Below are 57671 nucleotides of genomic sequence, written 5' to 3' on the forward strand. Positions count from 1 at the left end.
GGTGCTGTACCGTTATGGTGTGGTCAACGTCGCGGCACGCAAGCGCTGACCGGCAGGCTGTCCCGGAGCGGCTTTCATTCCTCCATGCTATAATGTAAGGGCTATAGCATACAGGATTTGAAAGGGGCAGCAGCCTGATGGAAGTTACCGCACAGGAAGTAGCAGAGTGGATGGTCAAGGAGATCCGGTTCACCGGAACCCTGCACCAGACCGCCGCGATTGAATATGTTAAGGACAACTTCGGCGAGCAGTTTGTGTTTGTGAATGAGAACGGGAACGCCTCACTGGCTAAGGATGTCAAAAAAGCATTCCGTAAGCTGCACGGCGGACGGATCGCCTGGGACCGCGATGCTTTTCTGTGGGCCTGGACGTAACACAGCAAAAAAAGGACCATTGCCCGGTGCGGGAAATGGTCCTTTTTGCTGCATAGGAGTCCTGTCGCTGGCGGCAGAGCTGCCGCAGCCTGTGAGCCGCGATAACCGGCTAGGTTGTGCGCCGGTATCAGCAGCCCGGCAAGACATAGACAACGGGCAGCCGCCGGCTTATACAGGCACCTCGCGGGTGCTTTTCTCCATGGGGGAGCTGCACAGCGGGCAGGGCTTGGAGGCCAGATGGTCCTCCGCCCCGCCGGCCTTCATCCGGGTCCAGCCCGGGCAGCGGGCGCCGGTACAGTTCCAGACAGGAACCGTATGGGTCTTGGCATGTCCGGCTGTGCCGGAGGTATACCCCCTGGACACTCCGGTTCTGCTCACGGACACAGTAGAAGCCGTGGAGGCGGCAGGTCTGAAAGGGGCGGCAGCGGAGCGGAAGGCGGACAGCATGAAGCGGGAGACCTCCGCCTTCTTGCCCCGGTGTCTGGCCGGGGAGCTGATGAACAGCTCCTCCTTGGCTCTGGTGACAGCGACGTAGGCGAGCCGCCGCTCTTCCTCCAGCGCGGCGATGCCGGCATCGCTGCCTGCCTTGAAGCTGCCGGCTGCCGGAAGCTGGCCGGCCTTGCGGTCCTTCAGCCGGTCGCCTTCAAGCGCCGAGCTGTGGGGCAGAATGCCCTCCGAGGCTCCGAGCAGGAAGACAACAGGGAATTCCAGCCCTTTGGATTTATGGATAGTCATCAGTGCAACGCGGTTGCCCTGCTCCTTGAGTCCGCTCTGGCGGCTCAGCTCATTGCGTTCGGTGATGCCGGCAATAAAGTCGAGGAATACAGGGAGGCTGTCGAACCGCTCAGCCGAGGTTTCCAGCTCGTCCAGCATTTCCTTCAGCGTCTCGCGGTGCAGGGTAGCCTGATGCCGCTCATTAGCCTCTATGAAGTAGTCATAGAAGCTTGTCCGGATGCGGCGGATCGCCTGCAGCGGCGTCAATGCAGCCAGGCCGCGGATCAGCTCCAGCCGCTCCCGCAGCTTGGTGCCCTTGAAATCCTCCATTCCCGGCAGGGAGAGCAGATGAATCAGCGGGCCCTGCTTGGGCTGGACAGCTTCCATCCGGCGGATATGCTCCATGCCGGTTTCCCGGTTCATATACAGGGTCGGCATAATGCTCTCCATCGCGGCAAAGTTGCGCCGGTTCAGTGACAGCCGCAGATGGTCCAGCACCGGCAGGATCAGCCAGTGCTCGTAGAGCAGCTGACCTTCACCGTAATCAATATAAGGGATATCCCGCAGCAGCAGCAGCTCCAGTACGGCGCGGTTGCTGCTGGAGGCCCGGTACAGCAGGGTGAAATCACGGTATTCCCTGTTGCTGCTGCCTACCTCATTTACGATATGGTCAACAATCTGCTCGGCTTCCTCATCCGCTGTCTGCGGGCGCAGATAACGGGGCTGGGCGCCGCCGCTTCTGGCCGCCTGCAGCGTTTTGGAGCGGCGGCGCAGGTTGTGGCGGATGATGCCGTTGCCGAGGCCGATAATAGCCGGACCGGACCGGTAATTAATATCCAGGGTGATGATCCTTGCCCCGGGATACAGCTTTTCAAATTCCAGAATGAATTCACTGCGCGCTCCGTTAAAGGAGTAGATCGTCTGGTCATCATCGCCGACGACCATCAGGTTGTTCTGCGGATAAGCAATCATTTTGACCAGCTCATACTGCAGCTCATTCGTATCCTGGAACTCATCCACCATGACATACTGGAATTTCTGCTGCAGCTCCTGCAGGAGCTGGGGCTGCTCCAGCAGCATTTTATAGGCAATCAGCAGCACATCATCGAAGTCCATTTTGTTATGATCCTGCTTCCACTGCTCATAGAGGGTCAGAATCGCCTTCATTTCCTGCTCTGCGGTATTCGTCTCAGGGAGTGTATCTGCGTCCCTCATATTCATCTTGCAGGAAGACAGCAGGGCCAGCAGTGTTTCCGGCGGATAAGCATCCTTCGGCAGCCCCAGCTCCCGCATAATCTGCTTCAGCAGGATGTGCTGGCGGCGTGTCTCATGAAAGATGTCCTGCCGCAGGCCCTGGCGCCTCAGAAAATACAGAAAGAAGGAGTGGAAGGTACGGGCCTGCAGGCGCGCAGCATCGCCTTCGGCGACGCCCGGCAGCACAGCGATGCGCTCGCGCATCTCCGCCGCCGCCTTGCTGGAGAAGGTAAGCAGCAGCATCCGTGCGGGGGAGACCCCCCGCACGGACAGCAGGTAGCCTGTTCTGCAGATCAGCACCGAGGTTTTGCCCGAGCCTGCACCGGCCAGCGTCAGCAGCGGTCCTTCGTGATGCCGCACCGCTGCAATCTGCGGCGGGTTAAGCAGAATTCCGCCCTCCTCAAGCCGGCGGAAATAAGCGGCATCGCCTTCCCCCGGCTTCACCGTCTCACGGCTGGTCCGGGCTGAGGCAATTGCCGCCTGGGGAATACGTTCACCGCTTGCACCGAGCGGTATATTATGGAATAAAAGCTTATTCATCAGATTCACCTTCAATATAAGTCCATTAGCCAATCTACAATATAACACTGCACTGCCTATATAGAAAAGCGGTTCCCCTGTTTACTTTATTTTGCCAAGCAGGGTATTCACTTTCCGTTCATATTGGCGGGGCTTGTTCTCGCGGATTTCCTCAAGCAGAAACACAAGCGACTGCTTCACCCGGGGGGACATACCTTTGGCAATAGCGGCGTATTCCTTCCTGAACAGGCTGTCATCCAGTATCCGCTCGTTGAGCACGATGGCCCAGCCCCGGGCAGGCTCAAGCATGTCCGGCAGCGACTCCAGCAGCTGGGTCAGGTACATCTCCATGTGGCAGCTCTCCACAAAATGAACAAGCCCGAACATCACTTCCTCATGCCCGGTCTCATCGTCAAACACTTTGAAAATCTGCTGGATTACGGCATCCTCCGTGTCACCGGCCAGTCCCTCCAGCGCCAGGTCAAACAGCTCGCATTCCAGCTCTGTCCGCAGCAGCCGGTTGTTATAGAGCTGGGCTATCCCAGGGTACATGTTCATCCGCGGCACCGCCTATTTCCGGTCAAGAAGATGCCGGATTCCCTCAGCGACGCCATGCTCGGCATTGCTAAACGTAATGAAATCCGCAGTTTCCTTCAGCAGCTCGGCGGCATTGCCCATGGCAATCTTGTAGCCGGCCCGCTCAAACATAGGCAGATCATTATAGCTGTCGCCCATTACGGCCACCTGATCTTCAGGAATGCCGTAGTGTGCAGCAAGCTTAATAACACCTGTACCTTTGTTGGCATCCTTGTGATTGATTTCAATATTGCTCTCGTGGGAAGCTGTAATAATCAGGCCGGGAACAGCAGCGAAGCGGGTGGACGCTTCCTTAAGGACCTCGCGGTTCAGTGAGAAAGCAAGCGCCTTATAAAGCTGCTGCTCCTCCTTGCCCCAGATCTCCTCCATACTCTCTACATACGTTACGGCAGCCTGGCGGAACTGCTTGGCAATCATCGCCTTCAGCAGCCAGCCGAAGCCTTCGGGGATTTCCTCGTCTTTAAGCTCGGCCAGCTTTTCCAGACGGACCCGCTTGTCCAGCTCAACATATACATTGTCCTCGGTGTACACCTCGTAATACAGCTCAGGGACCTCGTTCATCCAGCGCAGTACCGGGATAATATCCTCTTTGTCCAGCGGCCGGCTCACCGCCTGGGTACCGTCCGGCAGAATCAGCAGAGCCCCGTTCATAGCGACAACAGGACAACTCAGGTCGGACAGCCGCAGCTGACGCTCAGCATCCATATAAGAACGTCCGGTGGCAATTGCCACAATATGGCCCAGACTCTGGGCATGAATAATCGCTTCGCGGTTCTCCGGACTGATATTTCCATTTTCGTTCAGCAGTGTTCCGTCCATATCAAGTGCAATCAGCATAATGTTGTTCTCCTTTTTCTGTACGTTCTAATCCGCAACTCTGGGACTGTGAAAATCATTTCCTGTATTTTATCATTAATTCTCTGTAAATTAAAAATTCCTTTTCATGGGCTTGCCTGAATTTCCGGAAAACCACCCGGACGTGCTACAATATAAGGCAGACTATTGATGAAACCGCCGAAAAATGGGGGAGTATGAATGAAATCCAGAAATTTAGCTACAATTTCACTTGTTGTAATGGCATGCGGCTTTCTGATTACGCTGTTCTTGCCGGATAATATACCCTTTGAGCTGCTGCGGGGCGGCTTTGAGGCTGGCCTTGTCGGCGGGATTGCCGACTGGTTCGCCGTGACGGCGCTGTTCCGTCATCCGCTGGGCTTGAAGATTCCGCATACCTCACTGCTGATCAAAAGCCGTGACAAAATTGTCCAGTCCCTGATCTCTGCGATGGAGAATGAGCTGCTGAACAAGGCCAGCATTGAAAACAAGCTGCGCGGCATCCGCATTATCCGGCTTGCCGGCGGCCTGCTGACCAAATTTATGTCCAGAAAGAAAGTAAGGGCGGAAATTCTGGAGCAGGTGAGCACCTTTGTGCTGCGCCTGCCAGTAGAGCAGGCGGTGCCCTATCTGCAGAAGACCGCTGCCGGGTATATTCGTGAAGCCGAGCTGGGCGGGGCCGCAGACACTATTGCCACAAGGCTGATGAATGACGGCAAGGATATCGCTGCTCTGGACTATGCACTCGAAGGCGTATCCGGCTGGACCGGACGTCCGGAGACGCGTGCGATGCTGGGCAAGCTGGCCAGCGAAAAGCTGGCCGAAGTGAAGCTTGGCGGACTGAAGGGAATGGCTTTCCAGGCTTTTGTCGGGTTTATGGATGCCGATATGCTCGGGGAAATGCTGCAGGGCATGCTGCAGTCCGGTATCCGTGACTTCCGTGAAGAGGATAATCCGTACCGTGAGCAGATTATCCGGGAGATTCGCGTCGCCCTGTTTCAGCTTGTAAATGATGAGACAAAGATTGCTGGACTGAAGGAGTGGGCAGAGGGCACTGTGCAGGGTGAAGAGGCGGCAGCCTTCCTGCAGAAGCAGCTTGAGGTTGTCCGCAGCAAGGCTATTGCTATGCTGGAGGAGGACCGGGTAAGTGGCGGCCGGAAGCTGTTCAGCCTGTATGGCCTGCTGGCCCGCCGTGTCAGCAAGGAGACAGATCTTATCCAGGGCTGGGAGGAGCGTATCCGCGCTTCACTGATTGCTCTGGTAGAGGCTAATCATTACCGTATCGGTGTTCTGGTCAAAGAAAACCTGGATCAGATGGATGATGAGAGCCTGGTGAATATGCTGGAGGAGAAGATCGGCAAGGATCTGCAGTGGATCCGGGTCAATGGTGCGGTCTGCGGCTTTGTGGTAGGTCTGGTGCTGACCGTTATTCAGCTGATCTGATACAAATAAACAGTAAAGAAAGGGACAGCATGTGCCTGATCGGCGGGTTTATCCGCCGGCAGACACAGAGCTGTCCCTTTGTCATGGAGGCTGGTTTAGACCGGGCAGGCTACAGCAGATTTTTGCCGTTGCTGATGGTGAAGGCTTCCATCACAGGCATTACAAAAATCTTGCCGTCGCCGAAGGAGCCATGCTCCCCGGTTCTTGCCGTTCTCATAATAATACTGATGACATCATCCTTCTCGTCGTCATTGATGACAATCATCAGCAGCTTTTTAGAAATCTGATTGTAGTGGTTTGTTCCGACCTGAATTCCCTTTTGTTTACCGCGCCCAAGCAGATCCATCTTACTGATGGAGGGGAAGCCGGCAAGCATTAGCTCAGCCATAACCTCATCTGCCTTCTCCGGTCTAATAATAGCCTTAATCATTAACATAAGGATGCACCCTTTCTACAGCTGATTAATGTGTTGTAGGGGGTTGCCAGCATCTGGATGGCGGTACAAGTTAACATAGTTTGTTATTGGCAACGCTTACAATAACAGTATAATAGCCGCTGCGGGTCATATCCTGCGAGAATGGTCACAAAGTTCTTTATACATACTGTCGCAAGTCAGAGGAGCGCTGTTCAGGGCGGCTCCCCTCCGTCAGGCATGAAGAAGTGACTGATACAGCTCTTCCAGGCGAAAGGCGGTATGACCCCAGTCGAAGGTGCGCAGGGCGTCGCTTCGGCCCTGCAATCCGATCCTTGCGGACAGCCCCGGGCTGCGGCCGACCCTCAGCAGCAGCCTGGCAAAAGGCAGAGCCTCCCGGTATCTTACGGCCAGATAGCCGTTATGGCCGGAACGGATAATCTCCCGGATTCCCCCGTTGTCTGAAGCGATGACGGGCAGCCCGGAGGCCATCGCCTCCACATTGACCAGCCCGAACGATTCATGCCTCTGGGAGGGACAGACGAAGCAGTCCGCAGCCTGATACAGGCTGTGAATCTGCTCATGGGCAATTTTGCCCGGGAAGGAGACGGACACGCCCAGCCTTCTGGCCAGAAGCTTCAGCTGGCGGATATACGCCGGTTTGCCCTGCCCCGCAACGACCAGATGGGCAGGCATACGCTTGTTCACATGATACATCGCCCGGATGAGGACATGCACACCTTTGCGGGGAATGATTCTGCCGGCAAACAGCACGGTAAATACCTGAGGCAGCCGGTATTGCCTGCGCAGGCGCTGGCGTTCCGGCAGCTCCGCAGGTGTGAACCGGGAGAGCTCAGCGCCCAGCGGGACAACGCTGAGCCTTCTGTGTATCCCGGGGAAGCGCCCTGACAGCTTATTCAGCAGTGATCTGCTGTTGACGGCAATCCCGTCGGCGCGGGCCAGGGAGCGTGCTATTCTGCGCCCAGCCGGAACAAAGGTAAGGGAGTGGAGATACAGCAGCACCGGGATATCAGGATGCCGCTTTTTGACGGCAGCCATAAGCAGCGGACGGTTATCGACCTGGATAATATCAAAAGACTCTTGCTTCAGGAATTGGAGCACGGAAGCCTGGTAAAGACGCGGAGTACCCGAAGCCAGGCGGATAATCCGCACCTGCTCCAGCTCGGCGGAATCGGGAAGCAGGGCGGTTGCCCGGCTGACGACAGTTACGTTATGTCTTCCGGCCAGGCGTCTGGCTATCGCCCAGATACAGATTTCTACAGAGCCGTCCCCCGGCAGCGGGAACTGCTCCGGTGCAATGATACAGATACGCATAGTTCGAGCCTCCTTCTGGCCGGCTTTCGTAAGATCTCTCTATCACCATATGCACTTTTTCAGGCGGAGGATACCCTTGGTGCCAATCAGGAGCCAGTTTGCTTTAAGGTCGCAGCGATCACCGCCGCAACCTTCTGTTCCAGCTCGATAATCTTTTGTTTGCTGGCAGCAATCTGCTTGTAGCCTGATACAAGCGAGGTTAGGGATTGTCCGGCGAGAGCCGGGTTTTGCTTGCGGATGGCAGTCTTGAAGCTGCTGAAGTCGGCAGTGATCCGCTTATTCAGGGCGGAGGCCGCGCTTTTTTGGGTTTTGATGGATGTCTGGGGGCTCTCAATACCCGATAAGGTTTTACGGGCGGCGGCAATTTTCCGGGTTCGTGCCTCTTTGGCCGCCTTCAGCACGGCTTCCTTGTCCCTGATGTCCTGGCGGGCGAACTGGACTGTGATTTTCATAGCATCCGCCTGGGTCTTGAGAATAGCATTCAATGTTTTATCCTTAAGCCCCTTAACGAGTGCGATCCGGCTGTTCAGTGCGCTGTACTGGTCGAAAAGAGGCTGGTAACGCTCCTTGGTGCTGGTGACGGCTGCGGCAAGCTTGGCTACGGCGGCCTGGTCAATCTCGGTAATCTGCTTGCGGACTGTAATCAGGCTCTGGGCGTTGCTTTCATGCAGGACACGGATCTGTTCTTCCCTGCTGTCATACTGAGCGGCCAGGCCGTCCAGCTCGCTGTATTGGCTCTTCAGCCTGGCCCGGTCCTGCGTACTTGCGGCTGCGGCAGTCAGATCAAAGGCTGCCTGAATGGACGGGGTCAGCACAACGGCGGCTGCAGACGCCCTTCCTGCTGAAGCGAATAAGGGCATTATCAGAACCAGCACTGCGAGAAAGATTTGCACACGTTTGTTCACGATATTCCTCCTCCTGATATCCCTGTTAACCGGTACAACAAAAAAACACCCGCAGTAAAGGCAAATAAGCCTTTATTACGGGTGCTTCCGGCGTAACAAGTCAGTTTAATATATTATTGGTCTAAACTTTAGTGGAATTACGGGACAGCGTCAATATTTAAAATTCGGGATTTATTCCCTAAACGTGTGCCGTACATTTCTTCCGATGTCCACATGTCGTATACTGAAGAAAGAGTTTAACGTAGAGTCTGCATAGGAGCCGGCTCGTGATGAAGGAGGCCCTGAATAAATGGATTACTTGGCAGAGAATCATAGTATTCTGGATCAGGCATTCATGATGTCCCCGGTAGGAATGGCAGTGTGGGCCATAGAGGCGCATAAGTGGATTAAGGTCAATTCCGCATTATGCGATATTTTGGGCTGCAATGAAGCTGATTTTCTCCAGAACACCGTTTGCGGCAGCCTGATTGCACCGCCGGCAGAGCAGGAGGGGCTGTCATTGGCAGAAACGATAGACCCGCGCTCACTTACACCGGGAGCCACTTCCGTAAAGGAAATGAAATTCTACAGCCGTGCAGGCCGCCCCTTGTGGCTGTCCCTTACCTTTGTACGTCCTGCAGCCGGACAGGACTCCCAGCACATTATCGTATATGCAGCAGATATAACAGACCGGAAGATTGCGGACCAGCTTACTGTAGACAGCCGTGATTTATACGATTTATTTATAAAAGATGATCAGAGCATGATTTCCTTTACCCAGCCTGACGGTATTCTGAGCTTCATTTCTCCCTCTTCGCTGAAGCTTATCGGCTACAAGCCGGAGGAGATGCTCGGCAGGAACCGGCTGGAATTCTACCATCCTGATGACAGCAGGAACATGAATCTGGCGGACGGGCTTCTGGGAAATGACACGTACATCCGCCGTCTGCGCCATAAGGACGGTCACTATATCTGGTTTGAAACCTCCTTTCATGCGCTGCGGAATGAGAACAATGAAATTACCAGAATTATGGGCATCGGCCGAAACGTGAACAGCCGCAAACAGAATGAAGAGGCTCTGGCTGCCGCGCAGAGAGTTGCCCGGATCGGCTCCTGGAGCTGGGATCTGGCCAAGGGCAAGCTGTCATTCTCGGAAGAGCTGCAGCGGATGCTCCATATCCAGGCAGGGACAGACGGGATGGATTACGAGACTCTTGTTGACCTGGTTCATCCTGGTGATCTTGATTATCTCTTTGAGAATGTTGAGCGGGCACTGGCCCGGGGAGCCTCCGGAGAGGCTGCTTACCGGCTGATTCTCCAGGATCATAGTGAGCTTACGATCAATATCCAATGGGATGTGATCCTGAATCCGGACGGAGAGCCGATCCAGATGATCGGCATGATGCAGGATATCACCGAGCGGCAGCAGATGGAGCGCCAGCTTAGGGAGAGCGAGCGCAATTTCCGCCTCATGTCGGAGAATTCCCTGGACCTGATCTCGCGCCATGCGATTAAGGACAGCATCTTCCTGTACTGCTCTCCCGCCAGCAGTTCGCTGCTGGGCTATGAGCCTGAGGAAATGGTCGGCACCAGCGCTTACGAATACCTTCATCCGGACGATCTGCTGATGATGCAGCAGATGATGGCGCAAAGTGAAGCGGCGAGATTTATCCCGCCGATATCCTACCGGTACCGTCACAAAAACGGCAGCTACGTCTGGTTTGAGACGAACAGCCGCTATATTTTTGATGAACAAGGGCAGATTGCCGAGATCATTGCCGTTGGACGCGATATCACCGAGCGCAAGCAGTTTGAGGCCAGGCTGCAGGAGAGCGAGCAGCACTACAAATCGCTGTTTGAATATAACCCTTCAGCGGTTTATTCTATGAATCTGCAGGGGGACTATTTAACGGCGAATACTATTCTTGAGGAACTGTCCGGCTACTCCATGGAGGAGCTGATCGGCAATTATTACGGACCGCTTGTGCATGAAAAGGATGTTCAAAAGACGAAGTACCATTTTGAAATGGCCGTCCGGGGTGTGCCGCAAAATTATGATCTGACGCTGATTCATAAATCAGGACAACTGGTAGAGATCAATACGACCAATATCCCTATTATTATTGATGACGAGGTGGTCGGGGTCTTCGGCATTTCCCGCGATATTACTGAACGTACCCGCTATACCGAGCAGATTGAGAAGCTCAGCAATGACTACACCCTGATTCTTAATGCGGTGTCCGAGGGGATTTTTGGTCTTGATACGGAGGGCAGAGTGACCTTTATTAATCCCGCGGGAGCGCAGATGCTGGGCTTTGCCTACGGTGAAATTATGGGACAGCCTTATCTCGGTTATATTCAGCAGACAGAGCTGGACGGTATCTATTCGCGGCCTGAGGAGTCTCCGCTGATGCAGGCTGTACGGGCGGGAGAGTCGCTTCAGAGCAATAATGCGGTATTGTGGCGGAAGGACGGATCAAGCTTTTTGGCCGAATATCAGGTAACCCCTTTGTTTGATAAAGGCGAGCGTATCGGAGCGGTTGTTGTATTCCGCGATATTACCAACGAGCAGGAGATCATCCGCGCCAAGGAATCTGCCGAAAAGGCTGACCAGGCCAAATCGGAATTCCTCGCCATTATGAGTCATGAGCTGAGAACCCCGATGAATGGTATTATGGGCATGACCGACCTGCTTGTGGACACGGAGCTCAATGAGGAGCAGCGCGGGTATGCTGCGATTATCAGTGAGAGCAGTGCCTCGCTGCTGTATATTCTGAATGAAATCCTCGATTTGAGTAAAATTGAAGCCGGGAAAATGACGCTTGCCCAGGAGCCGGTGAATTTGGAGTGGGTGATGGAAAGTGTCACGGAGCTGTTCCTGCCCAAGGCACGGGAGAAAAATATCGAGCTGACCTGCAGGATCGCCCCGGATGTACCCGCGCTGATTACCGGAGATGCAGACCGGCTGCGCCAGGTACTGGTTAATCTGGCCAGCAATGCGGTCAAATTTACCGAGCAGGGTTCGGTGGATATTGCCGTGGAGACGGAATTCTGCCCTAACCGGCACAAAATGACCCTTAAGTTCAGCGTACAGGATACCGGAATCGGGATTCCGCCGGAGAAGCAGTCCCTGTTATTCCAATCCTTCTCGCAGCTGCATCCGGCAATTAACCGCAAATATGGCGGCACGGGCCTGGGCCTGTCTATCTGCAAGCGGCTTGTGGAGCTAATGGGAGGAGCTATTGCGGTAGACAGCAGGGAGGGTGAAGGAGCCAACTTTTATTTCACGCTGCCTATTCCTGTCGAGTATGAACCGGATAAGGCTTCCGTGGAGGATGATACAGCCGGTACAGAGCTTAATAACCCTCTAAAAGCGGGCACCGCCTCCTACGCATTGCCGGAGCCGGGAGAGACAGGGCTGCACCTTCCCGGGGTGGAGCCCAAGTTCGGCCCGCTGCGGATTCTGGTGGCCGAAGACCACCCGGTCAACCAGAAGCTTCTGCTGACCATGCTGAAGAAGCGGGGGTACGCCGCCGACCTGGCGGAGGACGGCCGGCAGGCGCTGCAGAATGTGCTGCAGCAGCCTTACGACCTTGTGTTTATGGATGTGCAGATGCCTGTGATGAGCGGGCTTACTGCAGCAGCCCGAATCCGTGACCAGCTCGCGCCGGATAAACGTCCGTATCTGGTAGCCGTAACAGCCTTCACACGGCCCGAAGACAGGGAACGGTGCCTTGCTGTAGGGATGGAGGATTTCATCAGCAAGCCGTTTCAGGCATCGGATATTGAACGTGTTCTGCAGAAGCGGCAGGAGCGGATCGCTTTATGAGCCGGACACCGCAGAGCCGCCGCATCCTTGCCGCGGAGCCTTATACACAATGGGAGCCGGGCGTTCATTCGCCCGGCTCTGCCTGCGGGCCGGCCACACTGGCCGCCATGATGGAATACTGGCATACGCGGCAGGGAGCGGATTTTATTCCCGGCAGCAGGCATTTTGCCACCAAAGCAGCCCATATAAATTACATATACAGCCATCACAGCGGGAGAGCCTGGGGCATGAGTGTACGCAGCTTCGTCCGGGCTCTTCACGGGTATATCAGCTCTGCTTCCGGGAAGGATGAGAATAACAGCGGCAGGCCTGACGTAGCTGTATTTAACGATATAGAGCGGTATAAAGCGGAAATCAACGCAGGGCGCCCGGTTGCACTCAAATTCGATAAGTGGTTCAGCCTCCGCTGGCAGGGGGAGTTTGCCTACGATTATCATTGGGTGCTGGGAACCGGTTATGAGGAGCCGGCGGACGGCTCGGGGCCTGTGCTGATTGTACACGATAACGGGGTTCGGCTTAGAGGCGGCGGCTATCTTCCGGGGCAGGAGCGGCGCATTCACTATAAGCCTAATCAGGATGTTATATCTATGGTAAGCCTCAATATTACCGGTTTCTAACCCGGCTTCCGATACAGCAGATGTACGAAACGGGAATCCTGCCAAAAAATTCGGTACAAACGTTTGCGCAACTGGGATAATGACGCTATAATTCCAGTTAATAAAAGGTAAAGGAGACAGGTTGCCTTGTCCGTACAAAAAGAAATGAAAGAACCGGTTCACTATGGTGATCCGGCGGCCACCGGCGGAATATCCGTGTTTGATCAGGAGTTTGACCAGCTTTTCAGCTATGACGGCAATGATCTGGGCTTAACTTATACTCCCCAGTCCTCCTCGTTCTGCCTATGGGCGCCTACTGCCTTTGAAGCAGAAGTTGTGCTGTATGATTCCTGGCAGGATGCCGCAGGTAAGCATCTGCCGATGACCCGTGAGGTGCGGGGCGCATGGAGGCTCAAAATAAGCGGTGACCTGGAGGGTAAATTCTATACCTACCGGGTGCGTGTCGGGGAGCAGTGGAATGAAGCGGCAGACCCCTATGCCCGGGCTGTTGGGGTTAACGGTGACCGGAGTGCCATCCTGGATATGTCCAAGACAAATCCTGAGCGCTGGACGGATGACAAGCCGTTGCTTGCCGACCCGGTCGATGCTGTCATCTACGAGCTGCATCTGCGTGACTTATCCGTACATCCAGGCAGCGGTATTGTCCATAAAAGCCAGTATCTCGGCCTGGCGGAGGATGGAACACGCGGCCCCGGAGGGATTGCGACCGGACTGGATCATATTGCCGGTCTTGGCGTGACACATGTGCAGCTGCTGCCGTTTTATGATTATGCTACAGAGAGCGTCGATGAAACAAAGCTGGATCAGCCCCATTATAACTGGGGGTATGACCCGAAGAATTTCAACGCGCCGGAAGGCTCCTATGCCACCAATCCCTATGCTCCAGCTGTAAGAATCCGTGAGCTGAAGACAATGATACAGGCGCTGCATGACCGCGGGCTGCGTGTCATTATGGATGTCGTCTATAACCATGTATATGACGGCTTCCGCGTTAACTTTACGAAGCTGGTTCCCGGTTATTATCTCCGCTACAAGCAGGACGGCAGTCTGTCGGACGGCTCGGGCTGCGGGAATGATGTTGCCAGCGAGCGGCTGATGGTATCCCGCTTTATTGTCGAGTCGGTCCTGTACTGGGCGGAGGAATATCATATCGACGGCTTCCGCTTTGATCTGATGGGCCTGCTGGATATTGAGACCATGCAGGAGATCCGCCGCCGTCTGGATCAGCTTGACCCTTCGATTATGACGATCGGTGAGGGCTGGATTATGGACACGGAGCTTGCGCCCGAGAAGCTGGCCGATCAGAGCAATGCGGCTAGTCTGCCGGGTATCGGCCATTTCAACGACGGCTTCCGTGATGCGGTGAAGGGTAATATCTTCCGCTACGGGGAGCGGGGGTTTATCAGTGGTAAGCATGGACTGGAGCAGGAGGTAAAGACGGGAATTACCGGGGGCATCGTGCACGAGCAGGCTTCCGGACAGTTTGCCGATGAGCCCCGGCAGTGTGTGAATTTCGTGGAATGTCATGATAACCACACGCTCTGGGACAAAATTGTGCTGTCTACCCCGGGTGAGCGTGATATGGACCGTGCAGCCATGCACCGGCTGGCCTCCGCAATGGTGCTGACCAGCCAGGGGATTCCGTTCCTGCATGCCGGACAGGAATTCATGCGCACCAAGGATGGCGTAGAGAACAGCTATAAATCGCCGGTAGAGGTCAATTGGATGGACTGGGAGCGCTGCGCCGCCCATGCCGGTGATGTTGATTATATGAAGCGCCTGATTGCGCTGCGGAGGGCCCATCCGGCCTTCCGGCTGCGCACGGCAGAGGAAATACGCGCACAGCTCATGTTCGAACAGTCTCCGGCCGGCACAGTGGCCTATACACTGCGTGGTCATGCCGGAGGCGATGCGGCTGAGCATCTGTATGTGCTCTATAACGCCAATCCGTCCGGAGCCTCCTTGAAGCTGCCTGCCCTTGGCGAATGGAGCATTCTGTTCGGCGGCGAGCTGGTCTCCAAGCTTGCGGGCGGTGCGCTGAACGTCAAGCAACAGGGCATGGTTGTGCTTGCTGTACAGCCGCAGCCACATACACTATAAGTTTTGTACAACAGTCAACGGATGCTGCTCCTGGATAAGGAGGGCATCCGTATTTTTTTGCCTGGACAAGCCTATTTTATGGAAAAGTACTTCACCTGTCGTAGTAAGTGTGCTACAATTCAATTACTACGACAGATGAAGTAAAAATAAACGTTAAGGAGGCCCGCACTTGATCAGCAGTGATGTTATCCGGGGATATAACGACACCCTTATTCTCTACATGCTGCTCGATGGCGAATCTTACGGATATGAAATATCCAAGAACATCAGGAAGCTGTCAGACGAGAAGTATGTTATGAAGGAAACTACCCTTTACTCCGCGTTCACCCGGCTTGAGAAGAACGGATATATCGACTCTTTTTTTCTGGATGAGACGTTTGGAAAGAGACGCACCTATTACCGCATTACACCGCAGGGTCTGGCTTACTACCGGGAGAAATGTGCAGAATGGAAGGTTACACAAGAGGTTGTCAACAAATTCATAAAGGAGCTGTAATGACATGGATACTATAGCCGCATATTTGAATAATATGTTCGCTTCCCTGCCCAGGACCGAACAGACGTACAATCTGAAGCAGGATCTGCTGGCCAATATGGAGGAGAAATACCATGAGCTCAAGAAGGAAGGCAAATCGGAAAATGAAGCAGTCGGTATCGTTATTTCCGAGTTCGGCAATATAGATGAGCTGATTGAAGAGCTTGGCTTGCCGGGGGGCGTAGAGGATACGCTGCTTCCGCTGCTTGCGCCGGAGGATACATGGAGCTATACAGCGGCGAAGAAAAAAGCCGGGTTTATGGTTGGGATTGGAGTCGTGCTATGCATGGTCGGCCCTGCGCTGCTGATCGTCCTGGTTACCCTTGCTGAATACGGCTTTCTGCGCGGTGTATTATCGGAGGATGCCGCCGGAATGATCGGTGTAAGTATACTGCTGGTGCTGATAGCTCTAGCGGTTGGCATGTTCATTTACAGCGGCTCTAGTATGGAAAGGTTTAAATATCTGGAAAAAGGCTTTAATCTGCCCTACTTTTTGCGGACAGAGCTTGAGCAGCGCAGACGTGCATATACTCCCACTTATACCCTGTCGCTGGCGCTGGGCATTTGTCTTTGTGTAGTATCACCGGTTCTGGTTATTATCTGGGCTGCCGTTAGTGAGGACACTACGGGTTATGGTGCGGCTATCATGCTCTTGCTCATCGCACTTGCAGTCTTTCTGTTCATCTATTACGGAACGATTAAGGAGAGCTTCAGCTTCCTGCTCAAAGAAGGAGAATATATCGAGCTCCCTCCTGAAAAAAAGGAAGAGAAGCGCATCATGGGCTCAATCGCTGCAATTGTCTGGCCGCTGGCAACCTGCATTTTTCTGATTAGCGGTTTTGTTTTCCAGCGCTGGGACATCAACTGGATTGTATTCCCGGTAACCGGCATTCTGCTCGGCATATTCGGCTCGGTATATAATCTGGTCAAGGCCCGGTAAGGCTGCCGGTAAGAGCTTTACCCATTCCCGAAATTTTAAATAAAAAAGTGACATTGCTCATTTAGGCGGCAAAGAATCGATGATAATATATAGGCACTACTTTGCTGCTTTACAGTATCAAATGATCAGCCGGTGACAAGGAGTAACCATCTTTTTGGCGCCGAATGGGCAAGAATGCCGCTTTAAGCTATTAACCGGCGGCCAATCAGAGAAACTCGGAGGATGACTAGGAATGGGTAAAGCAACCGGATTTTTGGAATATCAGCGGCAGACGGCCGCAGAATGCGGGCCTTTGGAACGCATCAAGAACTGGGATGAATTTGTGCTGCCGATGGATGAGGATAAGCTGAAGGAGCAGGGGGCGCGCTGCATGGACTGCGGAACGCCGTTCTGTCATGTAGGACGCCTGCTGTCGGGTATGGCCTCCGGCTGTCCGCTGCATAATCTGATCCCTGAATGGAATGACCTGGTATACCGCGGCAACTGGCAGGTTGCCCTGAAGCGGCTGCATAAAACGAATAACTTTCCTGAATTTACGGGACGCGTCTGTCCTTCCCCGTGCGAAGGTGCCTGCACTGTGGGAATGAACGGCAGCCCGGTAACCATCAAGACGATTGAACGCTCGATCGTGGACCGCGGCTTTGCCGAGGGCTGGATCGTGCCTGAGCCGCCGCTCGTCCGGACCGGGAGGAGAGTGGCTGTTGTCGGCTCCGGTCCGGCAGGCCTCGCCTGTGCCGCCCAGCTCAACAAAGCAGGACACACAGTAACCGTCTATGAGCGTGCTGACCGCATCGGCGGACTGCTGACCTACGGTATACCTAATATGAAGCTGGACAAGAAAACGGTTCAGCGCCGGGTGGATCTGCTGGCTGCTGAAGGAATTACATTTGTGACCCGTACAGAGATCGGCAAGGATATGGCTGCTTCACAGCTGCAGGAAGACAATGATGCAGTTGTACTGTGCGGCGGCTCGACGCAGGCGCGTGACCTGCCGATTGAAGGCCGTGAACTGCGCGGCATCCATCAGGCGATGGAATTCCTGACGCTGAACACGAAGAGCCTTCTGGATTCCGGCCTGGCTGACGGGGAATATCTGTCTGCAGCAGGCAAGGATGTTGTGGTTATCGGCGGCGGTGATACAGGGACTGACTGTGTGGCGACTTCAATCCGCCACGGCTGCCGCAGCGTAATCCAGCTGGAGATTATGCCGCAGTCTCCGCTGACCCGCCAGGCAGGCAATCCTTGGCCGGAATGGCCTAAGGTACTGAAGGTCGATTACGGCCAGCACGAGGCTGCAGCCCTGTATAAGGAGGATCCGCGCCGCTATCTCGTTTCCTCTAAGCGGTTTGTCGGTGATGACGGCGGACATGTGCAGGAGCTGCACACCGTACGTATCGAGTGGGTCCGTAATGAGCAGGGGCGGATGGTGCCGCAGGAAGTGCCGGGCAGTGAAGAAGTACTCAAGACACAGCTTATACTGCTCGCACTGGGCTTCACCGGACCGGAAGATACGCTGTTCAATGAGCTCGGAGTTGAACGGGATGAGCGCTCCAATGCCAAGGCGGAGTTTGGTGTACAGGCAACGAATATTGAAGGCGTGTTTACGGCCGGGGACATGCGCCGCGGGCAGAGTCTGGTGGTCTGGGCGATTCAGGAAGGCCGGCAGACAGCACGTGAGGTTGACCGCTATTTAATGGGCACCTCTGACCTGCCCAAGTAAAGTGAATAATAACTTAAGTGCAGGACGCCGGCGGCGTCCTGTTTTGCATGCTCCTGCCGGGAGCGATAAGATAATAAGGATAAGGAATGAATGGAAAGGAAGTCTGAACAATGAAATTAATGTTTATCTCTGATATCCACGGATCACTGTATTGGCTGGAGCAGGCTCTGGCCAAGGCTGAAGAGGAGCAGCCGCATACGCTTGTTATTCTGGGGGATTTCCTGTATCACGGTCCCCGTAATCCGCTGCCGGAGGGGTATGATCCGCAAGGGGTTGCCGCCCGGCTGAATGCTTACGGTAAATCACTGGCCGCTGTGCGCGGCAACTGTGATGCTGAGGTGGACCAGATGCTGCTGCAGTTCCCGATGATGGGCGACTATGTGCTGATCCTGCATGAAGGCCGTAAAATCTATGCCACCCACGGCCACGGCTTTAGCATAGAGCAGCTGCCGCCGCTCGCTCCGGGGGATGTTTTTATCCAGGGGCACACGCATCTTCCGGTAGCCGGTGTTAAAGAAGGGATATTCGTGCTGAATCCGGGCTCTATCTCGTTGCCCAAAGAGAATAACCCGCACTCCTACGGAATTTTGGCTGACGGGGTATTTACGATTAAAGATTTTGGCGGAAAGACCGTGAAGCACATTCAACTGTAAAAACGTCCGCTGCAGGGCTGCTGAGAAAGCCCGGCTGTGCATGCCGGATATAAAAGAGGGGCCGCACATTAGCACGGCCCCTCTTTATGTTCATTGCAGATCATTCATAGCCATTCAGCTGAAGGACGGATGACGTATGGAATGAATTGCATTAAGTGTGATTATCCTCCCCAGCCATGCGTAAGCGGCTGATATATGACTTCAATAAATTTGCTGGTGGAGACCAATACAATTGCCAAGCTAGTTAGTGATATCAATAAGGCCATCTTTTTTTTCATTGATTCTGTACACCTCGCTCATTGAATTTGTATACCTCTGAATATGCTCCGGCAAGGCGGACGGCCGGTATTTTTCGAAGATTCCGACGCATCTGACGATGTTGGAGTCACTTTTTATAATAACAGATGATTCCAAACCTTCTAATAGGTAATGGAAGCCAGCAGAAAAACTATTATGTCTTAAATAATACAACGCCAGCTCCGTCATAAATCTTGTATGCCTGTCACCGGTCAATTGCTGCGTGAACTTTCCCAGGCGGCTTTGCTGTTCCCGGTAGGTCATATGATTACTGAACCGCTCCAGAATGTCATCAATATCGAATTCATAACGGTTGGCAGCCTGAATAATTTTGTACAAGGCCGAAGGGATTTCATTCTCCTTGTTCTCGATATAGCTGATGTATTCAGGCAGAACCTCAACCTCTCCGGACATCAGCCGGTATAAAAAGGTATTAGCATGGGCCCATTCCTGGAACTGATCGACAACCCGCTGCTCTTCCTGGCTCAAAGGGGACTTCATCCAGCTTACATCACTGTATACGGAGGTGTAATACAAAGCCTTCTGATAATCACCGCGCTCATCGCAGACTCCGGCTTTGGATAAATAGGCATATAATATATAGTAAATAAGCGGCCGGCCCGGCTGCTTCTGCCTGGATTCCTTTTTGAGATGCTTATATTGCAGAGAAGCCTTCTGCCCAAGGAGCTCAGCCAGCTCATTGACCTTATCCCAGCGGTGCAGGGAGGCAAACACATCAGCCAGATGCTTGAGCGCATCAAGCTGGTCGGCTTCGTCCAGACGCTCCACATAAGGCTCAAATTGATTGGCAGCATGCAGATTCTCGTCCTGGATCTCACCCAGCCCGATCATAAACAGCCGGTACCTGCAAAGCGCCAGACGTTCGGAATGCTGGAACCGTTCACCCTCGGCGACACTCTCGTACATGAGGGCGGCAGCGGCTGAACGGCCCTGGGCATACAGCTCTTCTGCCGCATCGAACAGCATGGGAGCATAGATCAGCTTATCCATGATGTGCTGGACTACGCGGTGGATTGCCCCCAGCTTATCCAGCTCTGCACAGCGCTGAAGCAGCGGACCGATCCGCCGCCAGTCCGGCGCACCGTTAATAATATAATTATCAACATAAAGGTCATAAAAATGTCCTTCGGGCAAATCCATAGCCAAGGTAATCCGGTCCAGCTGCTGCATGGCAATCGGGCGGTGGCCTTGAATAACATTGCTGAGTGTGCCGGAATTCATCCCGGAACGCGCGGCAAATTTTGATATGGTTAAAGCTTCACGCTTCATATAATCTTCAAGTTCTGTTAGGATCGTGGATGCAGCTTCCAATAGATGACCACCTTTCACGCTGTAGGACCGGTAAATCAATAAGTAAATATACATCTTCCAGTATTATGCAAAATGTAACATTGGTCAATATTAGAATTAATACGGATGTGTGAAATCATACAGATTTCTGCCAATTGAGCGTGTCCTTATATTATTGTATGATGTATAAGGAGCTTTTTGCATGTTCAAGCTGCTCCAAATTTAACTGACAGAGGTATCTAACGAATGTATCCAAAAGATTTGAACTATACAATGCCGGCGGAATGGGAGCTGCATGAACGGACCTTTATCTCCTGGCCGGTGCAGGCATCCATGGTGTTCCCGGATAACTACACATCCGTCAGCGAAGGCTATGCTGAAATTATAAAGGCTATAGCCGAGTTTGAGCCAGTTACAGTAATTGTAAACCCTGAAGAACTGGAAGCGGTAGAGGCTCTGGGGCTGGGAGCCAATGTTACGCTTCTTCCCGTCCGCCACAATGATGCCTGGCTGCGTGATAACGGTCCGACCTTTGTTGCTGCTGAAGAAGGCAAGCTCGCCGGTGTGAACTGGAAGTTTAACGCCTGGGGCGGCAAATATATGCCTTGGGATCTTGATGATGAGGTAGCGCCGCAGATTCTGGAGTCCCTGCAGATTGAGTGCTTTGATGCTCCGCTTGTTATGGAGGGCGGCTCCATTCATACTGACGGTGAGGGGACGCTGATTACCACCGAGGAATGCCTGCTGAACACGAACCGCAACCCGGAGCTGAGCCGGCAGGAAATCGAGGAGCAGGTGCGGCGGTTTACCGGTACAGATTCTATTATCTGGCTGACGCGCGGTCTCAGCGGGGATGAAACGGACGGCCATGTCGATAATATTGCCTGCTTTGCAGCGCCGGGCAAGGTTATTATCCAGGCCTGTGATGACCCGCAGGATGAGAATTATGAGATTACTCAGGAGAATCTGCGCATTCTGGAGAATGCAGTGGACGCCAAGGGGCGGAAGCTGGAGATTATCCGGGTTCAGCAGCCTCCGCGTGTGGACTATGAAGACAGCCGGCTGACGCTCAGCTATCTGAATTTCTACTTTGTAAACGGCGGCATCATTCTGCCGGTATTCGGCGGCACAGCCACAGAGACGGACAAGCTTGCCGAGCAGCAGCTTGCTGCCCTTTTCCCTGAACGCAGAATCCGTACGGTGAACGGTATGGCTGTAATCGGTGAAGGCGGCAATGTACACTGCACCACGCAGCAGATGCCTGCACGGAAATAACTGAATTTGCAAGGAGGACTGAAACGTGAGAAAAGTAAAAGTAGCCGCAACGCAAATGAGCTGTTCCGGTGACATTGATGAGAATATCCGCAACGCTGAGGTTCTGGTAAGAGAAGCGGCAGCACAGGGAGCGCAGATTATTCTGCTGCAGGAGCTGTTCGAAACCCCGTATTTCTGCCAGAAGGAGAAGTCGGATTATTATGCTTACGCCACTGAACTTGAGCAGAACAAGGCAGTTAACCATTTCAAGGCTGTTGCCAAAGAGCTGCAGGTAGTGCTGCCGATTAGCTTCTATGAGAAAAAGAATTATGCGCGCTACAACTCGCTGGCGGTTATTGATGCCGACGGTACAGTGCTGGGCAAATACCGCAAGAGCCATATTCCGGACGGGCCGGGCTATGAAGAGAAGTTTTATTTCAACCCCGGTGACACAGGCTTCAAGGTCTGGAATACCCGCTATGCCAAAATCGGCGTAGGCGTCTGCTGGGACCAGTGGTATCCGGAAGCGGCCCGCGTAATGAGCCTGATGGGTGCAGAAATCCTGTTCTACCCGACTGCCATAGGCTCTGAGCCGCAGGACGGCTCGATTGATTCAAAGGATCACTGGCAGACCTGCATGCTGGGACATGCGGCAGCTAACCTGATTCCTGTTGTAGCCTCCAACCGGATCGGTGAGGAGAGAGATGAGGAATCCAGTATCAACTTCTATGGCTCCTCATTCATCGCAGGCCCGCAGGGCAACAAGATTGTGGAAGCCGGACGCGATGAGCAGGCGGTGCTGGTCAGTGAATTTGATCTGGACGCGCTGGAAGTTGGCCGGATTGAGTGGGGCATTTTCCGTGACCGCCGTCCTGAGCTCTACCGGCTGATTGCTTCTTATGACGGGGAGATCACTTTTTAATAGTATAAACTGCAAGGCTATGAGGCTGTCTCTCCGGAGACAGCCTTTTCTGTATGCCTGGATAATAATGAGATAAGAAAACGGGATATTAATAGGAAGAGAATGTTTTTAACGGCAGTAAATGTTACAAATTTTTGATAACATGTCATGTAACCTAACGTATAGAAGAAAAGTTAATTGTCACCACTGCTTTAATCTGATAAAATCTCTTTAAGTATTTTTACAAAAGAGTAGGGGGATTGGATTATGGGGATCAGAAAAAAGTGGGCGATGTCAGCTTTAGCTGCATGCTTTATGTTAACGATGGCGGGCTGCGGCTCAAATAACGATGCGGGCGGTAATGCGGCTTCGGGAGAAAGTATCAAAATTGCCACGGATGCAAGCTATGCGCCAATGGAGTACATGGATACAGATACGGTCAAAGGATTTGATATTGATTTCATCAAAGCGGTAATGGAAGAAGCGGGAGTGAAGTATACCATTACCAATACGGGCTGGGATACCATGCTGACAAGCGTGCAGCAGGGGACGGAATATCAGGCCGGCGTGTCCTCGGTGTCCATCACAGACGAACGCAAGGAAACGTATGATTACTCCATTCCTTATTTTGAATCCACCAATATGATCATGGTTAAAGAAGGCAGCGACATCAAGAGTGCGCTTGATCTGAAGGATAAGGTTGTTGCCGTACAGGGTGCGACGACTGCTGATACTCTGATGAGCGATATTATGGGGGTCGACAACACAAATCTTAAGCGCTTTGACAGCAACGCGGTGGCCCTGATGGAGCTGAATGCCGGCGGTGCGGATGCGGTAGTAGCGGATATTGCAATTGTGAATGAATATATCAAGAATAATCCGAAGGAGAAGCTGGTAGGCATCCTGGATAAGGAGAATTTCGGTTCAGAGTATTACGGTGTCCTCTATCCTAAGGGCAGCGAATGGAAAGCCAAGCTGGACCCGGCAATCAAGACTGTTATCGAGAACGGCAAATATGCCGAGATTTACAAGGAATGGTTCGGTGAGGAGCCGGATACAGCTGGACTGCTGAGTGCGGAATAAGAACCTCCGGTAAACATCAAAGCATGCGTAATGATTGCTATTGCGCATGCTTCTTTTTTTGAAAAAGACAATATAGAGAAGAAAGAAGCAGAAGAGAAGGGAAGAGTTCTATGGATTTCAGATTTGACCTCATTGTTCATTATTTACCGGTGTTTTTAAGAGGAACACTGTTTACGATCGGGGTATCCATTGTTTCCATCCTGATCGGCTCTGTTCTGGGGCTGGGCATCGGATTTGGTAAAATGGCGCCAAAGGCCATCTACCGCTGGCCGTTTCATTTGTACATCAACTTTTTCCGGGGAACGCCGCTGTATGTGCAGATCCTAATTGTGCATTTCGGGCTGATTCCGGCTTTTTACGGGACGACCAATGTTCTGATGACCTCGTTTGTTGCGCTGTCGCTGAATTCTGCCGCGTATTCTGCGGAGATTTTCCGTGCAGGCATCCAGTCGATCGACCCCGGACAGCGTGAAGCGGCGTTATCACTTGGCATGAGCAAGTGGCAGGCTATGCGGTTTATTATTCTGCCGCAGGCGATCAAGCGTATGGTTCCGGCCTTCGGGAATGAATTTATCGTCCTGGTTAAGGATTCCTCCTTGCTGGCACTCGTGGCGGCACCTGAGATTATGTTCTGGAGTAATACGATGAAAGGCCAGTATCTGCGGATCTGGGAGCCTTATCTGACTGCTGCACTTATCTACTTCGTTCTTACCTATTCCCTCAGCAAGCTGCTCAATTATATTGAACGGAAGGTGTAACCTAAGTATGGAGCCGATCATCAATGTACGACATTTAAACAAATTTTTTGGAAATCATCAGGTGCTGACAGATATTAACGTTGATATTCACAGCCAGGAGGTTGTGGTCGTTATCGGACCGTCCGGTTCGGGAAAATCGACCTTTCTGCGCTGCCTCAATCTGCTGGAGCAGCCGCAAAGCGGCGAGGTTATCATTGAAGGCACTTCCTTGATGGACAAAAACACAAGGATTAACGATATCCGTACTGAAGTGGGCATGGTATTTCAGCAGTTTAATCTGTTCCCGCATAAAACTGTAATCGAGAATATTATGCTGGCCCCGGTGCAGGTCCGTAAATGGCCAGCGGATAAGGCGCGGCAAAAGGCGCTGGAGCTGCTGCAGAAGGTCGGGCTGAGCGACAAGGCTGAGGTGCACCCGGCTTCGCTGTCCGGCGGACAGTCACAGCGCGTAGCGATCGCCCGGGCGCTGGCGATGGAACCGAAAATTATGCTGTTTGACGAGCCGACCTCGGCGCTGGATCCGGAGATGGTCGGCGAGGTGCTGGCGGTCATGAAGGATCTGGCCCGTGAGGGAATGACGATGGTGGTGGTTACGCACGAAATGGGCTTTGCCCGTGAAGTTGGAGACCGGGTCCTGTTCATGGAGCAGGGAGTTATCGTGGAGGAAGGCAAGCCTGAGCAGCTGTTCGGGAGCCCGTCCCATGAGCGAACCCGCGAATTTCTCTCTAAGGTACTGTGAAAATCTGGCAAACTAGAATATTGCAAATCAATCGGTTATATTAGAGTGGTAGGCTGAATGCTGATGAATACAGCAAATATCTGTCGAAATGACGGGGAGGAGGCGCTCTGCTATCTTTATGTTTATCATCATTTAAATGATAGAAGGAGAAGACAATGAGCACTTTCAAAAATTGGCTGAACACCACCAAAAATGGACTGACTGAACAGGTTAAGAAATTTAAAAATAAAGATTTCATGAATGCGGTAGTTGCAGGCTGCGCCCTGGTAGCTGCTGCTGACGGTAAGATCGAGGAAGCCGAGAAGAACAAGATGGCCGGCTATATGAACCTCAGTAACGAGCTTAAGGTATTTGACATGAGAGAGGTAATCACTCAATTCAATTTCTATGTCAGTAATTTTGATTTCTCTCCGGAGATCGGGAAGCAGGAAGCGCTGAAGGCTATTGGCAAGTTCAGCGGCAAGCCGGATGTCGGCCGTGTTATTGTCGGTGTGTGCTCCGCGATTGGTGCGGCTGACGGTGACTTTGACGAGCATGAGAAGGCTGTTGTCCGCCATATCTGCGGTGTGCTGGGACTTAACCCGGGTGAATTCAGTCTTTAAGCGTGGCTGATCCTTTACTGAAATACTTTACTGAAGAAGGGTGAAACGAAACGGGATGTAGCCCGTATCACTGATAGAACATCCTCATGCTAGACTTGCAGGCTGTAATTTTTATTGGGAACGGAGGTATTTTAAGTTGGCTGGAATTAATCTCGTAAAAGGACAGAAGATTGATCTGACTAAAGGAAATGCCGGACTGACTAATGTTGTTGTAGGTCTCGGCTGGGACCCGGCTGAGCCTGCCCGCGGCTTCTTCGGAGTGAAGAAACAGGCCAATGTGGACTGTGACGCTTCTGCCATCCTGCTCAGCGAGGGCGGCAAGCTGCTGAACAAGACGAACCTGGTATGCTTCCACAACAAACAAAACCCCAATAATTCGGTTGTTCATTCAGGAGATAACCTGACCGGCGACGGCGACGGAGATGACGAGCAGATCAAGGTTAATCTGAAGGCGGTTCCTGCGGATGTGCACCGGGTGCTCGTGGTGGTTAACATTTATGATGCGGTCAACCGCAAGCAGGATTTCGGAATGATCAAATCGGCGTATATCCGCATTATCAACGGAGCCGGCGGCAGCGAGCTTGTACGGTTTAATCTGACTGATAATTACACAGGCTTTACGGCGCTTATTTGCGGGGAGCTCTACCGCCACGGTGACGAATGGAAATTCGCGGCGATCGGCGAAGGGGCCCACGCAGCACATATTAACCAGCTGGCTGAACGCTACATTTAATTAATGAAAGCTAATTAATCCTAATAGAAGAGAGGGTATTTATAATGGCAATTAACTTATCCAAAGGGCAAAAGATTGATCTGACCAAAACAAATCCGGGCTTGTCCAAGATTAAAGTGGGTCTCGGCTGGGACACCAACAAATATGACGGGGGTAAAGATTTTGACCTTGACGTTTCCGTGTTCCTGACCAATGCAAACGGTAAAGTGGATAAAGAAACCAACTTTATCTTCTTTAATAACAAGCAGAACGAGAACGGCTCTGTTGTTCATGCCGGTGATAACCGTACAGGCGAAGGCGACGGAGACGATGAAGTGATTGATATTGACCTGAAGAGCATCCCTGCGGATGTGGAGAAGGTAGCCTTCACTATTACGATCTATGAAGCTGAGCAGAGAAGCCAGAACTTTGGACAGGTTTCCCGTTCTTACGTGCGTATCGTGAACGAAGAAAGCAATGTAGAGCTGATTCGTTTTGACCTCGGCGAGGATTTCTCCGTTGAAACCGGAGTTGTTGTAGGTGAGCTGTACCGTAATGCCGGCGAATGGAAATTCAGTGCAATCGGCAGCGGCTACAAGGACGGTCTGGCCGGACTTACCCGCGACTACGGGCTGCAATAAAATCAGGAAAGAGGGTTTAGCCAGTGACAATCAGTCTTTCCAAAGGACAGCGGATTGATCTGACCAAGACGAATCCGGGTCTGACGAAGGTGGTAGTAGGGCTGGGCTGGGATACGAACAGATACAGCGGAGGAAAGGATTTTGACCTGGATGCCTCTGCGTTTCTGCTCCATGAAGACGGTAAGGCCAAAGGCGAGGATGATTTTGTATTCTACAATAATCCCAGCGGCGGTGCGGGCTCCGTAACGCATACCGGCGATAACCGGACTGGTGCAGGCGACGGTGATGATGAGCAGATACTGGTTGATTTCAGCAAGGTTCCCGCCAACATTCAGCGCGTCGGCATTACAGTAACCGTCTATGATGCTGAGAGCCGCGCCCAGAATTTCGGGCAGGTCTCCAATGCATTTGTACGGGTGGTCGATGCTGTAAGTGAACGGGAAATTCTGCGGTTTGATCTCGGCGAGGACTTCTCGACAGAGACGGCTGTGGTATTCTGTGAATTTTACCGCCATGGTGCGGATTGGAAGTTCCAGGCGGTGGGCAGCGGCTTCACCGGCGGACTCAGTGCACTGTGCCGGAATTACGGGCTGGATGCGCAATAACGGCTGTATTCGCTTCAAAGGCGGGATCCCTAGTGATCCTGCCCTTTTTAAATAATATAGAGTTAGAGTTTATAAGGTTACGGGTTGTTTAATAACTTACAGCTATTCGTTCAAAGGTGGCTTAGGCATATGGGCATAGAAGCAGTGAAGGGTCAGAAGGTAGATCTGACGCGCGGGAATCCGGGCATTCAATCGCTTATTGTTGAAATCGGCTGGCACGCTCCGGCTGATATGGAAATTGATGCTTCAGCGTTTCTGCTGGGAGCACAGGCTAAGGTTAGCGGTGACGATGATCTGATCTTTTATAACAATCCGGTTACACCGTTCATCCGCTACAAGGATGTGCCGTCCGGCGGATCAGGCGGCCTGAAGCACTTCGAAATTGAACTGGGCAAGGTTCCCTCTGACACGATGAGGATCGCATTTGCCATTACACTGTATAACGGGGAGAGCCGAAGGCAGACCTTTGGCCAGATGAGCAATGCTCATTGCCGGATTCTGAACCGGGCAACCGGAGAGGAACTAATGCGATGTAATCTTGGAAATCATTTCTCTGTGGAAACGGCCGTTGTAGTAGGAGAATTATATAGATATAACTCGGACTGGAAGTTTAGCGCGATTGTAGCCGGCTTTGAAGGCGGACTCAAGGCGTTATGCGGAAATTACGGTATTGAGGTGGAGGATGAGCCAGCTGCTCCCAAAGCGGACAATCCGCCTCCACGCCCGGCACCTGCCCCGCCCCCCGCTCCGGTACCATCGCCGCCTCAGCTTAATCTCAAAAAGATTGAGCTGAAGAAGAAGGGGGACTCCATTAATCTGAAGAAATCAGCTTCCGGTCTCGGAGAAGTGCTGATTAATCTGAACTGGAACCAGAGGCAGGGCGGCGGCCTATTTAGCCGCAAAGGCGGTGTAGATCTTGATCTCGCCTGCCTGTATGAATTAAAAGACGGCAGAAAAGGTGTTGTTCAGGCACTCGGTAAGGCGTTCGGCAGTCTTCAGCAGCCGCCCTTTATTATGCTTGATGGCGACGACCGGACAGGCTCAGTGAAGTCAGGCGAGAATCTGCGGATTAACGGCAGTAAGGTGGCCGAAATCAGCAGGGTGCTGATCTTTTCTTTTATCTATCAGGGAGTTACCCAGTGGTCTGATGCAGATGGTATCGTTACGATCCATCAGGGCGACGGGCCTGATATCATCGTAAATCTGGATGAGCATAACAACCGCAAGGGAATGTGTGCAATTGCGCTTATTCAGAATGTCGGCGATGAAACGTTCAGTATCGAGCGGCAGGTGCAATATTTCAGCGGTCATAAAGAGATGGATCAGGCTTACAGTTGGGGACTGCGCTGGGTAGCTGGCAGTAAATAGTGATTATATTTTGCGGAGGCGCATTATGAATGGGATGGCTAAGTGAGTTTTTCAGAAGTATCAGTGACAATTATGGACACTTCTTTTCCTGGGGCGATATAGCGGCAACCTTGTCCGATCCGGTCAGCTGGGGTATCATCGGCAGTCTGGTTCTGCTGGAGGGGCTGCTCTCTGCGGATAACGCGCTGGTGCTTGCGGTTATGGTCAGGCATCTGCCGAAGGAGCAGCAGAAGAAGGCACTCTTCTACGGAATTTTGGGCGCCTATGTGTTCAGATTCCTGGCAATCGGACTCGGGACATATCTGATTGAGTTTACGCTTGTAAAAGTTCTGGGAGCCCTGTATCTCTTTTACATCGCATATAAAGGATTATTTAAGGGCAGCGGAGAAGAAGGACATAAAGAAACTAAAGGCGCCTCCTTTTGGAAGACGGTTCTCCTTGTTGAATTAATGGATATTGCTTTCAGTATCGACAGTGTTATTGCAGCCTTCGGTCTGAGCAGTGAAGTATGGGTGCTGTTCCTTGGCGGTATTCTCGGTGTGCTGATGATGCGCGGAGTAGCGCAGGTATTCCTCAAGCTGATTGCGAGATTCCCCGAGCTGGAGCAGGCGGCTTTCCTGCTGATTGCTATTATTGCCGGCAAGATGCTTGCCGGAGCCTTCGGATATGAGCTGCCGCATGCGGTGTTCTTCACCGTTCTTATTGCGGTCTTCGTCGGGACCATGCTGTACAGCTCCGCGAAGAAAAAGAAGGAGATAGATAGACAGGCTTAACGGTAAGAGCTTTAAGGTGGGGGGCCTTCACAAAGAGTGGTGCCGGCCCCGTTGTCCGGGTAATCGTATATGTAGTAGCATGGCCTTTGCTTGTATTTGAGTAAGCCGGCAGCCGTCCCCGACAGGACGGCTTAAGCGGTTCTGCAGCTCTCTATAAGGAGAGGCTATTCTATTTTTATGCATGTTTTGCACAACTATTAGGGGGAGCGGCCTTTGAAATACTTCGATTACCTGACTAAAGAACAAGAAGCGTCATTATTCTATTCTCCGCCTGTTGCATTTAATCAATATACCCCCAAAGAGCTGCTTGCCTATGCCGTCGGCGCAGCGCTGTATATGCCGGCAACCCGTACCAGTGTGGCGGAAGATATCCTGAAGCTGAGGGCATCAGGACTGGTGACTGTAATTATCGATCTGGAGGATGCTATTGGAGACGGTGAGGTCTGCTTCGCCGAGGAGTCAGTGGTCCGGCATCTGTCCTTTTTGTCTGCCTATGCGGATAACGAGCCTGACCCTGTGAACAGTATTCCGCTGATCTTTATCCGTGTGCGGAATCCCGAGCAGTTGCAGCAGCTGATTTTCAGGCTGGGACCGCTGATTAAGCTGCTTACCGGCTTTGTTTTTCCTAAATTTACGGCTGAGAACGGGGCCGATTTCTTTGAAGCTATAGCTGATTACAACAGCTCGCGCAGTTATGATGCGCCTGTGCTGTACGGTATGCCGATTCTGGAGAGCGCCCCGATTATTTACCGCGAGAGCCGGCTGGACAGCCTGATGGCAATCCGCGATCTGCTTGGTGATTACCGTGATTATGTACTGAACGTCAGAATCGGGGCGACTGACTTCTCCAGTCTGTTCGGACTGCGCCGCAGCCCGGATATCAGTATCTATGAGCTTGCTCCGGTCCGTGATTGCATCTCTGAGATTCTTAATGTATTTGGCAGGGTGGAGGAGGGTTATGTCATCTCGGGACCGGTGTGGGAGTATTTCGGCAATAGCGCACGCCGCAGTCTCCGTCCGCAGCTGAACCCGGTGGCTTTTGATGAATCCTTCGGCAGACAGCCGCGGGAGGTAAGCCGCTACTCTGGTGCTGCTGCCGGCCTGATCCGTGAGGTGAAGCTGGACAAAGAGAACGGGATTGTAGGCAAGACCATTATTCATCCTTCCCAGCTTAGACCGGTGCAGGCTGTATATTCGGTTATGCACGAGGAGTATATCGACGCTTTGGGCATTATCGGAAGCAACGACGGCAGCCGCGGTGTGTTTAAAAGTGAATATTTTAACAAGATGAATGAAATCAAGCCGCATTTGAACTGGGCGAAGCGCATTATACAACGATCTCTAGTATACGGGGTGTTACATGAAGAACAGCATTTTGCCTACTTACTACCCGAAAACGAATATTCACACGTTTAACATTGTCGACAATCTGCAGGTTACAGTAACCGAGACATCCAACCCCTTTCAGATGCCGGCCGAATCCTTATTCTCTATGGCAGCGCGGATTAATAAGAAACGGTCCTTTCTTTTTGTCAGCAAGGTGCTTGGCAAGCACATTCCGGTTAATCCCTATACTCCGCTGCTTAGCGGGGCTGCGCTTGGCCTGCTGCTGTACCGCGGAATGGACACAGAGGACGCCGGCTCCGGGATGGACAAGCTGCTGGATCAGGCGGTGCATGGCCTGATTTATCCGCAGCATGCTGAAGAGGCTTACCGCGAGCTGCTGGCCGCACGGCTCACGCTTCCGCGCCCTGCCGTTTTTATCGGCTTCGCCGAAACGGCTACCGCCCTGGGCCATAGTATGTACAACCTTTTTGCCGGCGGAGCGTCTTATATTCATACCACCCGTGAGGAGATTCCTGAACTTAGCTCCGTCATCAGCTTTGAAGAAGAGCATTCCCATGCGGTGGATCATCTCTGCTATGCGCTTCATCCCGAGATGCTGTCCGGCAATGAGCCGGTTATTCTGGTAGATGACGAGATTACAACCGGGAACACCGCTATTAATATTATCCGTGATATTCAGGCCAAATTCCCGCGCAGGGAATATGTTGTGGCTTCACTGCTGGATTGGCGAAGCGCGGCTAACATCCAGGCTTACCGTGATCTGGAGCAGGAGCTGGGAATTGAGATCAGCGCAATATCACTGCTGCAGGGGACGATTCAGGTGGATGGAACGCCGCGCTTAGAGGCCGAAGCCGGCAAAGGCCTTGCAGACATCACCGGAGTGCCTGTTGTAACTACTTATCTAAGAGACGGACTGGAGCGGCTGAAGGTCAGCTCCGCCGATTCCTGCGGTGAGATCAACCCGTCTCCATATCTGAAGCTGAGCGGGCGTTTTGGCCTTGAATCGGCTGACAACCGGGTAATTGACCAGGAGGTTAGTCAGGTGGCGGCCCGGCTTATGGCGCTGCGTGAAGGGCGGCGTACTCTGGTTATGGGTGTCGGTGAATTCATGTACCTGCCGATGAGAATTGCTGCAGAGATGGGTGAGGATGTATTCTACCAGTCTTCTACCCGCAGCCCGATTCATCCGCAGCACAGGCCCGATTACGGGGTGCGCAGTGCGGCAGGTTATCCGTCAGCCGGTGATCCGTCGATTACTAACTACATCTATAATGTTGAGCACGCCCAGTATGACGATATTTTTGTACTGCTTGAGCGTGATGTGCCGGCTGAGCGGATTAAGCCGATGACAGATGTTCTGAAAGGGCTGGCCGGCAATAAGGTGTATCTTATTGTATTGGGTCCCGGACAGGAAACGGAGGAGGCTGCAGATGAAGGGGACAGATAAGCAGAATGCTGTGCTGGAGCCTGAAATAGCCCCCCCGGTTCCCCTGGGCAGCTATCCCCCGTCTGATGTTACTTTTCTGCTGAAGGATCTCAGCAGTGTGGCACTTGAGCTGGGAACGGCGGAGCGGGAGAAGGCGATTCAATCCGGGGTGAGCTATTCAGAGATGCTGCCGGTGGAATACCAGCCTACAGAGCAGTACATTGGACTGTTCCGTGAGACGCTGCAGGAATCTGCAGCGAAGGTGGCGCTGGCTGTGGCCGTTGTCTCCGAGCGGATTGTCGCTCAGCGGGGAACTGAGGGGACGGTGCTCGTCTCTCTGGCCCGGGCCGGTACGCCGGTCGGCGTGCTGATCAGGCGCTACATCGCTGAAGCATACGGGGCAGAGCTGCCGCATTACAGTGTCTCCATTATCCGCGGCAAAGGTCTTGATATGAATGCTATCCGCTACATTCTGCAGCAGCACGGTACAGATGCCAACCTGCAATTTGTGGACGGCTGGACAGGCAAAGGGGCCATTACGCGGGTACTGAAGGAGTCGTGCATAGCGTTCTATAACAGATACGGGGTACGGCTCAGCGATGATCTTGCTGTACTGGCTGATCCCGGCCACTGCTCAGGAACCTTCGGGACAAGAGAGGATTACCTGATTCCAAGCGCCTGCCTAAATTCAACGGTATCCGGCCTGCTGAGCCGGACGGTGCAGCGGAACGATCTGACCGGCCCGGAGGATTTTCATGGCGCGAAGTTCTATAAGGAATGGCTGGAGCATGACTACTCCAATGTGTTTATTGATGCTATTACTCCTTATTTCGCGTCTGTAAGAGAAACAGCCGTTGCTGCTGCAGGAGAAATGGGGGCTTCGCCTCCTGAGATTTCCTGGCGGGGAATGCAGGATATTATAACCTTGCAGGAGCATTTCGGAATAGATAACATCAATCTGATCAAGCCGGGTGTAGGTGAGACCACCCGGGTGCTGCTGCGCAGAGTACCCTGGAAAATTATTGTCGATACTAAAGACAATCCTAATCTGCGCCATATTCTCCTGCTGGCGGAAGAACGCAACGTTCCGGTGGAGGAATACCCGGGGCTGGCCTATTCCTGCTGCGGAATCATCAAGCCGCTAAAAGGAGGGGAGACCGAATGATCTACGCCAGTGATCTGGACCGGACGCTGATCTATTCCCTTGGTGCACTAAGTGTCCCGGAGGATACTCCCGGACTTGTGCCTGCGGAGATTATTGATGGAGTTACAAGATCATATATTTCGGGGCGGGCGCTTCAGCTGCTGCAGGAGCTTGCGGCGGATATTATCTTTATGCCGGTGACTACCCGCACCATTGCGGAATACAAGCGGATTAACCTGTTCCAGGAGACCTTGATTCCGGATTATGCCGTTACAAGCAACGGCGGCAATATTCTGGTTAACGGAGTAGTCGATCAGGAGTGGCGCAGCCATATCGGCAGTCTGGTGCTGCAGCGTTCAGCTGTGGCGGAAGAGGTCAGGCAGATTGTCCGGTCCGTTGTCCGCCCGGAATGGATCATCAGTGAGCGTTACTGTGATGAGCTGTTTTACACGTATATGGTGTACCGGGATCTTTTGCCGCTGGATGAGATTAATCATATGTCTGAGCGTCTCTACGGGTTAGGCTGGAGAGTGTCGCTGCAGGGCCGCAAGCTGTATGTGGTCCCGGAAGCGGTCAACAAGAGCGATGCCATTATCCATGTGCGGCGTACGGTCCGCTCGGAGCCGATGGTGGCCTCCGGCGATTCGCTGCTGGACAAAAGCCTGCTGGAGAGCGCCGATTATGCTATCGCCCCCTGCCACGGAGAAATATTTGCCGAGCAGCAGGTGACTCAAGTAAAATTAAAATATCCTTTTACAGAGTGCAGGGGCGTCTTCGCCGGGGATGAAATCATGTTATATGTGCAGAGGATTTATCATAATCTAACGACATTGGGAGTTGGGCCGCAATGAAAAAGGTAAATATTTACTTCAACCGCTGGTTTTCCGTGGCTTATCATTATATGAATCTCATCCGCAACAACGAAGATGGCGTACCTGTGCAGATTTTTGCCACACATCCCGATATTAAGCATATGTCGCTCCAGGGCGCTGATGTTGCCGGCACGGAGCCTGCGGTCACAGGCATAGAGTATGTGCAGTTCTGCGTGGACTTCTGCCGGCGTAATGAGATTGATATCTTTATTCCCCGGCTGCATATGATGGACATCGCCCTGCATGCCGCGCAGTTTGATGCAATCGGCACGAAGGTGCTGGTATGCCGTGATCTGGACCTGCTGGAAATGATGCTGGACAAGGGCAAGTTCTATGAGAAGGTCAAGGAAACAGGAATTATGGAAATTCCGGAATATCATGTGGCCAGCAATGCGGAGCAGTTCAAGGCTGCCTATGAGGCTCTCGCTGCCAAAGGCCTGCAGGTCTGCTTCAAACCGACGGAAACGGAGGGGGGGCTGGGCTTCCGGATTATCAACAATAGCCGCAGTCCGCTGCAGGAGCTGTTCGGCTATGTGACCCAGCATATTTCTTTTGACGATGCTTACCGCATTCTGTCCAGTACGGATTCCTTCCCTGACCTTATGGTGATGGAACTGCTCGAAGGCTATGAATACAGTATTGATTGTCTGGCTGATGAGAACGGCAGGCTGCTGGCCGCTGTGCCCCGGCGCAAGGATACCGGACGCCTGCGGGTAATGGAGCATATACCGGAGCTGGAGCATATTGCCCGCCGAGTGGCTGAGACGTTCAAGATTCCGTTCAACTATAACATTCAGATGAAGTATAGCGGTGCCGTGCCCAAGCTGCTGGAGATTAACCCCCGGATGTCGGGCGGGCTGCATGTCTCCTGTCTGTCCGGCATCAACTTCCCGTACCTGGCTGTCAAAAGCGCACTCGGCGGCAAGGTTGAGCCTGTCCAGTTCGGTGAAGATGTCCTTGCAAGCCATATTGAGCAGCCGATGATTATGAAAATCTTCGCTGAATCCACCATTCCTGATGCTGTGAATTAGGCGAAATGCAGCAAGCCTGCAAGAGGTGAAATAATGAACACAAAGTCTAAAGTGTTACTGTATGCTGCTGCCGGCTATGTGGTCGCAGTACTGACCAGCAGCTTTCTGCCGGAGCTGATCTCTTTGCTGCTGCCGGTAGCCGGAGCCGGAGCCGGTGTGCTCGGCGGCAAGCGCACACGGGTCAATCTGCCTGCGGAGGTGCTTCCGGCCAGCCAGGCGCCGGCCCCGTCAGCCCCGGCACCCGCTGCGGAGCCGGCCCGCGCTTCGGCCGGCGGCGCTATGCCTGCCGGAGCTGCATTTGCCGGAACAGCCGCTCCTGCGGCCGCTCCGGGCAAACCGCCCGCTGAGCCTGCTGTTCTAGGGGAATTTGCGGCGGTAGTTGAGTATCTTGTCATTCTGGAGGACATGATTATTTCAGAGGGCCAGAAGGATACACTGGACAATGAAATTGTCGAGAAGTCACTGGCGCTTTTCGCCAGACTCCAGCGGGTGCTTCCGCTGCTGCAGGAGCTCGGTAACGGCGAAATTAATCATACCGTCCGCAGACTGGTGATGAAGGATCTGAACGGAGTTATTAATCCGTTCCTGCGGCTTGGCGGCGAAGCCAAAACGAAAAACCGGAGAATGCTGCTGAACGGTCTGCGGGATGTTGATTCCAAAATATCGGACATCGCCTCAACGATCGAACACAAAGACCTGATGGAACTTCAGACCAAGGCGGAACTGATTCATCAACGGTACAGCAGTTCCGAATTATAGGAGGGAAACCCATGTCCACGCAGTTAATTCAGCTCAAGAAGGAAGATGAGCAGAAGGTAGTCGAAGAAGCCTCGCAGTTAATCGAACAGGTAGCCAAGACAGATACCGTAGCCCTTGACTCCCTGATGGATGACATCGGCAAACTTGGGGTTAAGACACAGGAGAAGGCCGGGCAGACGCTGAAGCTGCTGGACCGTCCGGTTAATGACCTTATGTCAGGCAAGCGTGTGGAAGTGCCGAATATGATTATGAAGCTGCGCAACGAGTGTGAGACGCTGCAGCAGAGCAAGAACGTCAGCTTTTTCGGTAAAATGCTCCGCAAAAGCCCGCTGAAGAACTATGTCTACAAATATCAGTCTGTACGCACCAACATTGACGCCATCGTTACCGGTCTGCGTGACGGCCGGGATACGCTGGAGGAGAGCATCGTTAACATGCGCCAGCTGAAGCGCACCTCGATGGAGGAAATCTACAATCTGCAGACCAAGATCGCCTTCGGCAACAGGCTGAAGGAGCTGTTTGAGGTTGAGATTGCCAAGCCGGAGAATGAGTTCCGCAAGGCTTATCTGGAACGCGGGCTGCGCAAGGTAATGGTCCGTATCCAGTCTATGACCGAGATGATTCTGCTCTACAATCAGGCGATTGCCGCTACAGATATCATTAATGACAACAACGATAAGCTGATTGATTCGGTTAACAATGCCATTGATAAAACCTCGAATCTGATTACCGTGTCGGCAATGATTGCGATGTCCCTGGCTGACCAGGAGAATGTTATTTCTGCGGTTGAAGCAACGAACAAGACGATTGAAGACCAGTTCAAGGAGAACGCGCGGCTTCTGCGCACAACGACCGAGAAGACGACAGAGCTGTTGTCCAAGCCCTCCATGTCGCTTGAAGCTGTTAATCAGGCAATCGGCGATCTGCTGAGCGCACTGGATACCTCCGAGCAGTCTAACCGCCGGATAATCGAAAGCTGCCAGGATTACACGTCCAAGATGACAACGATTAATACGCAGCTTAACAACCGTCTTGGCCTCAATGAAGCCTCACAGCCGCAGGCGCTGAAGCAGGCGGCGAATGAGAGCGGGCTTAGCAGCTTTTTGAATTAACGGGTGTCTGGATGATTAGCTATAAGTAACATTACTATACAGTTAAACCCGCCGGGATGACCGGCGGGTTTCTTTGTCTATTAATCTATTTTTTTCGACAATATCTCTGATTTACTAGAATTTTCATATGGGATATTATGAGATTGTCTGTCTATTCTTTGCCAATAGCAAGGAAGGCAGGCTTTCGATTATTTGTTGTTCGCAGGAACGGCATACAGGGGGATGTATTCATGGGCAGGAAGCTTCGGGGATTTATGGCGGGTACACTGGGGATTAGTGTGCTTTTAGGCTCTTTAGGAACGGCGGGAGCAGCAGCGCAAAGCGGTGGCAAGGATTATCAAGGCCACTGGGCACAGAAAACAATTGAAATCTGGCTGGAAAAAGGGGATCTGAAGGGATTTCAGGATGGTTCTGTTAAGCCCAACCAGCCAATAACAAGAGCGGAATTTATGGCGCTGGTCAACCGTTCTTTCGGCTTCACAGCAGAGAGTAAGATTAGCTTTACGGATGTTGCTTCTGCCAATTGGGCATACAGTGAAGTGGCAAAAGCAGTTGCTGCCGGATACATACAGGGTTACGACAATAGAATACGCCCCGGCGACCCGATCAACCGGCAGGAGGCAGCAGTTGTTGCGGCCAAGCTTCTCGGGCTTGCAGAAGGAAATATAAATGAGCTTCAGGCATTCAGTGATGCCGGAAGCATTGCCCAGTGGGGCAAGGCAAGCGTTGCTGCCGCAGTTAAGGCTGGGGTGCTCAAAGGCTATCCTAACGGGACATTTGCACCCGGGCAGGCGCTGACCCGGGCAGAATCCCTGACCCTGATTGATAATGCGGCTGCCCAGTTGTCTGCTGTTCAGCCGTCAACGGCTCCAGTAGCATCAGCTACAGCTTCCCCGAGTCCGTCACCAACCGCTACAGCAACACCGTCAGCGGCGGCAGGCGGCGGAGGCGGGGGAGGCGGAAATCCGGCTCCCGTGGACCCTGTGCCGACGGTGACCCCGTCAGCAACGCCGGCACCTACGGCAACCCCAGCACCTACAGCGACTCCGGCACCTACGGCAACCCCAGCACCTACAGCGACTCCGGTACCGACAGTTTCTCCAGTCAATATTCCATTGCTGGACATTGGTATTAAGGCTTTTCCAAATTCAACTGTAACACATGGTGTCTACCTGGAGGTTGACTATAGTGCGCTGCCTGCATCCTTGAAGAATACGGGGGCTTCCGCTACATACTATATAACGGATGATCCAATCAGCGCCAGAGACCTGAAATGGGCGGTTAAAACTAGAAGGTCTGTTGTTACGCTGCCCATAGTGGCCTATCAGCAGAATTCATTTACTAGGGTTGATGTTCCTGGTCTATTTGTACCCTCAGCAGGAAATTATTATGTTACTGTCGTTATAAATGCACAGGGTGAAGCGCGTGGCTACTATTCCGAGGAAATCAGCATACAGCCTAATCTAACCACTGTTTCCGATTCGTTTTCCAGGCTGGAAGGCGGTGTATCAATTAAACAAGAGAAACAGTACTTTGACGTTTCTATTAATGGCGGATACCATTATACGGACATCATAGATGTCACGGATGTTCTGAAGAATCAGTCCGCAGGTGCAGTGTATTATAGCATTTCTCCCAAGTACCGGTTTAACAGAGAGGTTAAGCTTAATATTAGCGATTATCTTGCGGGTTCGCTTAATCTCTATAATTCTGACAGTGTAAGAGTAATTGATGCGAATTATCCGTATTATGCGAGCATTGATAACGTTCCGCTGGCTTGGGTAAACTATGACATTAGTAAATATTATAATGAGCAGGAATATACAATTATTTTCTATAACAAGGACCTTCAGGCAATCAGCTACTATGAGGGTAAAGTTCAGTTATCGGATGAGCTTGCGTTCGAAGCTGTACAAAAAAGAATCAGTGAAATCGGCGGCAAGTCGGCTCTTGACAATGAAAATGCTATCATGAGGGCGGCCCGGGCTTATTATCAGCTCGATAATTCACTTAGAGCGGCAATCAGCGAGGCTGATAGAACCAGCCTGGAGAATGCGGTTGTCCAGCTGGATACGATGAAAAACGCAGGTCCGCTCGGCAGCAGTCTTCCACTGGTATCTGCTTCTATAACGGATCAGCAGAATACAATAAACGGTATCACTTTAATGGCGTATTCGGCAGAATTAAACGCTGAGGCAAAGTTCATTTCCTTCTACATTACCGATAGCCCGTTTACTGCCGAGAATTTGCGAATTGCAAGTATATATGGCAAGCAGGAATATTCCGGAATTGTATATCTTCCTGTAGCTGGCCTGCAGGGTAATCACTATGTAACGGTGGTACTTTATGATAAGGATGGACAGCCTGTAAGGTATGCAACGCAGCAGATGGATTTTGCAATAAAAACGCCGGTTTGGGACGGTTCTGCCACAGCTGTCAATGAGGGGGTTACTTTGGAGCGGATATACAGCCAAGGCAGCTTGACGGACTATGTGTTTTACCAGGATTATACTAGAAAGCACCCTGAGGCGGTCTATGTTACTTCTGCTTCCCGCTCCGAGCTTGGACCTGATCAGGCTTTCAGCCCGGAAAATGCTGTAAAACAGCTCAAGCAATATTACGGTAACGGCAGCTATCCGCTTAGCCCGATGAATTCTTTAGAAAATATTCCGCTTACCGGTTATAGCGAAGACTATATCGTCATCTTCTATGACAAGGATTTCAAAGCAATCAGCTACTACATCGGCACTTTGGCTGATTAAACAGCCGCTCATAATCCCCCGCATCCCGGCATAGGTTCTTACGGAGAAACGGGGGGCAGCGGATGATACTGGGAAGCTTGATACTGGTGCTAATTATCGTCGCCGGCAGCAACAAGGCAGAGTCGGTGGCCGGATTAAATCACCCTGATGACGGCCGCGAGTAGGGCTGCGTGGTAGACTTCTTTTGGAAGCTGAACATTTCTTATGCTTTTCATGGTTCAAGTAATTTCCAGCGGTTTATTGGGTATAATAACCCGGGGCTGCATTGCAGCACGGTTGGACTGCTGAAAATACGGGCTTATGCGGAGGTCATATGGAGAACGAGGCACTGCTGCAGGTTGAAAAATTAGCACTCAAGAAACAGAGGATTTTTGATCAAAGTGTATGGCGTTATATCGCCAGAGCCATGCTGGCCAGTATGTTTATCGGCTTCGGTGTCATTGTGGCCTTCAAAACAGGGAATTTCTTCTACATGGAGCACTCCCCGATGACCTATCCGATGGCTGCCATTACCTTTGGAGCTGCGATTATTCTGATTTCGTACGGCGGCGGAGATTTATTCACCGGGGATACCTTTTATTACTCCTATGCCGCTCTGCGAAAAAAGATGCAGTGGACCAAAGTGGTACGCATGTGGGTGGTCAGCTATATCGGAAATATTCTTGGCGCAACGGCATTTGCGCTGCTGATATTTTTGACCGGACTGTACGATGATTCAAGTGTTAACAGTTTTCTGCTGAACGTCGTAGCCCATAAAATGGAGGCGCCGGCGCTCCAGCTGTTCTTCCGGGCTATCCTGTGTAACTGGCTCGTTTGTCTGGCATTTTTTGTCCCGATGTCCATGAAGCATGACGGGGCTAAAATGTTCGCTATGATGCTGTTTGTCTTCTGCTTTTTTATCTCCGGCTATGAGCACAGTATCGCCAACATGTGTACCTTTGCTATAGCGCTGGTGCTGGATCACCCCGGAACCATTTCCTGGGGCGGTGTCGTGCACAACCTGGTGCCGGTTACCCTCGGGAACCTGATCGGCGGCGGTGTGCTGATGGGCGTCATGTATTATTATGTGAACAAGCCGTTTCTGGACAAGGACCCTGGAGATCTGCACTAAATATAATGCAAGTACATTCTTGTCTGTAGCCAAAAAGACCTTGCTCCTCAAACCGGAGCAAGGTCTTTTTGGCTGTTCGTGCTTAGTTCAACTAATGGCTGCAGCCCAGCCGGCGCTGCCGGACGGGGCTACCACTTGGAGCCGCCGGAATTCCGGCCGGATTTGCCGCCTCCGCCCCAGGAAGAGCCGCCGGAGGAGCGTCCGCCTCCGCCGCCCCAGGAGGAGCCGCCCGAAGAACGGCCGCCGCCGCCGAAGCCGCCCGAGGAGGGCGGGCCGGAGGACATCCGCTTGCGGGCCTGCTCTCTGCGCTGGCGCTCCCGCATCATCGCAAGCTGAGCCTGGCGCTCAGCCTCCTCCTTCTGCCGCACCAGCCGGTTCGCCTCCTCGGCGAATGCGGAGATCTGGGCGGCATAGGAACGCCCGAGTGTCTCCAGCTCATCGAGGTTGTAAGGGCGGGCGGCCAGCCTTGATTCAAGCTGCCCGTACTCCGGCAGCAGGCTGGCCTGGAATCTGCTCCGGCCGGCTAATCCCCTGCTCTCCAGCAGCCGCTGGGCAGAGTCTGCCCGGCTGAGGCCCTCCTGGAACAGGCGTTTCACGCCCTCCAGCCGTCCGTTCAGCTCATCCAGGCTTTGCGAGATACTGCTGAACTGTCTCGAAGTCTCCTCCTGCAGCGTAAGCAGCCGGTCCAGCCCGCCTCGTGCATTATCGTACTCACCGCGCTCGTCGCTGGTCCACGTCTCAATCTGCGGCACCTCACCTGCACCTTGGCGCAGGCGGGCACCTGAGGCGTCCAGCACCTCGGCAATACTTGCAAGGTGCTGCTCTGCAAACCGGGTCCGTGCTTCTGCCAGCCGGCTCTGCAGCTCATTACGCCGCTGGGTCAGCCCGTTCCAGCTGCTGCGGACGGTCTCCAGATCACGCCGGTTGCTCTCGCGGAGCTGCGCCTGGCGTTCCGTCATCGCAATAGCCTCCTGAACGAGCATATCCATCGTTGCAGCAATGCTTCGCACCTGATCCATATCCCCGCTGCGCAGAGGCTCCCGCAGTGTCTCTGCAGCGGTACCGGCCTGATCAAGGTTGTCATACGGCTTGATCTTCATATTGTGCAGGGAGTTCTGCTGAATGATTCCGGCAATCTTCGTGCGGGCGGCAGAGAGGACGCTGCTGAAGCCTTTCAGCTTATCATCATAGAGATCTACATCGCGCAGATCCTGCTCGATCTGTTCCTGCTGTTTCCGGGCTTCGCCGGTAATGTCCTGCGCGGCGATCGGATCAAACAGCTCAAGCTGATCTGCTTTGGCAGTCGCCTCAGCCAGATCTTTAAGATCGTCAGCGATTTCCTGCAGCGCATAGCCGGTATCCTTGACCGTATCCTGCAGCTCCCGGTCCAGCTCAGGAGCATCCTGCTTGAGCTCGGTAATCTGCTGCTTCACATTACGGTCGGCATCGCTGATAACTGCAATCTGCCGTTCCTCATCCTCAATCCGGGTACGGAAGGCAGCCGCAGTCTGCTCCGCCTGAGTAATTGCAGTCATAAGCGCAGACAGCTGATAGATTGACGGCTGTGGGCTTCTTCCTGTGCCCTGCAGTGCTGAGATCTCGATCAGCTGTGCATCCAGCCGCCTGGAAATACCGGCAACCATCTCCCCGGTCTTGCCCTGTACGATACCTTGAAACGGCTGCAGCGTCTCGGTCGCCTTGTTCGTACGTACAAGTAAGTCTGCCAGCTGATCCTGCAGCACGTTGAGCTGTCTGCGGCGGCGCTGGCCGGTAATCAGCACATACAGTATAAAGGCCAGCAGCGCGGCGCCTGCAGCAATTGCGCCGATAGTCAGCAGCGGCAGGCCGGATTTGCCGCTGTCTCCGGCTCCTGTATTCCCGCTGACCGTACCGCCTGAGCCCCCGGCTCCAGAGCTTCCGCCGACCGTACCGCCTGAGCCCCCGGCTCCAGAGCTTCCGCCGACCGTACCGCCTGAGCCCCCGGCTCCAGAGCTTCCGCCGACCGTACCGCCTGAGCCTCCAGCCCCTGTGCTCCCTCCGCTGCCTTGGTTGCCGCCAAGGGACTGCAGCTCTGTAATCAGAGCGCTGATTCCTCCGGCAAAGTCGCCTTCTCTTGCAGAGGGGATGAAATAAGCGTCTATAATACCGGTGATAGCCGCACTCCCTGTGCTCCCTCCCTGGCTCTGCGACCAGGCATTAATCTTATTCTGCAGCGAGCTATTAATGAAATTCAGCTCAACCTGCTGATCACCGGCGGAGATCAGCAGCAGAATATCGCGTGCAGTGAGCCCCCAGCTGTCATAGATATCGCTTGCATAGTCGGTCGCATTTGCGCCGTCCAGCGAATCTATAGTCAGCACATGGAAGGTATAAAGGTCCCCGGCAGCCGCAGCAGCAATGGCCTCTGCCTCCCGGGCGGTGAGCATCCCGGCCTGGTCGGTAACTAATCCCTGCTGTGCAGGAAATCCGGCAGCCTGAACCCCGGTCGTCCACAGGACGCTGAAGATCAGGAATAAAGCGAAGATTTTTTTCAAATTGAGCACACTCCGTTCAAAGGGACTATGGCCCGGTTTATTATTGTGATTATACCCCATTACACACTGGAATCAAAAAAAACCGCACCCCCGTAACACGGGAATGCGGCATCAGTATTACTGCTATCTGGTTTGCAGACAGAGGATATATTGCAGTCGGGACTTAATTTCCTTTTGCCATTTCAGGTCTCCGACTTTAACGGCAAGATTGAGCAGGTCCAGATAATCGTCAACCTGTAGTGCTGTCCGGGTAGTGGCTGCGTTCATGGGTGTTCAGTCTCCTTTGACTCAATATAGTGAAGTGAATGAATAGTTTGAATTTAATAATGATAATCATTATCACTGGTTAATGTTATTATCCACATTCTGCCCCCAAAAAGCAATACAAATTTAAAGGTTCTATCTGTATTTCCGAAAAAAGCGGTCCTAAAACAAACGCAGTTGCACATTTTATCACAATTAGCGGGAACCCGGCAGGAATCCTACCATATTTTGTCGAATGAATCTTGACTACCAAACCCCTAGCCGATTTTTGGGAAGAAGGAGATTTGCGATGAAGCGGTGTAAATTTTTGCTTCTGATTAGCATCTTGCTTATGCTGGCACCGCCTGCTGCCGCTCACGCTGAAAGACAGGATATTAAGTACCAGGCAGAACTCGATTATCCGCCGTTTAAGTATATTCAGAACGGGTATCTGACCGGGTTCGATATCGACCTGACTAGCATGATTTTTGAAAAACAGGAGTATAAGATCCGCTACACCACTGGAGACTGGGAGCAGACGATCAAGCTGCTGACAGCCGGGGAGATTGACACCACCGGACTTATGGCTGTAACGGAGCAGCGGAAGAAGGATATTCTGTTCTCCACACCGGTATTTAAAAGCTACATCTCCGTATATTCACGGCAGGCGCTCAAGGACAAAGTAACGCTGGACATGCTGGCAAATTACAAGGTAGGCGTAGGCAAAAGCCAATATACCGCAGCTTTGCTGCAGAGTAAGGCGGGAATCTCCCAATACATAGAATACCCCACTGTACCGGATGCGCTTAACGCACTTGAAAGAGGCGAGATTGACCTGCTGTTTGAAAATCAGGGGGTTGTCGATTACCTGATTGTCGAACGCGGCCTGACCGGTAATATTATCCGCAAACTAAGCAATCTGTACCCGGTGGATGTGGCTTATGGTGTCAGCACCTCTTCTCCGGAGCTTGTTCCCTACATAAATGCAAGGCTGAAACGGCTGCAGCGGTCAGGGGCGTTCGAGGAACTATACCAGCAGTACTTCTTTACTCATTCTGCAGGCTACAATGCCATGATTAATGACCGGATCATCTTCGGTATTGTAATCGGCCTGTGTATTCTTCTTTTCGGGGTCGTATCCATCAGAATGTATATCCGGCGGCTGAGAAGGACGATTTATGAGGAACAGGAATTTTTTGAGGATGTAATTGAGCATACCGGGATGATTGTGTGGGCGGTAACCGGGGATCAGCGGACCATGCGCTTTAACCGGTTTGCAGAGAAGATGACCGGACTGAAGGAAACTGAGGTGCTGGGCAAGAAGCTCGGCGAGCTGCCGGAGCTGAATGGCGGTGTCTCACTGCTCCACGATCTGCTGAACCGGGCGGTCTATCAGGATTTTGTCAACAATGTTGAGCTGAAGCTTCCTGAGCATTCGCCGGAGGCGAGGGTTTTTTCCATCCGCACCACACTGATCAAAGGAATGGATGCCCAGGATGAGGATGTCTACCTGCTGGTAGGGCTGGATATCGACGACTGCAAGCAGAATGGGCTGAAGCTGCAGCTTAGCTACGAGGAACTGGAATCTACATATGAAGAGTTAACAGCGACAGAGACAGAATTACAGGAGCAGGTATACAGGCTGAGTGTAAGTGAGCGCCGCCTGCGCCTGACATCTGAGGGGTCCGGTGCCTATATGTGGGAGCTGAACTGGGAAACCGGGTTCTACAAGCTCTCGGAACGCTGGTATGAGGTCATGGGATACACAGAGGATGAGGTTAACGGGTTTGAAAAAGGAGTTCTCAGCATCATTCATCCGGAAGACCAGGAATCAGCGAATAAGGCAAGAGAGGCGCATCTAACCGGCGAAACTCCGATTTATGAGACCGAATACCGCATGCGTACCAAAGACAACCGCTATATCTGGTTCGAAGTCCGGGGCAAGGCCATCGTTGATCCTACAGACAAGCTGAAGCTCTTCAACGGCTCGCTGATTGATATCAGCAGACGCAAGCAGGTTGAATTCAAGCTGAATAACAGCTATCAGGAGCTGGAAGCCACCTATGAGCAGCTTACGGCGACCCAGCAGGAGCTTGTAGAGCAATATGATATGCTGCTGGAGAATCAGAAGCATATGCACCGGCTGGCCTATATGGATTCGCTCAGCAATCTGCCTAACCGCATCTCCCTGCTTGAGGCAATGGAGAACTACTTCCGGAGGCCCGGCGGTAAGGCGGCGCTGATGTTCGTGGATACCGATAATTTCAAATATATCAATGATACGCTGGGCCATAAATCCGGGGATATTCTGATCCGCAAGGCAAGTGAACGGCTCCAGTCGCTGCTCCAGGGCAAGGCGATGCTCTCCCGGCTTGGCGGCGATGAGTTTGTGGTCTTTATCGAGGATGCGGACGAGCGTGAAGCGGTGCTCAATCTGGCAGAGGCTATTATGCGCGCTTTCCGCAGATCCTTCCTGATCGGAGAGAGCAATCTGTATGTGTCTGTCAGCATCGGCATCTCCTTCTATCCGGAAGACGGAGAGACAACGGAAGAGATTCTTAAGAATGCCGACGTAGCAATGTACCGGGCCAAAGAAGAAGGCAAGGGCACCTATGTTATCTACGACAAATCGATGCACACCCCGTTTAATGAACGGATGCATATTGAAAAGCACCTGCGCAGCGCAATGAACAATAATGAATTTGAGCTGCATTATCAGCCGCAGGCAGATATCAAAACAGGCCGGATAACAGGATTTGAAGCCTTAATCCGCTGGAACAGTCCGGTGCTCGGATTCGTATCGCCGCTCTCCTTCATCAAGATCGCTGAGGATTCAAGGCTGATTATCTATATCGGGGAATGGGTGTTGCGTGAAGCCTGCGGTTTTATGAAGAGTATTCATGAACGCACCGGCAAGCTCTACAAAATCTCCGTCAATATCTCTATCATTCAGCTGCTGCAGGATGACTTTGTTGAAGTGGTGCTGGACAGCCTGCTGGAAAGCGGGCTTACGCCAAGCTGCCTGGAGCTGGAAATTACAGAATCGATCTTTATGGAGTCGTTTGAGAGCACAGTCAGTAAGCTGGAATTCCTCAAGTCGCGCGGTATCCGGATTGCCCTCGATGATTTCGGAACCGGCTATTCCTCCCTGAGCTATCTTCAGCAGCTGCCGATCTCTACGCTCAAGATGGACAAAATCTTTATCGACTCCCTGGCCGATCAGGCATACAGCGAATCCTTTGTTCAGACGATCATTGTGCTGGGCCATAAAATGGGGCTGGATGTAGTAGCCGAGGGAGTGGAGGATGCCGCCCAGCTGGCGTTCCTTCACGAATCAGGCTGTGATAAGGTGCAGGGCTATCTGATCAGCAGGCCCGTACCGCCGCGGGGAGTATGGGAGCTTCTGGAGCAGCTGCCCGGCTGATAAGCACGAAGCCGGCGAGGCTTACATACATAAACGGATCTGCATACTGTGCAGATCCGTTTTATTTTACTGTACATAAGAATGGATTATTGCAGGACAATCCGGTTTTTACCCGTTTTCTTGGCTTTGTACAGCGCGTCATCTGCCTGCTGGAAGGTATCACTCTTGGTATCGCGTACCGAGAACTCATGCATGCCGATGCTTACGGTAACAGACTCTCCGTTCATCTCTTCAACCGGCATCGTGGCTATGCCTATCCGGATCTGCTCCATAATACTGTATGACTCATCCAGCTGCTTGGCAGTCAGGATTACCACAAATTCCTCACCGCCGTACCGGGCGGCGAAATCATCAGTGGCGATATGCTTCAGGACAACAGCGGCGACCTGCTTGAGCACAATATCTCCCACCCAGTGTCCGTACTGGTCATTCACCTTCTTGAAATTATCAATATCAAGAACGGCAAGCTGCATCGGAAACGGGTTATTCTGCTGGTGGTCAATCAGCCAGCCTAGATATTCGTGGAAGGTTTTATGATTATACAGATCGGTCAGCGGATCAATCTTGGACAGCCGGTCCATGATAATATTCTGGATACGCAGGTCCTGCTCCGACTTCACAGAATCCTCCAGGGACTGCATAAGATCCTTCCCGCGCCCGATTACTCCGAAGCCGGCCAGTGAGGTTCCGGCAAAAATCAGGGCGATCATAATATGCTGAATCCGCAGTGTATATTCGTAAACCGGAGTGTTAATGAACAGCATAACAGTATAGAGCAGACAGATCAGCGAGGATGCCTTCATATAGCTGCCCTTGAGATAAATCATAGATACCAGCAGAGGCAGCAGCATGATAAGCGGCTTGACCTCATATTCGCTGCTGAGATTGGTGATAATCAGGATGGCGTAGATATGGCTTGCGGCGACAATCGCAAATTCCGAGAGTACGGGCCTCCATTTATAGATGGACTCCAGAGTGAGGATCAGGATGAGGATGACGGAATCAGGTATCAGTATATGGATGACAAAATATTGTCTGTCCGTAAATTCAGGTCTATGGCCCCACATGGATAGTGAGATGAAAAGCTGACTTGCCAAATATACCAGCAGAACCATCCAGAAGGTATTGAGGAGTACCCGGTTCCAGTAGCTTTGGCGAGGAGTTGGCGGTGGGATGTGCATAAACATTTCCTCATTTCCAGTGGCAATATCACTATATATTCGACAAATAAACCGCTGATCCTCCCATTTCCTGTGAAGATTATAATGTTCGTGTTTCGGTCAATTACATGCACTTATATACTTTATAATGTCTTTTTTACACTAAAAACACGAATTATATATGCGGAAACACCTTGACACATTCGGGTGATTTCTGTAGAATTCCTATTGGCTCATAAAATAAAGTGAAGCTGTTCGTATATCCCCGGAGATAAGGTTTGGGGGTTTCTACAGGGAACCGTAAATTCCTGGCTACGAATAGGGTGCGTTTTGCATACCTATGAAGAGTCGGGATTTTTTTGTGTGTAAATCACAGAAGCGGCGGCAGAAAATGCGGCGTTTCTTCCTGGGAGGACAAGAGAACAGATGAGTAAATATGATGTGATTGTTGTAGGGGCCGGCCCGGCCGGAATCTTTGCCTGCTATGAACTGACCCGTAAGGCACCGGACCTGAAGATATTGCTTGTAGATAAAGGCCATGACATATACCGCCGCAGCTGCCCGATCCTTGAAGAGAAAATCAAGCTGTGTCCGCCGGCATCCGGCCGCAAGGAATTTGCAGGCTGCCTGCCTGCTTGCTCCATTACGGCAGGTTTTGGAGGCGCGGGCGCTTACAGCGACGGCAAGTTCAATATAACAACGGAATTCGGCGGCTGGATGACGGACTACCTGGCACCATCAAAGGTGCTGGAGCTGATCGAATATGTGGATGCCATTAACCTTGAGCATGGCGCTACCCCGGCCATTACCGATCCGACGACGGAAAGCATCCGCAGCATCGAGCAGCGCGGTTATGCCGCCGGTCTCAAGCTGCTGCGTGCACAGGTACGGCATCTTGGCACCGAGCAGAATCTCGAAATTCTTAAATCCATATATGAATATTTGAAAACACGGATTGAAATGCTGTTCAAGACCGAGGTTCAGGATATTGTTACAGTTAAGGAGAACGGCTCCCACCGCATTACCGGAATTACGCTGAAGAACGGAGAAATCCATGAGGCGGATAATGTAATGATCGCCCCGGGCCGTGACGGCTCCGCCTGGCTGACTGAAGTGCTCAAGAAACGCCGGCTGAAGATGTACAATAACCAGGTTGATGTCGGGGTCAGAGTCGAAACCTCCGATGTGGTGATGCGCGAGATCAATGAGCATCTGTATGAAGGCAAATTTGTGTTCAATACCTCTGTCGGCACCCGTGTCCGGACGTTCTGCAGTAATCCGTCAGGCCACGTTGTTGTAGAAAATCACAGCGGGGTTATGGCAGCCAACGGACACTCCTATAAAGATCCTGCGCTGGGCTCCAAAAATACGAATTTTGCTTTGCTTGTCTCGCATACCTTTACAGAGCCGTTTGACAAGCCGAATGAATACGCCCGGGAAATTTGTAAGCGGGCCAATGATTTATCTAACGGCGGTGTAATCGTCCAGAAGTACGGAGATATCTTGCGCGGGCGCCGTTCTACAGAGACCCGGATTAAGGAGGGGTTCCTTGAGCCGACGCTGAAAGAAGCAGTTCCGGGCGATCTCGGTCTGGTCCTGCCTTATATCACCATGAAGAGCCTGATCGAAATGGTAGAGGCGCTGGAAAAGGTAACACCGGGCATTGCTTCCGAGCATACGCTGTTCTACGGTGTGGAAGCGAAGTTCTATTCAGCCCGCCCTAAGCTGACAGAGCAGCTGGAAACGGAGATTTCCGGATTGTACTGCGGCGGGGACGGCGCCGGAATTACCCGCGGACTGGCCCAGGCCGGTGCCGCCGGAGTGTGGATTGCCCGCGGAATGCTGGAGCGGGCGGCGGCTCACGTCTAATATTGAAGCAGACTGATTAAATAACGGGCTGTCCTTTGATGCAAGCTATTGCAGAAGGGACGGCTCTTTTACTTATGTGATGAAAATACTTCCTTTATTTAACTACGCTGATATAATGTTAGAATACATAACATAATAGAGTGGAGTGGGAGTATAAATGCGGGTTCACCGGAGTAAAAATGTCCTGGTCGTTCTGCTGTTGCTGACGGTTGGTCTGTACGGATTGTGGATTGAGATCAGCTGGCTGCATAGGCTGGTGTTTCTGGTGCTGGCGGCAGCGCTTGGCGGGCTCGTATGGAATACATACCGCGCCGGAATTTATAGAGACAGACAGCTGGAAGAGGCCAGGGATCAGATTGAACGGCTCGGCAATGAGATTGTTGTTACCTCAGACAGGCTCCACGGCGCGCTTGAGGAGATCAGCCGTCATACAGAGGGGCTGCAGCAGACAGCAGATTATTCCCATGCCTACGAGATAGACCTGCAGATCCGGAGCAATGAAGCCAAAGCTAACATTGAGGGGGCTTTTGCGACAATGGGCGGTGCGGCTGAAATGACTGCACAAATCAGTACGCTGACAGAGCGGCTCGGAGCAAGCATGAATGATGCCAGCCGGGGCATGGCGGATATGGTCGGCTCACTCAAGAATACAGATGAGGTTATGGCTGAGCTGCAGCAGAGAAGCGGCGATATGCTGGATGAGTTCACTGTACTCAGCGGCCATATTGCTGTGGTGGAGGAGATCAACTCCTTAATTGTAGGGATTGTGAATGAGACCTCTCTGCTTGCGCTCAATGCTTCCATTGAAGCAGCACGGGCCGGAGAGCAGGGGCGGGGATTCGCTGTGGTTGCTGCAAGAATCAGACAGCTGGCAGACCAGAGCAGAAGCTCGGTAGAACGCTCGTCAGAGGTGCTGCTGGACATTAACAGCGGAGTCCGGCAGGTGCTGGACTCCGTGGCTAAAGAGCAAAAGGCAGTCTCTCATGGTGTGCATGAGGTTGAGACGGTGAAGCTTAGGCTCTCCGATGTGTCAGCCAGAATGGAAGAGGTCGGAACTGCAGTGATTGATACGGTGGCTGCAGCCTCCCGGCAAAGCGGACTTATCGAAGCGGCAGCCGGTGAGTTGAAGGGCGCTGTCGGTATTGTCAATGAAACGATCGCCGGAGTTGACCTGACCCTTGAGCAGGTAACGCGGCAGAGATCACAGATCGGCCAGCTTAATGAGATCAGCGCGAGCCTGCTGAGTGAGTCTCAGGCTCTGCAGCAGTCGGTGAGCCAGATAGCCGGAGGAAATGCTGTCACAGCAGACGGGTATACAGGGCGTCTGGAGGAAATGCAAAAGGTGCTGCAGGAGCTTTCGGCCAGACAGGAGCTGTATGTACCAGATTCAGCAAACCACGGCAGTGTACTTACTGCCTGTATGAAGCGGGTGCCGGAGGTGCAGGCGATCTGGTCTAACCGTACGGACGGGACGTTTATTTTCTCCGAGCCTGCAGCCGGACTGATGAATGCGAAGCGGCGGGAGTGGTGGAGCGGAGCGATGGCTGAGGGCGAATATGTCTCCTCGCCGTATGTCTCAGCCATTACCAAGCGTTCCTGCATCACCCTGTCGCGGGCAATTAAGAACAGCCAGGGAGATACGGTTGGTGTAATCGGGATTGACCTGGCGGTATAAGGCACCCGCAGCTGCAGGCCGGTAGCTTTCCGGCGGTGCAGCGGGAGAAATGAATGGACGCGCGTTGATACAGCAGCAGCTGTTCCCCTAGGGGAGCGGCTGCTGTTTTTCAGCTGGCAGAGGAAAACATCCGCAGACCGGTTAGCTTCACGGCGCAGTAATAATCCTCAGCTGAGGCCATACTGCCTGCCAGTTCTTTTTGGTGATCCGCTGCGTGTAGACCTCCTGTAAATACGGGTCGGAGCTGAACCGGGGGGAAGGCCTGACCACAAGACCGATAACATCGCTGATTCCATGTGGGGCAGCCAGAAGCAGCTCACCCTGCGCAGTAAGGGCCAGCCCCAGTGCGGTTGCCGTTTCCGGGAAGTTAGCCATTCCGTCTGAAGAGGAATTATATGGCGGAAGGCTGTTAACGGTATGCATCCTGGCCTGATTCTTCACGGACCACGGAATCGTACTGTCTAGTTCCCGCAGCCGGGCTTCCAGCAGCTTTTCCGTCTCTTCCCGCAGATCAGCCGGATCGTAATAGATAACATCCACATCGGCAAGCGGCGTTCTGCTGTTGAAGCCGAGCTGGATATCCCATACCTTGGAGCGTACAAATCCGGCGCAGACCCAGCAGTCCGGCAGTCCGAGGGTGCGAACAGTAGCAAGTATATCCATCATCCACGGGTCTTTTTGTACAGCCTGGAGCAAATCCTGTTCATTTGTAATTTCATTAGTAATCGGCAAAATAATAAAAGCACCCCTCTAACATGATTTGGCCTCGCAAAGAGTCGGCAGGCGGTGACAGCCATTCTTTTATTATAAGACTTAATGCGGCAGTCGAATATGCGGGAAGCGGCGATGTCAGATTGCTAACAGGAAGGGGCAGACTCTATAATGAACCTTTAGATTGACCTTTGGAGGCGTGAACGTGCACTATAATTTGACGATTCTGCTGCAATTGTTTGAGCGGGCGGCGCTGCTGCTGATGTGCCTGTTCGTGCTGACCCGGCTGCCGCGGTTTAAAGAGATTTTTATAAAAGGGGCATATGCTCCGCAGGAACTCGTTATGGTGACAGTAGTGTTCAGCCTGTTTGCCATATTGGGGACGTATACCGGAATTAACGTGGAAGGCTCACTCGTGAATGTGCGGATCATTGCCATCGTAGCCGGCGGTATTCTTTTCGGACCCTGGGTAGGGCTGATTACCGGACTGATCTCGGGCATTCACCGGTTTCTGATTGATATCGGCGGTGTTACTTCGGTGCCCTGCCTGATTACCAGTATCACAGCCGGGGTAGTCTCGGGAGTGATCTACAAGCGCACTTCGCCGGACAAACGCTGGATTGCCGGTATTCTGGCCGGTATGGCCTGTGAAGCGCTGACGATGGTGCTGATCCTGGTGATGGCTAACCCGGCTGCGCTTGGTGCGGATATCGTATCGAAGATTGCTTTTCCGATGATTGCCGGTCAGATCTGTGTTGGCTTCATTGTCATGCTGGTGCAGAGTGTAGAAGGGGAGAAGGAACGGATCGCTGCTAAGCAGTCCAAGCTGGCGCTGGATATTGCCAATAAAACGCTGCCGTATTTCCGGAACATTAATCCCCAGTCGCTGCGGATCATCTGTGAAATTATCAAGGACGATATCGGGGCTGATGCCGTAGCCATTACCGATACCGGGCATATCCGCGCTTATGTCGGCGTTGGTGAGGAGTACTACACCGAGACAGACGACATTATCAGCGAGGAGACGAAGAAAACAATCAGCAGCGGAGAAATTACAATCCGTGATGATGATACGGAATATATGAACCGGGCGATCCGCTCGCTGATCATCATTCCGCTCAAGGAGAAGGGTGAGGTGACCGGGGCACTGAAGATCTATTACACCAAAGCCCACAAAATTACCTATTCCCTGCAGGCAATGGCTGTCGGTCTTTCGCAGATGATCTCCACGCTGATGGAGGTATCCCGGGTCGAGGGGATCAAAGAGATGGCCAATAAGGCGGAGTTGAAGGCGCTGCAGACCAGCATCAATCCGCACTTTCTGTTTAATGCGCTGAATGCGATTGCTTCCTCCATCCGTATCGATCCGGGCAAGGCACGGGAGCTGATCGTCAATCTGTCCGGCTATATGCGCTACAATCTCGAGCTGTCGGGCGAATTCATTGATATCCGGCGTGAGCTGCAGCAGGTTCAGCAGTATGTGGAGATTGAGAAGGCGCGGTTCGGCAGCCGGCTGGCGGTAGAGTATGATATCGACGAGGTCGAGGTGCGGATTCCCAGCCTGATTATTCAGCCCCTGGTGGAGAACGCAATCGTGCACGGTATTCTGAAGGCGAAGGGCCAGGGCACAGTAACTATCTCGGTAAAAGACCAGGGTAAGGCGGTGCGGGTCGGCATTGCCGATACCGGGGCCGGGATCAGTGAGGAGACGATTGAGCGGGTCTACAGCGGAAGTATGCCGGACAACAGAATCGGACTGTACAATGTACACCAGCGGGTGAAGCTGATTTACGGCCAGGGTCTGACTATCCGAAGGCTTGATAAAGGGACGGACATTTATTTTGACGTCAAAAAGGAGCAGCGATGAGAGCGATAATTGTGGAGGATGAGGAGCTGGCCAGGCAGGAGCTGGCTTTTCTGATAGGAACGCATAGCAGCATCCGGATTGCCGCCGAATTTGAGGACGGGCTGGATGCGCTGAAATATCTGCAGACTGAAGAGGTTGATGTGATTTTTCTGGATATTAACATTCCCTCTATTGACGGCGTGCTGCTGGCCCAGAATATAAGCAGGTTCTCCGTTAAGCCGTATATTGTATTTATTACCGCGTACAAGGAGCATGCCGCCGAGGCCTTTGAGATTGAAGCCTTTGACTATATTCTCAAGCCGTACAGTGAAATACGGATTAAGGCGATGCTGCACAAGCTGGAGGGAGCATTTGCGGCGCGCGGGCGGCAAGGCGAAGAAGAGCGCGTCAAGCTCAGCGATAAGGTGAATCTGTGGAAAAATGAAAAGATCATCGTCGTCGATGCCGACGAGATCTATTATGCTTCGGCGCAGGAAAAAACGACAAGCGTAATCACTAAGGGTGAAGAATACAGCATGGCGCTCAGCATCAGCGAATTTCACAGCCGGCTGCCGCAGGACCGCTTTTTCCGTTGTCACCGCTCTTATCTTGTGAACCTGTCCAAGATCAAGGAAATCACCCCCTGGTTCAACAATACTTATCTGCTGCGGCTGCGTGATCTGGATGCTGAAGTGCCTGTAAGCCGCGGCAAGGTGAAGGAATTCAGGCAGATCATGCGCCTCTAGCGGCAGTTCATTCCCTATTACCGTCATCTCATTCCGGATTTCTCTCAAGAAAGCGTTATTTCGCTACAATGAGGAGGCAAAGAAGACCTCAAGCGACTTCAGAGAGAAAGAAGGAATCATCCATGACTACAGCTATGCCAGGCAACAAAAAATGGCTTATCGTTCTAGGCACAGTCATCATGCAAATGGGACTGGGCACCATTTATACATGGAGTTTGTTCAATGCACAGCTTGTCAGCAAGTTCGGATGGGAGCTCAGCTCTGTTTCAATAACGTTTTCCATTACCAGCTTTGCCCTGGCCTTCGCGACATTGTTTGCGGGGAAGCTGCAGGACCGGTTCGGCCTCCGCAGACTGACCGCTGCTGCAGGGATTATGCTGGGGCTTGGCCTGATCTTAAGTTCGCAGGCCAGCTCCCTCCCGATGTTTTATCTGCTGGCTGGCGTAGTGGTGGGTTATGCGGACGGAACCGCGTACATAACCTCGCTGTCCAATCTGATTAAGTGGTTCCCTAAGAATAAAGGGCTGATCTCCGGGGTGTCCGTCGGAGCTTACGGTACGGGCAGCCTGATCTTCAAATATATTAACGGCAGCCTGATTGAGTCTCAAGGAGTATCCGGTGCTTTTCTGTACTGGGGCATCATCGTGATGATCATGATCGTTATCGGCTCCATGCTGGTGAGGGAAGCTCCAGTTCCGGCTCCGGCTGAGGCACAGGCTGTCTCTGGCAGAGCGGCGGCAGCAGGTACAGCAATACCGGCCAAAGACTATACGGTAAAAGAAATGCTGCGCACCAAGGAAGCTTATCTGCTGTTCGTCATCTTTTTCACGGCCTGCATGAGCGGTCTTTACCTGATCGGTATTGTGAAGGATATCGGCGTGACACTGGCCGGCCTGGATGTGGCCGCAGCTGCTAATGCCGTAGCGATGATTGCCATCTTCAACACGGCCGGACGCCTGATTCTCGGCGCATTGTCCGACCGGATGAGCCGGCTGAAGCTGCTTAGTATTACCCTGGCTGTAACAGCGGCGGCAATGTTTACCTTAAGCTATGCCACCTTGAACTACGGCCTGTTCTTCACCTGTGTAGCGGCCATTGCCTTCTGCTTCGGAGGCAACATCACCGTCTTCCCGGCAATCGTCAGCGATTTCTTCGGACTGAAGAATCACAGCAAGAACTATGGTGTTATCTATCAGGGCTTTGGAATCGGTGCATTGTCCGGATCGTTCATCGCAGCGCTGCTCGGCGGGTTCAAGCCTACCTTCATCATCATCGGTCTGCTGTGCATCCTGGCCTGCCTCATCGCAGTATCCCTGAAAGCGCCGGGACAAAGACAGCCAAGAGAAAAGGGAATGAGCCTGAAGCCTTCACGGCCTACGGCTTGACCATATATAGCAACATGTCGGCTTAAGAAGGTTACACACAAAGAGAAGGCTGCTTATATAGAGCAGCCCAAAAAGAGATATTTGCTTCCGTGTATGCGGAGGCAGGTATCTCTTTTTGGCATGTTTACACTTTGGGGAGGACTGGGGAGCAGGGGGGCGAAATGCTATAACAGGGGCAGCCAAACGGATCAGGATGAAAACGGATGATGAGGTTCCATTTACATAGCTGAAAATAATTTACCGGAGACAGGCACTTTTTGGAGAGGCCAGGTGTTATAGAGGTATACATGGAAAGGAGGTGCTGGCAACGTCACAGGAGCATTTGCACGATAAGGAGCAGGTGGAGGCTGTAGTCGCGCAGGTCCAGCAGGGCAACAGGGAAATCTATGCCTGGATCGTCGGACAGTTTCAGCAGCCGCTGTACCGTTACTGCTGCCGTATGCTGGGTAATCAGCAGGATGCTGAGGATGCAGTGCAGGATATTCTGGTCAAAGCCTACCAGGCTATCGGGCGGTACAAGCAGGAGGTCAGCTTCTCCGCCTGGCTGTACCGAATTGCGGGCAATTATTGTCTGAATCTGCTGCGCCGGCGGCGGATGCAGGAGCGCATTCTGCGGCTGTTCCGGCCGGAGACGGTGAGCGTAAGCGCGGAGCAGCAGATGGAGGCGCGGATATTCAGCCCGGGTCTGGGAGAGGCACTCGGGCTGCTGA

General features: G+C 52.6%; 48 protein-coding genes and 1 riboswitch (2 of these 49 cut by a window edge). Of the genes, 37 read left to right on the forward strand and 11 right to left on the reverse strand.

Translation table 11 applies throughout. The features are described from left to right. Together R70331_RS01370 and R70331_RS01375 are read left to right on the forward strand one after the other, a co-directional pair. On the forward strand, positions 1-49 hold the end of the coding sequence (locus tag R70331_RS01370; RefSeq protein WP_042181986.1) for an ABC transporter permease. 728 nt of this gene lie to the left of the window's left edge; only the last 49 of its 777 coding nucleotides appear in the window; its start codon lies beyond the left edge, outside the window; it ends in the stop codon at positions 47-49. A gap of 88 nt (positions 50-137) precedes the next feature. Further along, entirely contained in the window at positions 138-374 is a 237-nt protein-coding gene (locus tag R70331_RS01375) for a DUF6953 family protein (protein WP_042172212.1), read from the forward strand. A 168-nt stretch (positions 375-542) separates the two neighbouring features. Here the strand turns inward: R70331_RS01375 and R70331_RS01380 are convergent, their stop codons facing one another. The 3 genes from R70331_RS01380 to R70331_RS01390 form a co-directional block, all read right to left on the reverse strand. Beyond that, positions 543-2882: a UvrD-helicase domain-containing protein gene (locus R70331_RS01380; RefSeq protein WP_042172214.1), complete on the reverse strand. Its 2340-nt coding sequence runs from the start codon at positions 2880-2882 to the stop codon at positions 543-545. Positions 2883-2963: 81 nt separating this feature from the next. Continuing rightward, positions 2964-3419 carry an Imm30 family immunity protein gene (locus R70331_RS01385; RefSeq protein ID WP_042172216.1) on the reverse strand — a complete coding sequence of 152 codons (456 nt, stop codon included), beginning with the start codon at positions 3417-3419 and terminating at the stop codon, positions 2964-2966. Between the two features lie 12 nt (positions 3420-3431). After that, positions 3432-4295, reverse strand: coding sequence for a Cof-type HAD-IIB family hydrolase (locus tag R70331_RS01390; protein WP_042172219.1), 864 nt, complete (start codon positions 4293-4295; stop codon positions 3432-3434). Between the two features lie 198 nt (positions 4296-4493). Between R70331_RS01390 and R70331_RS01395 the strand changes: the two genes are divergently transcribed. Further along, entirely contained in the window at positions 4494-5735 is a 1242-nt protein-coding gene (locus tag R70331_RS01395; RefSeq protein WP_042172221.1) for a DUF445 domain-containing protein, read from the forward strand. Between the two features lie 109 nt (positions 5736-5844). Here R70331_RS01395 and R70331_RS01400 read toward each other — a convergent pair whose 3' ends face one another. From R70331_RS01400 to R70331_RS01410, 3 genes are all read right to left on the reverse strand, one after another. Beyond that, positions 5845-6171: a P-II family nitrogen regulator gene (locus R70331_RS01400; RefSeq protein WP_042172223.1), complete on the reverse strand. Its 327-nt coding sequence runs from the start codon at positions 6169-6171 to the stop codon at positions 5845-5847. Positions 6172-6381: 210 nt separating this feature from the next. Then, complete coding sequence (locus R70331_RS01405) at positions 6382-7482, reverse strand: glycosyltransferase family 4 protein (RefSeq protein WP_042172224.1); 1101 nt, start codon at positions 7480-7482, stop codon at positions 6382-6384. Positions 7483-7568: 86 nt separating this feature from the next. Then, on the reverse strand, positions 7569-8387 hold the full coding sequence (locus R70331_RS01410; RefSeq protein WP_042172226.1) for a hypothetical protein: 819 nt from the start codon (positions 8385-8387) through the stop codon (positions 7569-7571). 289 nt (positions 8388-8676) lie between these two features. Here R70331_RS01410 and R70331_RS01415 point away from each other — a divergent pair, with 289 nt between their 5' ends. From R70331_RS01415 to yfcE, 7 genes are all read left to right on the forward strand, one after another. After that, positions 8677-12195 carry a PAS domain S-box protein gene (locus R70331_RS01415; protein WP_042172228.1) on the forward strand — a complete coding sequence of 1173 codons (3519 nt, stop codon included), beginning with the start codon at positions 8677-8679 and terminating at the stop codon, positions 12193-12195. After that, positions 12192-12812, forward strand: a complete 621-nt coding sequence (locus tag R70331_RS01420) for a C39 family peptidase (RefSeq protein ID WP_042172230.1) — start codon at positions 12192-12194, stop codon at positions 12810-12812. Before R70331_RS01415 ends, R70331_RS01420 begins: the two co-directional genes overlap by 4 nt. Before the next feature lie 126 nt (positions 12813-12938). Beyond that, positions 12939-14912 (forward strand): type I pullulanase, encoded by a 1974-nt coding sequence (gene pulA / locus R70331_RS01425; RefSeq protein ID WP_042172232.1) that lies wholly within the window; start codon positions 12939-12941, stop codon positions 14910-14912. 169 nt (positions 14913-15081) lie between these two features. Continuing rightward, a complete protein-coding gene (locus R70331_RS01430; RefSeq protein WP_042172234.1) occupies positions 15082-15408 on the forward strand; it encodes a PadR family transcriptional regulator in 327 nt (108 codons plus the stop codon). Positions 15409-15412: 4 nt separating this feature from the next. Then, positions 15413-16387, forward strand: a complete 975-nt coding sequence (locus R70331_RS01435) for a permease prefix domain 1-containing protein (RefSeq protein WP_042172236.1) — start codon at positions 15413-15415, stop codon at positions 16385-16387. Between the two features lie 232 nt (positions 16388-16619). Beyond that, a complete protein-coding gene (locus tag R70331_RS01440) occupies positions 16620-18107 on the forward strand; it encodes a glutamate synthase subunit beta (RefSeq protein ID WP_042172238.1) in 1488 nt (495 codons plus the stop codon). Positions 18108-18217: 110 nt separating this feature from the next. Beyond that, positions 18218-18760, forward strand: a complete 543-nt coding sequence (gene yfcE / locus R70331_RS01445) for a phosphodiesterase (RefSeq protein ID WP_042172240.1) — start codon at positions 18218-18220, stop codon at positions 18758-18760. 240 nt (positions 18761-19000) lie between these two features. Here yfcE and R70331_RS01450 read toward each other — a convergent pair whose 3' ends face one another. Next, complete coding sequence (locus R70331_RS01450) at positions 19001-20389, reverse strand: helix-turn-helix domain-containing protein (protein WP_042172242.1); 1389 nt, start codon at positions 20387-20389, stop codon at positions 19001-19003. A 225-nt stretch (positions 20390-20614) separates the two neighbouring features. On the opposite strand from R70331_RS01450, the gene R70331_RS01455 reads away from it, so the two are divergent. From R70331_RS01455 to R70331_RS01550, 20 genes are all read left to right on the forward strand, one after another. Continuing rightward, entirely contained in the window at positions 20615-21643 is a 1029-nt protein-coding gene (locus R70331_RS01455) for an agmatine deiminase family protein (RefSeq protein ID WP_042172244.1), read from the forward strand. A 25-nt stretch (positions 21644-21668) separates the two neighbouring features. Then, the gene (gene aguB / locus R70331_RS01460; protein WP_042172246.1) at positions 21669-22544 is read left to right on the forward strand and encodes an N-carbamoylputrescine amidase; all 876 of its coding nucleotides are present in this window, start codon (positions 21669-21671) and stop codon (positions 22542-22544) included. A gap of 246 nt (positions 22545-22790) precedes the next feature. After that, a complete protein-coding gene (locus R70331_RS01465) occupies positions 22791-23606 on the forward strand; it encodes a transporter substrate-binding domain-containing protein (RefSeq protein ID WP_042172249.1) in 816 nt (271 codons plus the stop codon). A 110-nt stretch (positions 23607-23716) separates the two neighbouring features. Next, a complete protein-coding gene (locus tag R70331_RS01470; protein WP_042172251.1) occupies positions 23717-24364 on the forward strand; it encodes an amino acid ABC transporter permease in 648 nt (215 codons plus the stop codon). Positions 24365-24380: 16 nt separating this feature from the next. After that, a complete protein-coding gene (locus R70331_RS01475; RefSeq protein ID WP_042181988.1) occupies positions 24381-25103 on the forward strand; it encodes an amino acid ABC transporter ATP-binding protein in 723 nt (240 codons plus the stop codon). A 155-nt stretch (positions 25104-25258) separates the two neighbouring features. Next, entirely contained in the window at positions 25259-25705 is a 447-nt protein-coding gene (locus tag R70331_RS01480; RefSeq protein ID WP_042172254.1) for a tellurite resistance TerB family protein, read from the forward strand. A 136-nt stretch (positions 25706-25841) separates the two neighbouring features. Continuing rightward, positions 25842-26438, forward strand: coding sequence for a TerD family protein (locus tag R70331_RS01485; protein ID WP_039869239.1), 597 nt, complete (start codon positions 25842-25844; stop codon positions 26436-26438). 44 nt (positions 26439-26482) lie between these two features. Beyond that, positions 26483-27058 carry a TerD family protein gene (locus tag R70331_RS01490; protein WP_039869242.1) on the forward strand — a complete coding sequence of 192 codons (576 nt, stop codon included), beginning with the start codon at positions 26483-26485 and terminating at the stop codon, positions 27056-27058. Positions 27059-27081: 23 nt separating this feature from the next. Further along, positions 27082-27663 carry a TerD family protein gene (locus R70331_RS01495; RefSeq protein WP_039869245.1) on the forward strand — a complete coding sequence of 194 codons (582 nt, stop codon included), beginning with the start codon at positions 27082-27084 and terminating at the stop codon, positions 27661-27663. 129 nt (positions 27664-27792) lie between these two features. Next, positions 27793-29031 carry a TerD family protein gene (locus R70331_RS01500; RefSeq protein ID WP_042172258.1) on the forward strand — a complete coding sequence of 413 codons (1239 nt, stop codon included), beginning with the start codon at positions 27793-27795 and terminating at the stop codon, positions 29029-29031. 29 nt (positions 29032-29060) lie between these two features. Beyond that, positions 29061-29804 carry a TerC family protein gene (locus R70331_RS01505; protein WP_042172260.1) on the forward strand — a complete coding sequence of 248 codons (744 nt, stop codon included), beginning with the start codon at positions 29061-29063 and terminating at the stop codon, positions 29802-29804. Between the two features lie 213 nt (positions 29805-30017). After that, positions 30018-31220, forward strand: coding sequence for an HpcH/HpaI aldolase/citrate lyase family protein (locus R70331_RS01510; RefSeq protein WP_042172261.1), 1203 nt, complete (start codon positions 30018-30020; stop codon positions 31218-31220). After that, positions 31165-32598 carry a phosphoribosyltransferase family protein gene (locus R70331_RS01515; protein WP_442950563.1) on the forward strand — a complete coding sequence of 478 codons (1434 nt, stop codon included), beginning with the start codon at positions 31165-31167 and terminating at the stop codon, positions 32596-32598. Before R70331_RS01510 ends, R70331_RS01515 begins: the two co-directional genes overlap by 56 nt. Next, a complete protein-coding gene (locus R70331_RS01520) occupies positions 32582-33742 on the forward strand; it encodes a cysteine protease StiP family protein (protein WP_042172264.1) in 1161 nt (386 codons plus the stop codon). Before R70331_RS01515 ends, R70331_RS01520 begins: the two co-directional genes overlap by 17 nt. Further along, complete coding sequence (locus R70331_RS01525; RefSeq protein ID WP_042172266.1) at positions 33739-34572, forward strand: HAD family hydrolase; 834 nt, start codon at positions 33739-33741, stop codon at positions 34570-34572. Before R70331_RS01520 ends, R70331_RS01525 begins: the two co-directional genes overlap by 4 nt. After that, positions 34569-35624, forward strand: coding sequence for an ATP-grasp domain-containing protein (locus R70331_RS01530; RefSeq protein ID WP_042172268.1), 1056 nt, complete (start codon positions 34569-34571; stop codon positions 35622-35624). Before R70331_RS01525 ends, R70331_RS01530 begins: the two co-directional genes overlap by 4 nt. 33 nt (positions 35625-35657) lie before the next feature. Next, positions 35658-36383 carry a hypothetical protein gene (locus R70331_RS01535; protein ID WP_042172270.1) on the forward strand — a complete coding sequence of 242 codons (726 nt, stop codon included), beginning with the start codon at positions 35658-35660 and terminating at the stop codon, positions 36381-36383. An 11-nt stretch (positions 36384-36394) separates the two neighbouring features. Beyond that, entirely contained in the window at positions 36395-37495 is a 1101-nt protein-coding gene (locus R70331_RS01540; RefSeq protein WP_042172271.1) for a toxic anion resistance protein, read from the forward strand. A 230-nt stretch (positions 37496-37725) separates the two neighbouring features. After that, the gene (locus R70331_RS30220; RefSeq protein WP_052418873.1) at positions 37726-40257 is read left to right on the forward strand and encodes an S-layer homology domain-containing protein; all 2532 of its coding nucleotides are present in this window, start codon (positions 37726-37728) and stop codon (positions 40255-40257) included. A 313-nt stretch (positions 40258-40570) separates the two neighbouring features. Beyond that, positions 40571-41368: a formate/nitrite transporter family protein gene (locus tag R70331_RS01550; RefSeq protein ID WP_042172274.1), complete on the forward strand. Its 798-nt coding sequence runs from the start codon at positions 40571-40573 to the stop codon at positions 41366-41368. Between the two features lie 128 nt (positions 41369-41496). On the opposite strand, the gene R70331_RS31780 is transcribed toward R70331_RS01550, so the two are convergent. Together R70331_RS31780 and R70331_RS31785 are read right to left on the reverse strand one after the other, a co-directional pair. Next, a complete protein-coding gene (locus R70331_RS31780) occupies positions 41497-43902 on the reverse strand; it encodes a TPM domain-containing protein (RefSeq protein ID WP_052418874.1) in 2406 nt (801 codons plus the stop codon). 123 nt (positions 43903-44025) lie between these two features. Further along, positions 44026-44169 carry a hypothetical protein gene (locus R70331_RS31785; RefSeq protein ID WP_167336675.1) on the reverse strand — a complete coding sequence of 48 codons (144 nt, stop codon included), beginning with the start codon at positions 44167-44169 and terminating at the stop codon, positions 44026-44028. A 286-nt stretch (positions 44170-44455) separates the two neighbouring features. Between R70331_RS31785 and R70331_RS30225 the strand changes: the two genes are divergently transcribed. Continuing rightward, a complete protein-coding gene (locus tag R70331_RS30225; RefSeq protein ID WP_052418875.1) occupies positions 44456-47569 on the forward strand; it encodes an EAL domain-containing protein in 3114 nt (1037 codons plus the stop codon). A gap of 86 nt (positions 47570-47655) precedes the next feature. Here R70331_RS30225 and R70331_RS01570 read toward each other — a convergent pair whose 3' ends face one another. Continuing rightward, positions 47656-48750, reverse strand: a complete 1095-nt coding sequence (locus R70331_RS01570) for a GGDEF domain-containing protein (RefSeq protein ID WP_042172277.1) — start codon at positions 48748-48750, stop codon at positions 47656-47658. Positions 48751-48964: 214 nt separating this feature from the next. Continuing rightward, positions 48965-49064: riboswitch (purine riboswitch) on the forward strand. 91 nt (positions 49065-49155) lie between these two features. On the opposite strand from R70331_RS01570, the gene R70331_RS01575 reads away from it, so the two are divergent. Both R70331_RS01575 and R70331_RS01580 read left to right on the forward strand, forming a co-directional pair. Beyond that, complete coding sequence (locus R70331_RS01575) at positions 49156-50598, forward strand: NAD(P)/FAD-dependent oxidoreductase (RefSeq protein ID WP_042172281.1); 1443 nt, start codon at positions 49156-49158, stop codon at positions 50596-50598. 157 nt (positions 50599-50755) lie between these two features. After that, a complete protein-coding gene (locus tag R70331_RS01580; RefSeq protein WP_052418876.1) occupies positions 50756-52273 on the forward strand; it encodes a methyl-accepting chemotaxis protein in 1518 nt (505 codons plus the stop codon). Between the two features lie 147 nt (positions 52274-52420). Here R70331_RS01580 and R70331_RS01585 read toward each other — a convergent pair whose 3' ends face one another. Next, on the reverse strand, positions 52421-53005 hold the full coding sequence (locus tag R70331_RS01585) for a nucleotidyltransferase family protein (RefSeq protein WP_331281496.1): 585 nt from the start codon (positions 53003-53005) through the stop codon (positions 52421-52423). Between the two features lie 241 nt (positions 53006-53246). Here R70331_RS01585 and R70331_RS01590 point away from each other — a divergent pair, with 241 nt between their 5' ends. From R70331_RS01590 to R70331_RS01605, 4 genes are all read left to right on the forward strand, one after another. Continuing rightward, on the forward strand, positions 53247-54851 hold the full coding sequence (locus tag R70331_RS01590; RefSeq protein ID WP_197071438.1) for a LytS/YhcK type 5TM receptor domain-containing protein: 1605 nt from the start codon (positions 53247-53249) through the stop codon (positions 54849-54851). After that, the gene (locus R70331_RS01595; RefSeq protein WP_042172283.1) at positions 54848-55576 is read left to right on the forward strand and encodes a LytR/AlgR family response regulator transcription factor; all 729 of its coding nucleotides are present in this window, start codon (positions 54848-54850) and stop codon (positions 55574-55576) included. Before R70331_RS01590 ends, R70331_RS01595 begins: the two co-directional genes overlap by 4 nt. A 122-nt stretch (positions 55577-55698) precedes the next feature. Beyond that, positions 55699-56961 (forward strand): L-lactate MFS transporter, encoded by a 1263-nt coding sequence (locus R70331_RS01600; RefSeq protein WP_156131057.1) that lies wholly within the window; start codon positions 55699-55701, stop codon positions 56959-56961. 298 nt (positions 56962-57259) lie between these two features. Continuing rightward, on the forward strand, positions 57260-57671 hold the 5' portion of the coding sequence (locus R70331_RS01605) for an RNA polymerase sigma factor (RefSeq protein WP_042172285.1). Its footprint extends 200 nt past the window's final position; 412 of the gene's 612 nt are visible here — the first part of the coding sequence; its start codon is at positions 57260-57262; its stop codon lies off the right edge, out of view.

It is taken from the genome of Paenibacillus sp. FSL R7-0331 (assembly GCF_000758645.1).
GTDB classification, from domain to species: domain Bacteria; phylum Bacillota; class Bacilli; order Paenibacillales; family Paenibacillaceae; genus Paenibacillus_AQ; species Paenibacillus_AQ camerounensis.

Bases quoted from the DNA above. Each gene is read 5' to 3' on its own strand.
- R70331_RS01400 (WP_042172223.1), bottom strand. From the start codon at position 6,171: ATGTTAATGATTAAGGCTATTATTAGACCGGAGAAGGCAGATGAGGTT.
- R70331_RS01490 (WP_039869242.1), top strand. From the start codon at position 26,483: ATGGCAATTAACTTATCCAAAGGGCAAAAGATTGATCTGACCAAAACA.
- R70331_RS01600 (WP_156131057.1), top strand. From the start codon at position 55,699: ATGACTACAGCTATGCCAGGCAACAAAAAATGGCTTATCGTTCTAGGC.
- R70331_RS01455 (WP_042172244.1), top strand. From the start codon at position 20,615: ATGTATCCAAAAGATTTGAACTATACAATGCCGGCGGAATGGGAGCTG.
- R70331_RS01380 (WP_042172214.1), bottom strand. From the start codon at position 2,882: ATGAATAAGCTTTTATTCCATAATATACCGCTCGGTGCAAGCGGTGAA.
- R70331_RS01515 (WP_442950563.1), top strand. From the start codon at position 31,165: ATGAAGAACAGCATTTTGCCTACTTACTACCCGAAAACGAATATTCAC.
- R70331_RS01390 (WP_042172219.1), bottom strand. From the start codon at position 4,295: ATGCTGATTGCACTTGATATGGACGGAACACTGCTGAACGAAAATGGA.
- R70331_RS01385 (WP_042172216.1), bottom strand. From the start codon at position 3,419: ATGAACATGTACCCTGGGATAGCCCAGCTCTATAACAACCGGCTGCTG.
- R70331_RS01440 (WP_042172238.1), top strand. From the start codon at position 16,620: ATGGGTAAAGCAACCGGATTTTTGGAATATCAGCGGCAGACGGCCGCA.
- R70331_RS01470 (WP_042172251.1), top strand. From the start codon at position 23,717: ATGGATTTCAGATTTGACCTCATTGTTCATTATTTACCGGTGTTTTTA.
- R70331_RS30225 (WP_052418875.1), top strand. From the start codon at position 44,456: ATGAAGCGGTGTAAATTTTTGCTTCTGATTAGCATCTTGCTTATGCTG.
- R70331_RS01415 (WP_042172228.1), top strand. From the start codon at position 8,677: ATGGATTACTTGGCAGAGAATCATAGTATTCTGGATCAGGCATTCATG.
- R70331_RS01530 (WP_042172268.1), top strand. From the start codon at position 34,569: ATGAAAAAGGTAAATATTTACTTCAACCGCTGGTTTTCCGTGGCTTAT.
- yfcE (WP_042172240.1), top strand. From the start codon at position 18,218: ATGAAATTAATGTTTATCTCTGATATCCACGGATCACTGTATTGGCTG.
- R70331_RS31785 (WP_167336675.1), bottom strand. From the start codon at position 44,169: ATGAACGCAGCCACTACCCGGACAGCACTACAGGTTGACGATTATCTG.
- R70331_RS01505 (WP_042172260.1), top strand. From the start codon at position 29,061: ATGGGATGGCTAAGTGAGTTTTTCAGAAGTATCAGTGACAATTATGGA.
- R70331_RS01535 (WP_042172270.1), top strand. From the start codon at position 35,658: ATGAACACAAAGTCTAAAGTGTTACTGTATGCTGCTGCCGGCTATGTG.
- R70331_RS01420 (WP_042172230.1), top strand. From the start codon at position 12,192: ATGAGCCGGACACCGCAGAGCCGCCGCATCCTTGCCGCGGAGCCTTAT.
- R70331_RS30220 (WP_052418873.1), top strand. From the start codon at position 37,726: ATGGGCAGGAAGCTTCGGGGATTTATGGCGGGTACACTGGGGATTAGT.
- R70331_RS01525 (WP_042172266.1), top strand. From the start codon at position 33,739: ATGATCTACGCCAGTGATCTGGACCGGACGCTGATCTATTCCCTTGGT.
- R70331_RS01590 (WP_197071438.1), top strand. From the start codon at position 53,247: ATGTGCCTGTTCGTGCTGACCCGGCTGCCGCGGTTTAAAGAGATTTTT.
- R70331_RS01580 (WP_052418876.1), top strand. From the start codon at position 50,756: ATGCGGGTTCACCGGAGTAAAAATGTCCTGGTCGTTCTGCTGTTGCTG.
- R70331_RS01395 (WP_042172221.1), top strand. From the start codon at position 4,494: ATGAAATCCAGAAATTTAGCTACAATTTCACTTGTTGTAATGGCATGC.
- R70331_RS01405 (WP_042172224.1), bottom strand. From the start codon at position 7,482: ATGCGTATCTGTATCATTGCACCGGAGCAGTTCCCGCTGCCGGGGGAC.
- R70331_RS01500 (WP_042172258.1), top strand. From the start codon at position 27,793: ATGGGCATAGAAGCAGTGAAGGGTCAGAAGGTAGATCTGACGCGCGGG.
- R70331_RS01465 (WP_042172249.1), top strand. From the start codon at position 22,791: ATGGGGATCAGAAAAAAGTGGGCGATGTCAGCTTTAGCTGCATGCTTT.
- R70331_RS01595 (WP_042172283.1), top strand. From the start codon at position 54,848: ATGAGAGCGATAATTGTGGAGGATGAGGAGCTGGCCAGGCAGGAGCTG.
- R70331_RS01520 (WP_042172264.1), top strand. From the start codon at position 32,582: ATGAAGGGGACAGATAAGCAGAATGCTGTGCTGGAGCCTGAAATAGCC.
- R70331_RS01435 (WP_042172236.1), top strand. From the start codon at position 15,413: ATGGATACTATAGCCGCATATTTGAATAATATGTTCGCTTCCCTGCCC.
- R70331_RS01375 (WP_042172212.1), top strand. From the start codon at position 138: ATGGAAGTTACCGCACAGGAAGTAGCAGAGTGGATGGTCAAGGAGATC.
- R70331_RS01575 (WP_042172281.1), top strand. From the start codon at position 49,156: ATGAGTAAATATGATGTGATTGTTGTAGGGGCCGGCCCGGCCGGAATC.
- R70331_RS01480 (WP_042172254.1), top strand. From the start codon at position 25,259: ATGAGCACTTTCAAAAATTGGCTGAACACCACCAAAAATGGACTGACT.
- R70331_RS01540 (WP_042172271.1), top strand. From the start codon at position 36,395: ATGTCCACGCAGTTAATTCAGCTCAAGAAGGAAGATGAGCAGAAGGTA.
- R70331_RS01550 (WP_042172274.1), top strand. From the start codon at position 40,571: ATGGAGAACGAGGCACTGCTGCAGGTTGAAAAATTAGCACTCAAGAAA.
- R70331_RS01570 (WP_042172277.1), bottom strand. From the start codon at position 48,750: ATGCACATCCCACCGCCAACTCCTCGCCAAAGCTACTGGAACCGGGTA.